The sequence below is a fragment of the Glutamicibacter sp. Je.9.36 genome (assembly GCF_051129975.1).
In the GTDB taxonomy this organism is placed as follows: Bacteria; Actinomycetota; Actinomycetes; order Actinomycetales; family Micrococcaceae; genus Glutamicibacter.
Genome location: NZ_JBCPSN010000004.1, coordinates 226569 through 283044, shown reverse-complemented (window position 1 = coordinate 283044; position 56476 = coordinate 226569). Strand labels below are relative to the sequence as shown.

Genomic DNA, 56476 nt, shown 5'->3' with positions numbered 1-56476 from the left:
CCTGCAGCTGTGGCATGAGGTGAACCAGCTTCCTGGCAAGCAGCGGCAGGTGGTGGCCTACCGCTACCTGGGCGGAATGAGCTACGCGCAAATTGCCGGAATCCTTTCCGGCACCGAAGCTGCCGCCCGGCGTTCGGGCGCCGATGGGATCAAGAATCTGCGGGCCCGGATGGATGACCAAGAACTATGGCGGGAGCAGCCATGAACGGAAAAAATTATCGGCAGCAGGCTACGGCCGCTGAAGCGCAAGTCCTCGACTCGCTGCAGGACCGGCTCGTTGAACGGGCCCGTGCACGGGAACTTGTTGATGTTGCCTATCGCGTGGTCGATAGCCCCGTGGGGGCCTTGCTGCTGGCCAGTACCGATGCCGGGCTGGTCCGGGTCGCTTTTGAATCCGAAGGCCATGACCGGATTCTGGAGGTGCTCTCGGAAAGGCTCAGCCCGCGGATCCTGCGCGACAAGTCGAGCTTGGATGGTGCCGTCCGGCAACTGGATGAGTATTTCGCGGGCCAGCGGCATGGCTTCGATCTTCCGGTGGACTTGCAGCTCTCCACCGAGTTCCGCCGCCAGGTGCAGCTGGAGCTGGGTCATATCGATTACGGGCGTACCCTGAGCTACGCCCAGCTGGCGCAGCAGATCGGCAAGCCGAAAGCGGTGCGGGCCGTCGGTTCAGCCTGCGCCACCAACCCGATTCCCATCGTGCTGCCCTGCCATCGGGTGCTGCGCACCGATGGTTCATTGGGCGGCTACCTGGGAGGCTTGGAAGCCAAGTCCGAGCTGCTGAAGCTGGAGAACCCGGACTTCGCCAGCGGCGCCGCGACGCTGTTCTGACGGGCAGTTCCCGCATGAAACAAGTGCTGGGCTGCTGCCTCCCTTGCGGGAAGCAGCAGCCCAGCACTAATTGCTACGGGCTTGCAGCCCAGCAGCTGCTACTTGCTGCGCAGTTCGAAGCGATCTGCGTCCATGAGCTTGGCCCAAGCGGAGGCGAAGTCATTGACGAACTTCTCCTTGGCATCATCCGAAGCGTAAACCTCGGCCAGTGCACGCAGCTCGGAGTTGGCACCGAAGACCAGATCCACGCGGCTGCCGGTCCAGCGGCCATCGGTGGTGGTGTAGGTCTGCTCGTCAGCGGACGGGGTCCATTCCAACCCCAGCTCCAGCAGGTTCGCGAAGAAGTCGTTGGTCAACGCGCCTGGGGTGTCGGTGAAGACGCCCAAGTTGGAGCCGTCCCAGTTATTGCCGATGACGCGCAGTCCACCGAGCAGTACGGTAGCTTCCGGTGCCGAGAGGCCCAGCAGATTCGCGCGGTCGATCAGCAAGTACTCGCTAGGCAGTTTGACGAAGCCCGAGTCGTAGTTGCGGAATCCGTCGGAAACTGGTTCCAGCCATGCGAACTGGTCAACGTCGGTTTGCTCCTGGGTTGCGTCTACACGGCCCGGGGTGAATGGAACCTCGACCTGCTGGCCAGCTGCCAGGGCTGCCTGCTCGACTCCGACGTTGCCGGCTAGGACAACGACGTCCGCGAAGGAAGCCTTGATCCCGGAAGTGGCGTTGAAGTTGTCAACAATCTCTTCCAGCTTGGCAATTACCGGCTTGAGCTGCTCAGGCTGGTTCACGCTCCAGGAGACCTGTGGTTCCAGGCGGATGCGGCCGCCGTTAACGCCGCCGCGCTTATCCGAGGTGCGGAAGGTCGAAGCGGCCTTCCAAGCCGTGGATACCAGCTGCTGGACGGTCAGTCCCGAATCGTTGATCAGGGCTTTAAGTGCGGCAACTTCAGTTGCACCCAAGGTGGTCTGCGGAGCTGCTGGCAGTGGATCCTGCCAGAGCAGGTCCTCAGCAGGAACCTCTGGGCCGAAGTAGCGGGACTTCGGGCCCATGTCGCGGTGGGTCAGCTTGAACCATGCGCGGGCGAAGGCGTCTGCGAACTGGTCTGGGTTCTCCTTGAAGTTCTTGGAGATCGGGCCGTAGACCGGGTCGAAGCGCAGGGCCAGGTCGCTGGTAAGCATGCGTGGCTCGCGGTGTTCCAAGGTCTCGAATGCAGGCTGGACCAAGCCGGCTCCGCCATTGTTGACCGGGCGCCACTGCTTGGCGCCTGCTGGGGATTCGAACAGTTCCCATTCGTAGGCGAAGAGGATGTGGAAGAACTCGTTGTCCCAGCGGGTTGGGTGGTAGGTCCAGGTGACTTCAAGACCCGAGGACACGGTGTCCGCGCCCTTGCCGGTGCCGTGGCCGTTCTTCCAGCCCAGTCCCTGCATTTCAAGCGGAGCTGCTTCTGGATCCGGGCCGATCTTGTCATCGGCATGCGCGCCGTGGGTCTTGCCGAAGGTGTGGCCACCGGCGATCAGCGCGACGGTCTCCTCGTCGTTCATGCCCATGCGGCGGAAGGTTTCGCGGATGTCTACGGCCGAGGCCAGCGGATCCGGATTTCCGTCAGGACCCTCAGGATTCACGTAGATCAGGCCCATCTGCACTGCTGCCAGAGGAGCATCCAGGTCTCGCTTGCCGGTGTAGCGTTCGCTGTCCAGCCAGACCTTTTCCGGGCCCCAGTAGACATCGTCATCTGCTTCCCAAACGTCCTTGCGGCCGCCGGCGAAACCGAAGGTCTCGAAGCCCATGTCTTCCAGAGCCACGTTTCCAGCCAGCAGGATAAGGTCGGCCCAGGAAATCGACTGGCCGTACTTCTTCTTCACTGGCCACAGCAGGCGGCGAGCCTTGTCCAGCGAAACGTTGTCCGGCCACGAGTTCAGCGGAGCGAAGCGCTGCTGGCCTGCGCCGCCGCCGCCGCGGCCGTCGTGCGAGCGGTAGGTGCCTGCGGAGTGCCAAGCCATGCGGATGAAGAACGGGCCGTAGTGGCCGAAGTCTGCTGGCCACCAGTCGTGCGACTGGGTCATGATTTCGGTCAGGTCGGCTTTTACTGCCGACAAGTCGAGGGCATTGAAGGCTTCAATGTAGTCGAAGTTCTCGTCCAGCGGGTTGGAAACCTGCTGGTTCTTGGCCAGAATCCTCAGATTCAGCTTATTCGGCCACCATTCGGTGTTGGCATTGCCCTGGGTAGGGTGAATTCGACCCGCGCCGCCAACTACTGGGCACTGACCTGCAGTCATCTCAGACATGTGCTCTTTCCTTCCGGATTGTTTAGGGTTTATCTGGTTTTATCCATCGCACAGCAGCTGCGCTGATGACGATGGCAAATCTAGGGGTTTACTTAGACAGCAACTATGCGTTCGCAGCCTGGCAATCCGGGCAGGTGCCCCAATAGATCACTTCGGCTTCATCAATGCTGAACCCGTGGTCATTGGAAGCATGCAGGCACGGGGCGCCGCCGACAGCGCAGTCGACGTCCGCCAGCGTTCCGCACTGGCGGCACACCACATGGTGGTGATTGTCGCCAACGCGGGCTTCATAGCGGGCGGTATGGCCCTGTGGCTGTATCTGCCGAATGACACCCAGTTTCGTGAAGAGCCTGAGTGAATCGTAGACAGCTTGGTGCGACACATTGGGGTGATCTTCACGGACAGCCGAAATGATGGTTTCGGTATCCGCGTGCGGGTGCGCCGCGACGGCGGAAAGTACCGCAACGCGCGGTTGCGTGACCCGCATCGATGCCGCCTTCAGCACCTGCTCGATCCCTGCCTGTGATGTCATGTACCCAGCATGCCTGCTTATTTTGAATCAGTCAAGATAAGTTCCAGTGTATTTCGCGTTAAAAGTGGGTGGACTCCAGCTGACTGGTTGAATCGGTGCTTCATTAGTAAGTATTCCGTATGATGCATGTTCAAGCGTGATGTGCTTCTGGGGGAGAAAAATTACGAAATCGCAGACATTTCACCCGAAATAAGAAAGCGAATAGTGCGTGGTTTTATCTTGGGAAATATTGCGTTCCAATTGATGGTTCCACGGGTTCGGGGAGCGAAAAACCCTGTGGGGCGAGGAAGCTCACATGGATGGCGCTGCCAGCGTAAACAATGTGATCCCGGGGTGCTGAAGATCCGGAAACGGCGAGAAATCAAGGATCTGATTTGACCCTTGATGAGATGTCGACCATGCTGGAAAAGGCCCATTTTGGGATTTATCGTGTCAAAATCGTGCTAAATCGAGTCAACTCGCAGGAATAATTCGCGGGATATTAGCGGAGAATAGTTGTTTCTTTCAGGCTGCTCCAACGCGAGATTTAGACACAGTGGACCGACACCCGAAAAGCAATTCGCAATCAATCACACTGCATGGCGATCGTTTACTCGAGAGGCGATGGCTCGGCAGATTCCGCCCGGATCTTATCCGCGGGATCTCACCAGTGAAGGAAGACCGCAATGAAGCAGACGGATCAATCAATCGGCGACCTCGTTGAGGAACTGCATTCAGTTCGTCACAGACGACCTAAGAAGTACTCACTTTCCGGTACGGATTACTGGGTATTCGGAATCGCCGGCGCTCTAGCGCTGGCCTTTATTATTTGGGGTTTCGCTAGCCCCGAAGGGCTGGGCAAGGCCTCCAGCGCGGCCCTTGACTGGGTTATCACCAACACTGGCTGGCTTTTTGTCATTGCTGCCGCGGTTTTCGCGGTCTTCGCCATCGTCGTAGCGGCCAAGAACTTTGGACGCATCCCGCTGGGCAAGGACGGCGAGACGCCAAAGTTCTCCACGGTCTCGTGGATCTCGATGATGTTCGCAACCGGCATGGGCATCGGCTTGGTCTTCTACGGCGTGGGCGAGCCGCTGTACTTCTACATGTCGCCTCCTCCGGGAACGGTGGAAGGTTCCACCAGTGATGCATTGAGCACCGCTATGGGCACCACGCTCTTCCACTGGACCTTATTCCCATGGGCCATGTACGCCATCGTTGGCTTGGGCATGGCGTACGGCAGCTTCCGGCTGGGACGCCCCCAGCTGTTCTCAGCCATGTTCAGCTCGATCTTCGGCGACCGGGCCATCCATGGTTGGGGCGGGCGCACCATCAATATCCTGGCCATCATCGCCACCCTCTTCGGTTCGGCTTGTTCGCTGGGTCTGGGCGCATTGCAGATTGGCGGCGGCATCCAGGCCACCGGGATGATGGAGAAGGTCGGTTCCGGCGTTCTGGTTATCATCATTGGCATTCTGACCGCATTGTTTGTCGCTTCTGCCGTTTCCGGCATCGAGCGCGGTATCCAGTGGTTGTCCAACACCAACATGGTATTGGCATTGATCATCGCATTGATCGTTTTCATTGGCGGCCCAACTCTGTTCATCCTGAACGTCATTCCCGATGCCATTGGCGCTTTCATCGGCGACTTGCCAGAGATGGCCTCGCGTACGGCCGCCGGCGACGGTGCAATGTCTGATTGGCTGTCCTCGTGGACTGTCTTCTACTGGGCATGGTGGATCTCCTGGAGCCCATTCGTCGGCTTGTTCATCGCCCGCATTTCCCGTGGCCGCACTATTCGCCAGTTCGTCACCGGCGTGCTGCTTGTTCCATCCAGTGTCACCCTGATTTGGTTCGCAATCTTCGGCGGCGGCGCCATCGGTATTCAGGAACGCGCCGAACGCGCCGGGGAAACCGGGGAAAAGCTGGCCAGCATTGTTGATGGCGCGCCAGATATCAACTTCGATTTGATCCTCTTCGACATGCTTGGCAGCCTCCCGCTGTCGGGCTGGATGGCTACCGTGCTGATGGTCGTCACCGTGCTGCTGATTGCGATCTTCTTCGTGACCGGCGCAGACTCGGCCTCGATCGTGATGGGTGCGCTCAGCGAACGCGGCGCTGAAGAGCCATCCAAGAAGGCCGTGATCTTCTGGGGCGTGGCCACCGGCGCTGTGGCCGCGGTGATGCTGCTGGCTGGCGGCGATCATCCGGCGGAGGCATTGACCGGGCTGAAGAACATCACTATTGTTTCGGCGCTGCCATTCGTGATTGTGATGCTCCTGCTCTGCGTGGCGTTGTGGAAGGACCTGAGCAAGGATCCGCTGGTGCTTCGCGGCAAGGTGGCTCGAAAGGTCCTGGAGCAGTCCGTGGGCCAGGCGGTTGACCGCCATGAGGGTGGCCAGTTCAGCTTGATGACCACCGAAATCCCTTTGGTCAGGGCCGAGGGAAGGGCCTCCGAAGTGAAGCTTTTCGCCACCGAAGCCACCGCTGACCCGGTGCAGGACGGCAAGGGCAGCGCGGCCGATGGCCAGAGCCAGAAGCCAACGGCCGGGGATTCCTAACCGGCAAATCAAATGAAGCTTCTTCCCCAGCCGGGGAAGAAGCTTCATTTGTTTAACCCCAAGGGGCTTGGGAGCAGCGATTAGCCGCGCGCGCGGCAGATCGCGTTGATCTCCGGAATGCACGGCTCATTCTGCAGGCTCGTTGTGTCGCCGAGCGTGGTGCCCTCGAACAGCTGGGTGAGCAGGCGGCGCATGATCTTGCCCGAACGGGTCTTGGGCACATCTGGAACCAAGACGATTTCCCGCGGCTTGGCAATCGGGCCGATCTGCACCGCGACGGTATCACGGAGTTCAGCAATGAACTCGGCCTGCCGTGCAACGAGCTGCTCGTCAGGCGACTCGGCAACCAGGGTCTTGTCCAGCGGTACCACGAAGGCGGTTGCAGCGTGTCCGGTCTTGGAATCCGGGGTGGGGCAGACGCCGGCTTCCACCACGCCGGGGTGGGTGACCAATGCCGATTCGATTTCAATGGTGGAAAGCCGATGGCCGGAAATATTGATCACGTCGTCGGTGCGGCCCAGGATGTAGATATCGCCGTCCTCATCGAAGCGGGCACCGTCGCCAGCCAAGAACCAGCCCTGCTCTACGTATTGTTCCCAGTAGCTGGTGTAGTAGCGCGTCGGGTTGCCCCATACGGTACGGGCCATCGACGGGCCAGTGCGCGTGATGACAATATTGCCCTGCTGGTTGGCCGGCACGCTCAGGCCGCCATCATCGACAATGTCCACCGAGATGCCCGGCAGCGCGCGTGCGGCGCAGCCTGGCTTGAAATGTCCATCGGTCGGCAGGGGGGAAAGCACGGTCGCGCCGGATTCGGACTGCCACCAGGTGTCAACCATCGGCAGTCCTGCTTCGCTGTCCCGGCCGATCTGCTGGCGGAACCATTTCCATGCCTCGGGATTGACGGCTTCACCCACAGTGCCGCCGATCTTCACCGAGGACAGATCGTATTGGGCCGGGATGCCATCCGGGAACCAGCCCATCAACGAGCGGACCAAGGTGGGAGCGGTGTAGTAGCTGGTGACCTTGTAGCGTTCAATGACCTCGAAGTGGCGGCCCGGGTGCGGGGCGTTGGGGACGCCCTCGTAGATTACCTGGGTGACGCCATTGGCCAACGGGCCGTAGATCTCGTAGGTATGCGCGGTGACCCAGGCGAGGTCGGCGGTGCACCAGTGCACGTCCTTGGCGCGCTGGGACTCGTCCGGGTTGGCGAACAGCAGGTTGTAGCTGGCGGCCGCCTGCGTCAGGTACCCGCCGGTGGTGTGCACCAAGCCCTTCGGCTGGCCGGTGGTTCCCGAGGTGTACATGATGAACAGCGGTGTTTCCGCATCGAATGCCTGCGCGTGGTGCTCGGTGGACTGGGTATCAACCACCTCATGCCACCAGATGTCGCGGCCCTCGGTCCACGGGATTTCGTCGCCGGTGCGGCGGATAACCAGGACCTTTTCGATTTCGTTCTCGCCGGCAACGGCCGCATCGGCGTTGCCTTTGACCGGAACCGAAGTGCCGCGGCGGAACTGGCCGTCGGTGGTGACCAGGACCTTTGCCTTGGTGTCCTCCACACGGAACCTCAGCGCTTCGGCGGAGAACCCGCCGAAGACCAGCGAGTGGATGGCGCCGATGCGGGCGCAAGCCAAGGTGATGACAATTGTTTCAATGAGCACCGGCAGGTAAATGACCACGCGGTCGCCCTTCACCACACCCAGGGATTCCAAGGCGTTGGCTGCCTGGGAGACCCGCTCCTGCAAATTCTTGTAGGTGACGGCTACCCGGTCTCCGGGCTCGCCTTCGAAATACAATGCGACCTTCTGGCCGCGTCCCGCAGCTACATGGCGGTCGGCGCAGTTCACTGCGGCGTTCAGCTTGCCGCCGAGGTACCAAGAAATTTCCGGTCCGCGCTTGGCATCCGGATCGGCCGGAACGATGCGGCTGGTGGTGTGCCACGGGGTGTCCCAATCCAAGAGGTTCGCCGCTTCGTCCCAGAATTCCTGGCGTGCTGCCTCTGATACTTGAGTTGAGGTTGTTGCCAATTCGGTGGTCATCGCAAACTTTCTTTGGTGAGGGGTAGCTTTGTCAACGGGTACTAGCTGGTCCGGTTTCAGGTCCAGCGCTTGATAGCCCAGCGTTCTGCTATCGACAGCAGGGCATCGGTGATCTTTCCAAAGACGGCCAGCAGCACGATGGTCATGATTAGGCGGTCCAATCGGCCGTTGTTCTGCGAGTCGGTGAGCAAGAAGCCTAGGCCCATTGACGCGCCGAGGAGTTCGGCTGCGACCAGGAAGAGCCAAGCTTGGGCTAGTGCCAAACGCAGGCCGGAGAAGATCGAAGGGACCACTGCGGGCAGCTGGACGGTGCGCAGCAGCGTCAATCCCTTCACCCCGAAGGCGCGGGCTGCTTCGACCAGGTGGGCATCGACATGGCGCAACGCCAAGGCGACGGTGGTAAAGACCGGGAAGAAGGCACCAATGATCACGAGTGTGACCTTGGAATCTTCACCCATTTTCATCCAGAGCACCAGCAACGGAACCCAAGCCAAGGAAGGGACTGCACGCAGGGCGCTGATGCTCAGTCCCAGAAATGCATCTGCCAATTTGGACAGTCCGACAAGTGCACCCAGCGCCAAGCCCAGCAATGATCCGAAGGCGAAACCGAGAAGAACACGCTGGGTGGAGATGCCGATGTGCTTTCCGAGTTCGCCATCCTGGAAGAGCTCAATGGCAGCAGAGACCACTGAACCCGGAGTTGGCAGTGTCCACGGAGCGACGATTCCGGTGACGGTGACAAATTGCCACACAGCCAGGGTGGTCAGCGGCAAGACCAGCGCAAGCAGCCATTTCGGGGCACGCAGGATCGTTGCGGCCATGCTGGCCTTCTGCTTGGCAGGTGTTTGGCTTCCGCGGGTTCCAGCCACGTTAGTGGGGCTCATGGCTGGTTACTCTCCGGAGATCTTTGTTGCGTCTGCCTTGACGGCAAACTGGTCATCGATGAGGGTTTCCAGAGCTTCATCAACGGATTCCTGCTCCGAGACATCGCGGCTGGCGACCAGCGTGGGAGCAATCTTGCTCAGGACTCCAGTGAATTTGGCGTCGGGAACTGCCGGAACGTCCAGATTGGAGCGTTCCTCAATCACGGTGGCAGCAACTCCTGGTTCGAGCCCTGCTACGTCGGCCAGGATTTCTGCGGTTTCCTCGGGATTGTCAGCTGCCCAGCCACGAGCCTTTTCGTAGGCATCGACAACGAGCTGGGCGAGTTCGGGGCTCTGCTCAATGAAGTCTTCGCGAGCGTTCAGCGCACCGTAGGTGTTGAAATCCAAGTTCCGGTAAACCAGTTGCGCGCCGTCTTTTTCGGCAGCGGCCATGATCGGATCCAAACCGCTCCAGGCATCAACCGAGCCGTTGGCCAGGGCGGTACGTCCATCGGCATGCTGGAGATTCTGCAGCGTGATGTCAGCTTCACTCAAGCCCGCGGATTCCAGCGCCTGCAGCAGGAAGAAGTATGGGTCGGTGCCCTTCGTAGCGGCCACGGTCTTGCCCGCCAGATCTTCAACGGACTCGATTTTCGAGTCCTTATCCACTACCAGGGCCGCCCATTCCGGCTGCGAATACAGTGCGATGGTCTTGATGGGTGCACCGTTCGAACGGTTCAGGAGCGCAGCGGAACCGGCTGTGGAACCAACATCGATTGCGTCGGCGCGAAGAGCTTCATTGGCCTTGTTGGAACCAGCGGACTGGATCCATTCGACATTTACGCCCTGCTCCTTGGCGGCTGCTTCCAACCATCCCTTTTCCTTGAGTACCAGGCTCAGCGGGTTGTAAGTGGCAAAGTCGATGGACAGGGTCTGACCATCCGAGGAGGCTGTAGCGTTTTCGCCAGCACAGCCGGTCAGGGCAACTGCGCCAACGATCAAGGCGGCGGCGGACAATGCAGTGCGGCGGGTGAGACGGTTCAAAAGCATGGAGAATCCTAGAATTGTGCGTGCAAGCGGTGTGGGTGAAAGGCAAAGAGGCCGCCGAATGGTTCGGGACCCACGGCGTGGCCGGGACTAATGGTTGGTTGGGTCGACGCCGAGCAGGCGCAATAGGTGCAGGCGATCTGCAACGAACTTTTCATCGGTATGCCGGCGTGGATGCCCAGCTGAGATGGACAGATCCTCGATGACGCCCGCTGCACTATGCTCAGCGCCTCGCCCCAGAACAATCACGCGGTCAGCCAGAGTCAACGCCTCGTCCACATCATGGGTCACCATGAGAACGGTGGTGGGGAACGATGCGTGAATCGAGAGCAGCAGATCCTGCATCTTCAAGCGTGTCAGCGCATCGAGGGCGCCGAAGGGTTCATCAAGAAGCAATACACCCGGGCGCCGAGCCAGCGCGCGAGCCAGCGAAACCCGCTGCGCCATGCCTCCGGAGATCTCGCGTGGGCGCAAGCTGGCTGCATGGCTCAGACCGGTCAGCTCGATCAACTCATCGATCAGCGACTTGCCGGCGCGCTTATCGGTTTCCGGTGCCAGGCCCAGTGCAATGTTCTGGCGAACCGAGCGCCATGGCAGCAGCCGGGGCTCTTGGAAAGCAACGGCGCATAACTCGTTGATGCCGGTGACCTCGCGGGTGCCGGTGCGGATGGTGCCGGTGGTGGGGTGGTCCAAGCCCGATGCTGAACGCAGCAGCGTGGATTTTCCGCAACCGCTGGCTCCAAGAATGGCCACGACTTGACCTGCTGGAATTTGCAGGTTGATATCGGCCAGGACGGTGCGGCTTTCCTTCTTGGTGGTGAAGGTTCGCGACACGTTGCTGAACTGCACGTCCAGGGCGCTTGAAGCTGAGGCAACGGGAGTTGCCTCGGGCGCTGCAAAGGAAAGAGTCATGTTCATCTCCATCGGTCCTGGCGGTAGCACCGGCCTGCAGAGCAAAACTCCAAAGGTGGTTGCTGCGGCGTCAACGAGCCAGATCTCTCGGCCGCTCGGGATGGTTACGTTTCCATTACAACGAGTCGAACGATTTGAACGCAAATCTCGCGTAATATGAAAAAATCTTCGACAACTACGTCACATTGCCCAGAAATTTCGTTATTTATTTTATTGCAGGCCGGTTTGCTCGACATTAAGCAAAACTTTGCAACTCATCTTCGGCAGGACACGGATTAGGCTGTGAAATTTGAAGATGGGCACTGCCGGCACTGGGACGAAATGTGACTTCGCGGGTTGGAAACGCCGGTTTATTACCGTTACAAATGAATTACGACCCATCCAGAGCGGCTGAGAGATCTGGCTCCACGACGCCGCAGCAACCACCCCAATAGCGGGACGGTGCTACCGCCAGGACCGATGGAAAGAATTGAGAACCCTGATGCCTATTGGTGAATCGTACAATGCCCTCGGACTGGACTTCAACCAGCTCAGTGACCCTTCGCAGGCCACCGCAATGGACCTGGACAAGTTTGAAGAACAGCTGCCGACCAGGCAATTGCTGAAAATCACCCCCGGACCAAGTGCGGATGAGCAATACGACCGGCTGGCCGAAATCTTCCGTCCCGTTTTTGCGCAGATCGCCGCAACCGCCAAGGACCGCGACTTGAACCGCGTGCTTCCTTTCGAGCAGGTAGGCCTGCTGAACCGCGAGCGCTTCGGTGCGCTGCGCCTTTCCGTTGCCGACGGGGGCTACGGCGCACGGCTGGTGGATGTCTTCCGCCTGCTCATCGAGCTGTCCGAGGCGGACTCCCACGTTGGCCAGCTGTGGCGTGCGCATATCGCATTCGTCGAGAACGTCTTGGCGCTGGACGACGAAGAGCTGCGCAAGAAGTGGGTCGCTCGCATCGCTGCCGGGCAGATTATCGGCAACGCCTACACCGAACGCGGTGGCAACGCCCTGGGCACCTTGAACACCAAGGCCAGCACCGTGGACGGGCGCTGGGTGATCGACGGTGAAAAGTACTACTGCACCGGCACCATTTTTGCCGACTGGACCACCGTTGCGGTGGCCCACCCGGAGCTCGCCGGCCGCCAGATCGCCGTGGTCTCCACCCAGCGCAGCGGCGTCAAGATCCTCGACGACTGGGATGGGTTCGGCCAGGGGCTCACCGGAACCGGCACCACCGAATTCCACCAGGTCCCGGTGGATTGCTTCATGCCGCAGCAGACCAATGACTCCGAAGCGGCGATCTTCCAGCTGGTGCTCATGGCCGTGCAGGCGGGCATCGCCCGCGCCGCATTGAACGACCTGCGTCACGCGGTGCAGGCGCGCACCCGCATCTTCACCACTGGAACCGGGGTGCCGGTATACCAGGAACCCCAGGTCCTCCAGCTGGTGGGCGAAGTTTCCGCGGAGTCCTTCGCTGCCGACTCCGTGGTGATCGGCGCAGTCCTTGAAGTTGAAGCCGCCTTGGGCGATCCGGGACTGAACGACGAGGAACGCTACGCCGTATGCGAGCTGGCCGCCAACCGCGCGCAAACCGTGGTGCAGCCACTGGCCATCGGCGTGACCAGCAAGCTCTTCGACGCACTGGGAGCCTCTTCCACCAGAAGCGGCTGCAACCTGGACCGGCATTGGCGCAATGCGCGCACCATCGCCACCCATAACCCGGCGATCTACAAGGCGCGCATCGTCGGGGACTACGAGATCAACGGGGTCCAGCCGCAGCGGCTGTCCGTGACCGGCGAAGATTCGACCCAGCGGGCCTGAGGGCCTGCGACGCACACCAGCAACTTTCCACGATTACCAACCTATGGGGGCAAAGCCATGAGCGAGAACAAGCGCGAGATCCTATTCAACGCATTCGACATGAACTGCGTGGTGCACCAGTCGCCGGGCCTGTGGCGCCATCCTCAGGACAAGGCCTCGACCTACAACACCCTGGGCTACTGGACCCACCTGGCCAAGGTGCTGGAAAAGGGGAAGTTCGACGGCCTGTTCCTTGCCGACGTGCTGGGCACCTACGACGTGTACAAGGGCACCAACGTGACCCCGCTGGGCTCCGGCGCGCAGGCACCGGTCAACGACCCGATGATGCTGGTTTCCGCCATGGCCGCTGTGACCGAAAACCTCGGCTTCGGCGTCACCGCAGGTACCGCCTATGAGCACCCGTACGCTTTCGCCCGCCGCTTGGCCACCTTGGACCACCTGACCAACGGCCGCGTGGGCTGGAATGTCGTCACCGGCTACCTTCCCTCGGCGGCCCGCAATATGGGCCAGGAAGACCAGATGGAGCACGACGAGCGCTACAACCACGCCGATGAGTACCTCGAGGTGGTCTACAAGCTGCTCGAAGGCTCCTGGGAAGACGACGCGGTGCAGAACAACAAGGCCACCGGTGTCTACACCGACCCGGCCAAGGTGCACCCGATCGAGCACGAAGGCAAGTACTTCAAGGTTCCGGGCATCGCCATCACCGAGCCGTCCACCCAGCGCACCCCGGTGATCTACCAGGCCGGCGCCTCCAAGCGCGGCACCGAGTTCGCCGCAACGAACGCCGAAGCGATCTTCGTCAATTGCCCCACCCGCGACCTGCTGAAGGAAGCGGTCAGCAAGATCCGTGACGCTGCCGAGGCCGCCGGGCGTGGCCGCTACGACATCAAAGTCTTCGCCATGCAGACCATCATTACCGCCGAAACCACCGAACTGGCCCAGGCGAAGTTCCAGGACTACAGCTCCTACGTGGATATCGAGGGGTCACTGGCACTGCTGTCGGGCTGGACCGGCATCGACATGTCCGTCTACGGCCCCGACGATGTCATCGGCGACGACGTGAAGTCCAACGCCATCCAGTCCTCGGTGGAAACCTTCAAGAAGGCCAGCGGCGATACCGGCAAGCCGTGGACCATCCGCCAGCTGGCCGAATGGATCGGCGTGGGCGGATTCGGCCCGGTCTCCGTCGGTTCCGGCGCCGAGGTAGCCGAGAAGCTCATCGACTGGGTGGACTACACCGACGTGGACGGCTTCAACCTCGCCTATGCTGTCACGCCGGGCACCTTCGAGGACATCGTCGAGTACGTGGTTCCCGAGCTGCAGGCGCGCGGGGTCTACAAGACCGAATACACCGAGGGCTCGCTGCGCCACAAGATGTTCGGTGCCGGCGACCGCGTGAAGGACACCCACCGCGCAGCCCGGTACAAGATCTCCAACCGGATGGCCGCGCAGGCCTAGGCGCATCGCCTGCTAGCGCAGCAGACGGCGGCCCCCGGCACCTTCGAATGAAGTTGCCGGGGGCCGCTGTCTGCCTGCGGGCCTATTCGGTTGGCTGCAGCACCATGGCTGAACCGCCGCCGCGCCTCGTGGGCTCGGCCGCGGCGGTGAGTGTGCCATCGGCAGCGATTTCCACCGCTTCAACCGCCCCGATTTCCGCCTGCGGAGTGAAGGAATCCCCAGCGGGCGCGAGCTTGTGCCCGAAGGCTTCGAGCGCCGAACCATGGGCTTGGATGAACTCCGGTTCCGCCGTGACCACTGCCGTATTGCGCTGGGAAGCACGTGGAGCGGCGATGGCTTCGCTGATGTCCATGCCCAGATCAATGCGGTTCACCAGGGTCTGCAGCACCGTGGTGATGATGGTTGAACCACCGGGGGAGCCAATGGCCAGCACCGGCTCGCCGTCCTGCAGGACAATGGTCGGAGCCATCGAGGAACGCGGGCGCTTGCCAGGTTCAATGCGGTTCGGATCCTGCGGGTCGTACACCGTGGAGAAATCGGTCAGTTCGTTGTTCAGCAGGAAACCGCGATCGGGGACCACCATGCCCGAGCCGCCGGTCTGCTCGATGGTCAACGTGTAGGAAACGGCATTGCCCCAACGGTCCACGACCGACAGATGGGTGGTGGAGATGTTCTCCGTATCCTGCTCCACTACCGGTTCGCTGGTGGCCGCAGGGCATTGGCCATCATAGTTTTCAAGGTCGCCCGGAGCGACCGGCTTCGTTGCGGCCTGATCCGGATCAATGGCGCAGGCACGATCCGCGCCGAATAACTTGTCCGTCAAGGTCCGGGTCGGGACGCTGGTGAACGCGGGGTCGCCGACGTACTTGCCGCGATCAGCGTAGGCGAGCGCAGTTGCCTCGAAATAATGATGCAAGGCATCGGGTTCTTCCATGGCTGGCAAATCGAATTCGCCCAGAATGTTCAGCGATTCGCCGATGGTCGTTCCGCCACTGGAAGAAGGAGCCATGCCGAAGACGTCGTAGCCCCGGTAGTCCACCTTTGTCGGAGCCTGCTCCACCACTTCGTAGCCGGCCAGGTCGGCGGTGCCCAGCTGCCCTGCGGGAACCGGGAGGGTGGTCTCTTCGCTCTTTGGCGGCGCCTGTACCGTTTGGGCGATGTCGGCAGCCAGTTCGCCCTCATAGAATCCATCAATGCCTTGCTTGGCCAGCATCCGGTAGGTGTGTGCGAGATCCGGATTCTTGAAAATGCTCCCGACTTCCGGAGCATCTCCGCCGGGCAGGAACAATTCGCTCGTGGAGGTGAACGCGGCAAACCGTTCCTTGTTGTCCAGGGTCTGCTCGCGGAACGTCTCGTCGATGACGAAGCCGCGTGAAGCGATCTGGGTCGCCGGCCGCAGAACCTGTTTCAGGTTCTGCGAACCCCAATTATCCAGTGCGCGCTGCCAGGTGGCCACTGTCCCGGGCACGCCTACGGCCACACCACTGGTGACCAGTTCCGGGGTGAAGTTATACGGCTCGCCGGTTCCAGGATCGATGAAGGCATCATGCCCAATGCCTGCCGGGGCGGTTTCGCGGCCGTCGATGGTGCTGACCTTGCCCGATTTCGCATCGTAGTGCATGAAGTATCCGCCGCCGCCAATGCCTGCGCTATAGGGTTCGGTGACGCCCAGTGCCGCTGCGGTTGCCACAGCCGCATCGACGGCGTTGCCTCCCTTGCGCAGGATTTCGATGCCGGCAGCGGTGGCCTCCGGATCGACCGACGAGACTGCGCCTCCAGTGCCGACGGCGGTCGGGTCCTTCTGGGTGTGCCGTGGTTCGGCGCTCGCCGGAAGCGCTGAGAAAGCTCCCAGGCCCAAGGCGATGGCTGCCGCGCAGGCAACTGATCTTGAACGTACTCGTGGCATGCTTTGATCTCCTCTGCAGGTGGGGATGAAGTATGCGCAAATTTACGGGAGCGGGAACTCGCCACGCGGTTGTGACACGCGGCACCATGGGTTTGCGCGGCAATTTCGGCATTGCCGCGCGAATATTCCGGGTTGTGACTCGTTAAAGCGGCGGGCAGGCACCGCGGCCTCGATCGCCGCCAGTGCCTGCCCGCTGGAACCCTAGTGCACCTGGGCTACTTGTCCAGGTTGTCCTTGATGACTTTGCCCAAGGAAGCCGGGGCGCGGCCGATCAGCTGTGCTAGCTCCCCGGAGTTCACTTCCAGTGCTCCTTCTCTAATGCGCATGTCGGTATCGACGAGGATGTGCGCGAACGGTCCGGGGACGCCGGCATCAGCGTAGATCTTTTCCAGTTGTCCGGGATCCATTTCCTGGTAGGCGATGTCCTGGCCGGCGGCAGCGCCAACCGCGCCAGCGAGCTGGGCGAGGGTGAATGGCTTGTCGCTGCCCAGCTCGTAGATCCTGCCGTTCTGGTCTTCCTTGGAAAGCAGCACGGCCGCAGCGGCATCCGCGTAGTCTGCACGGGCGGCAGCGCTGATCTTGCCGTCGCCGGCGGCACCGAGCACCGTGCCGCTGTTGAGGTAGCCCATCAGCTGGTCGGTGTAGTTCTCGATGTACCATCCATTGCGCAACAGCACGTAGTCGATGCCGGATCCGGCCAGCAGCCGTTCGGTGGCGATGTGCTCCTCGGCGAGCTTCATGCCGCCGGACAGGGCGTTGGCAATTGAGGTGTAGGCGATCAGCGAGACATCCACGTGCTTGGCCGCGTTGATGACGTTCTCATGCTGGGCAACGCGCTGGCCCACCTCGCTGGCCGAAATCAGCAGCAGCTTGTCTATGCCTTCGAGTGCGGACACGAGAGTTGGCTGGGCGTTGTAATCGGCAACGCGGGTTTCCAGGCCTTTGCCTGCCAGCGGTTCCAGCTTCTGCTCGGAGCGGCCAATTGCGACCAGATCAGCGGCATTCGCCCCGCGCGCCAGCAGCGCGTCGATGACTAGATTTCCAAGCTGTCCGGTGGCACCGGTAATTGCGATCTTCATGGGGTCCTCTCGTTGGTCTGCATTCCACTACAACCACCGTAGGCATCGCTGAATTCCCCACCCAAGATTGCTGGCACAAGCCAGCGAGAGATGGGCAGAAACTGCAAGGCTTTCGTCACAAAGAGGGGAAGTAGCGAAATGTGTCAGATTGCTACGTGGATTATTGCGTGATTTCAGCGTGGGTCCGTCCGGACTATGACTTGATGACGCCGATTGAAGTAACGTTTGCCGGCCTGCGGGCATGGACTCCAGACTTGAATTGTTCGGCTCGTACAACCGAACGCACACCATCCAGAGCGACTGAGAGATCTGGCTCAACGACGTCGCAGCAACCACCCGAGAGGGAGCGGTGCTACAGCCAGAACCGATGGAGTACTTTCACTTCGCGACGGAAAATCTGTGGAATGCAGATGATTTTCGCGAAGTGCGCTCCGCATAACCAAGCACCAAGGGAGCGATGATGATTCGTCTTGAAAACGTAACGACCGCCTTCGGCAAGGGCCAAGATCAATTCACGGCCGTCAAGGATGTCTCGCTGGAAATCCAGGCCGGAACCATCCATGGAATTATCGGATTTTCCGGTGCCGGAAAGTCAACGCTATTGCGCAATATCAATTTGCTGCAGCGTCCCACGTCGGGCCAGGTCATCGTGGATGGCGTCGAACTGACCGGGCTCAGTGAAGGAGACCTGCGAAAGCAGCGTCATGAGATCGGGATGATCTTCCAGCACTTCAACCTGCTGAACAATCGCACCGCGCAACAGAACGTCGAGCTGAATCTGAAGTTCGCTGGTGTTCCGAAAAAGCAACGCCGTGAACGTGCGCTGGAAGCGCTGTCCATTGTGGACCTCGCTGACAAGGCTGCCGCCTATCCAGGACAGCTTTCGGGCGGCCAGAAACAGCGCATCGCCATTGCCCGCGCGCTGGTCACCGAGCCCAAGGTCCTGCTGTGCGATGAGCCAACCAGTGCCGTGGATCCCAGAACGACAACGTCGGTGCTGCAATACCTCAGTGACATCAACGCCAGCCTTGGCATCACCACAGTCATCGTCACCCACGAGATGAACGTTATTAAGGCCATTGCCGACAAGGTTTCGGTCATGGAAGACGGAGCGGTAGTTGAAGAGTTCGCCCTGAGCTCGTTGCGAGAACCAGGCTTTGAACCAGTGACGCCAATCGGCCGCTACCTGATCAGTGACGAAATCACGCTTAACCGCCAGCCAAAGCAGGACCAAGCCGTCGCTGCCACCGTAGCCCGCGTATAGAGAACCTGGATTACCAATGAATTTCACGTCAGTAGTGCTAGCCACGAGCAACGGCAACGCAGCAGCTTTCAGTCTTGACCGCATCATCGAACTTGCCCCGGAAATCTGGGTCGCCATGGCGCAGACCTTTGCGATGCTGCTGGTTTCCATCCCGATCGCGATTCTCCTGGGAACCCCGCTGGGCATTTGGCTTTACTCGATGTCTCCCAACGGTTTGCGCCCACGTCCGCGACTGCACCGAATCGTTGACGGGCTGGTCAATACAATCCGTTCCTTCCCATTCCTCATCCTGCTGATCGCCATCATCCCGTTCACCCGATTCGTTGTGGGAACTACCATTGGCACCGCGGCGGTTATCGTTCCGCTGACCATCAACGCGATCCCCTATTTCGCCCGGTTCGTGGAGCAGAACATCAGCCAGCTTGGCAATGGCGTTGTCGAAGCAGCGCAGGCCATGGGCGCCACCCGGGGACAGATCATCCGTGAAGTGCTGCTGATCGAAGCCAAGCCTGCACTGCTGTCTTCCATCACCATCATGACCGTCAGCTTCATCTCGTATTCGGCCATGGCCGGACTGGTCGGCGGAGGCGGTATCGGCGACTTCGCAATCCGCTACGGCTACTACCGCTATGAAACCGGAGTCATGCTGCTAGCCATCGTGTTGATGATCCTGCTGGTGCATGCAGTTCAGTTCGTCGGAACTCGGCTATCGCGCGCCGCTGACAAGCGCTAAACACAAAACCCGCTCAACTCGCATTTCAGCAAAGGACAACACCATGGCATTCTCTCGCCGCACCTTCTTAACTTTCACCGCCGGCTCCGCCGCACTTCTCGCGCTGGCTTCTTGCGGCCTGGCAGGTGGACAGGCGGCCGGCACCGGTGACAAGACCATCAAGGTTATTGTCACCGAATCGGCCCCATCGCAGGAACCAACCAAAATCGCCCAGAAGCTGCTGGCCGAAAAGGGCTGGACTCTGGAAGCTACCTATGTCACCGACATCGTGCAGCCGAACCACGTGGTGTCCAATGGCGAATACGATGCCAACTTCTTCCAGCACGGCGCTTACCTGGAACAGTTCAAGAAGGATCAGAACGTCGACGTGGAGCCGGCCTTCTACATGTACAGCTCACCTGCCGGCGTGTACTCGAAGAAATACGACGACATCAAGGACTTGCCCAACGGTGCGACCATCGCACTGCCCGTGGATACCGCCAACAACGGACGCGCCCTGGCCCTGTTGGATAAGGCCGGTGTCCTGAAGGTAGCTGAGGGCAAGAGCGTGATCCACTTGTCGCAGAACGACATCCTGGAGAACCCCAAGGGCTTCAAGTTCGTTGAGGTAGATCAGCAGTCGCTCTCCAAGACCCTGCCTGACGTGGATGCCGGGTTCCTTTTCGCCCGGCTCGGCGCCGAGATCGGACTGAACCCGAAGGACGCACTGCTCTTTGAAGAGGAAGAAGAAGCGCTCCCGTACATCAACATCATCGGCGCAAAGCCAGGGTTTACGGACACCGAAAAGGGCAAGGCGCTGGAAGAGGCCTACCACTCCGAGGAGGTGCGCGAATGGTACGCGAGCTACCTCGACGGTGCGTTGGGCACTCCTTGGGACCGCGATCTCGAAGCGGACTTCGCCACCTGGAATAAGTAGGCCCTTGGCCCCACGACGCTGAACTTCGGCGTTGTGGGGCACCACATTTTCCGACTCCTTTACTCAAAGTATCGACGTCCTGCAGGGAGAACCAATGACGATGATCGCCGCACCCGCAATCGAAAGCCGCTACCAGGAACTACTGGAGCGATTCCAAGCGGTCTTTGCCAGAATTGCTGAAGGAAGCTGTGAACGCGAGCAGCAGCGCATCCTGCCTTTCGAGCAGGTGCAGTGGCTCAAGGATGCCGGTTTCACCACGCTGCGCGTGCCAGAAAGCCATGGCGGTTCGCCTATCAGCCACGAGCATCTGTTCCGCTTGCTGATCGAGCTGGCCGCGGCGGACTCGAATGTGGCGCACCTGCTGCGCAGCCACTTCTCCTTCGTAGAAACCATCTCCCTGCAGCCGGCAGAGTTCCAGGACCGCTGGTTCCCGCGGGTGCTTGCCGGGGAAATCTTCGGCAACGCCGCGACCGAGCGTGGCGGCAATGCCCTTGGCACCACCAATACCAAGCTGGTCCAGACCGGGCAAGGCTGGGTGCTGCGCGGCGAGAAGTACTACACCACTGGCTCGATCTTCGCCGATTGGGTAGTGGTCATGGCGACCACCGACGGGATCGAGGGGCGCCAATACGCCATCGTCGATCGCCATGCCGAGGGCGTGGAGATCCTTGACGACTGGGATGGCTTCGGCCAGCCGCTGACCGGTACCGGCACCGCGATATTCACTGACGTTGCGGTGGAAGAAGCCAATATCATTCAGCGCAAGATAGCTTCCACCCTTGAACCTGCCTTCTTCCAGCTGTGCCTGCTCGCCGTACTGGCCGGTATCGGCAAGGGGGCCCGCAATGCCGCCGCAGACATCGTTGCCAACCGCACGCGAACCTTCAATACCGGCTCCGGCGCGCTGTTCAAGGATGACGCGCAGATCCAGGAACTTGTCGGCCGTTTGGCGGCCAATGTCTTCGCTGCAGAGAGCATCGTGGTCACCGCAGCCCGGGAACTGGATTCGGCGCTCGACGAGGATCTGGGCTTGGACCCGCAAGCGGCCTACCTGCGCGCAGAGCTTGCCGTCCAGCAAGCCCACGTGGCCACGCCGAAGCTGGTCCTGGACGCCACCAGCGAGCTCTTCGACGTCACCGGGGCCTCGGCGATTTCGACCTCCAAGTCGCTGGACCGCTTCTGGCGCAATGCCCGCACGGTGGCCACCCACAATCCGGTGGCCTTCAAGGCACGCTCGGTGGGGGACTACTTCATCAACGGCACCATTCCTACTGGTTTGAACTCGATCGGCGAAGCAAAGGCAGGAAAATAATCATGGGTACTTTCAACGAACGCCCGCGCTTGCTGCTTTCGGCCTTCTTGATGAACACCTCCAGCCACATCCTTGGCGGAATGTGGCGCCACCCCGAAGCGCAGCAGCATCGGTTCCATGAACTGGGCCTATGGGTTGACTTGGCCAAGAAGTTGGAAGAGGCCAAGTTCGATTCGCTGTTCTTCGCTGACGTGGTTGGCCTTTACGGCGAGCATGAGGGTGGTTGGGCATCGCACGTACGAAAGGGACTGCAGGTCCCCAGCCATGATCCGCTGGTCCTGCTTTCGGCATTGGCCGCCAGCACCAAGGACATCGGCCTGGCGATGACCAGCTCGGTCATCCAATCCCATCCATTCCAGTTTGCCCGGCAGATCTCCACCCTGGATCATCTCTCGCAGGGGCGTGTAGCCTGGAATATCGTCACCAGCGTACTGGAAAATGCGCACCGCAATTTCGGCGGGAAAGAACTGGTCGGGCACGAGGACCGCTACGGTTGGGCCGAAGAATACGTCGACGCCGCCTATAAGCTGTGGGAGGGCTCCTGGGAAGAGGACGCCTTGCTGGCCGACAAGATTTCCGGAATCTACGCAGATCCGGCCAAGGTCAACAAAATCAACCACCGCGGCGACTACTACTCCATTGACGGTCCGCACCTGGCACTGCCAAGTGCCCAGCGCACCCCGTTCCTATTCCAGGCTGGTTCGTCGGCACGCGGTTCGCAGTTCGCGGCCACTCACGCCGAGGCGACCTTCCTCTTTGCCCCGCACGCACAGTACGTGGCGAAGAAGAATGCCCAGCTGATCGAGCACCTGGCTGCTGCCGGACGCGGCCGCGATGACATCAAGGTCTTTGCCGGCTTGTCCTTCCTCGTCGGTTCCACGGAAGCTGAAGCCAAGGCATTGGAAGCCGAATACGACGAGTACCTGGACTTGGACGCCATCATCGCGCACATCGGCGGCGGTATCGGAGTGGATCTGGGCGGACTGGATCTGGATACCCCGATCGGCCAGATCCAGACCGAGGGCGCGCAGGGAGTACTTGAAGCAGCCCGGGCTTCGGTGCCCGGCGGCAATCCGACCCTGCGCGACTTGGCCTACTACCGCGCCAAGGCACAGCAGATTTCGGGGACCCCGGAACAAATTGTCGATGAGCTCGAACGCTGGCAGGATGCTGGTATCGATGGCCTGAACGTGATGAATCATGTTCTTCCCGGCTCCTACGACAACTTCATTGAAGGAGTGCTGCCCGAACTGCGCCGCCGTGGCCTGGCCCAAAGTGGATATGCCGAGGGCAGCCTGCGCCAAAAGGTCTTTGGCCGTGGCGATTACCTGCCCGCGCATCATCCGGCGGCTAAGCACCGCGGGGCGTTCTCGCAGAACAGCGCGGCAGCCACTGGGAAAGCGGTTCAGCTGCAGCAGTGAATTCCGAACGCTTGGAAGGCCAGTGGCATGGGCGGGTCCTGCCAACTGGACGTACTTCAGTACCTGGACGCCAAAAGTGCCAGCGACGCGGTATGGTGTCGTGCATGGACACGCAGCACGTAAATAATTCGGCAACAATCCGCAGGCTGTTGACCACGCCTGGACGCTGGGCGGTTGTCGGGCTGACCAACAACCCTGCTCGCGTAGCTCCGTCCATCGCGCGTTTCCTGCGTGATGAACTGTCGATGCAGGTTATTCCGGTGTCGTTAGGCGCGGAAACTGTGATGGGCGAACCGGGCTTCGCGAAGCTTGCTGACATTCCAGGCCCCATTGACGTGGTGGATTGCTTCGTGAACTCTTCCAAGGTGGGAGACATCGTTGACCAAGCCATCGCCGTGGGAGCGAAGGCGGTGTGGTTGCAGCTGGGCGTCATTGACGAAGCCGCCGCCCGACGGGCCAAGGACGCGGGACTGGATGTAGTGATGGATACCTGCCCCAAGATCGAGCACCCATTTCGCTAGCGAGGCATTGATGGCAACAACAGCTGGGCAAGAAGAATTGGAAAATGCGTGGACGCAGCTGTGCCTGCGCATGCCGTGCGCTTACGCCGATTACCCCTTTGGCCCTGACAGCACCGTATTCAAGGTGGCGGGCAGGGATCCGGGCAAAGGCAAAATATTTGGGCTGCTCATGCACCTGCAAGGCGAATTGGTGCTGAACCTGAAATGCGAACCGGCTCTGGCAGACCAGCAGCGCAGCGAGCATCCGCAGATCACCGCGGGCTATCACATGAACAAGAAGCACTGGAATACGGTTCGTGCAGGACTCGACCCGCAACTGATGGGCGAGCTCATCGAGGATTCATACGATTTAGTGGTCGACGGCATGCCCCAAAGGGATAAAGAATACATTCGTTTGCAAGGCGCAATTAACAAGGGAACCCTAGACTAGAGACATGTACTTCATCGTTGTTAAATTCCAAGTAAAGCCAGAATCCACCCCGAACTTCATGGGCCATGTCGCTGAATTCACCACGACAACCCGCGCCGAAGAGGGCAACATCTTCTTCGATTGGTCCGTGAGCGTCGAAGACCCCAACGAATTCGTCCTGGTTGAGGCCTTCCGCGATGACGAAGCCGCGGCAAACCACGTGAACTCCGCCCACTTCGCTGCCGGTCTTGAGTCCATGCGACCACACCTGGTCTCCACCCCGAAGATCGTTTCCCGCAAGGTAGACGGCGAAGGCTGGGATTCCATGGGCGAACTGGTCATCGACTAAGTTATTGGGACAAAGGCAAAGGGAAGAACCTCTTGGTTCTTCCCTTGGCCTTTATCTATGCCCTTGGGCTCTAGCGTCCGGTCTTGTTGCCGAAGCGGCGTATCAGTACCAAGGCGATGCCTGCCAGGACAACGACACCGGCGACGATGCCGATCCAGCTGGTGCCGAATCCGGTATCGGCTAGATCTTCGGAGTCCCGGTTCTGGGAATCATCCTTCTGCTCGTCCTTAGGCTCGCCAGACGAGTCAGGGGACCGGGTCGCGTCCCCAGTTGGCTCTGGCGAACTGGTAGGTTCTTCGGTCGCGTCGTCGGTTGCATCCTCAGATGGTTCCGGCGAATCAGTTGGATCCCCGGTTGGCTCATCCGAAGGATCCGGCGACTGCGTTGGCGCAACAGGCTCTTGCAGGACCGCGCGGCCCAGCGGAGCCGGCTCAACAACGTCGTGTGCCTTGAAGTAGTTCACGGTGGCGTCCAAATCGATCTGGCCGGAGTCAGCATGATCGGTGCCGGCGGCAAACGCAGCGAAGTTATCGCCACCGGTAGCCAGGAATGCATTGGCTGCGACACGGAAGGTTGCTTCCTCGTCCAGCGGCTCGCCCTTGAAGGTGATGTCCTTGATGTGCTCGCCCTGGGCAGCATCCTCGACGTAGGTGTAGGCGAGGCCCTCGGAAATACCCAGATGCAGCTTGTTGCGTTCCGATCCTGCAGGCTGCCACTGCTGCTCCAGGGCCTCGCGGATCTGCGCCCCGGTGAGGTTGAAGGTGATCAGGGTGTTGGCGAATGGCTGGACCTCGGCTGCGGCCTTGTAGGACACTGTGCCATCTTGGCCGTAGAGCAGGTCGGCACGCAGGCCGCCTGGGTTCATGAATGCGATCTCGGCTGGTTCGCTGGCGAAATCCTCATTAGAGGTAGCCCACAGGTGGATGTCGGCTACGGTGTTGCCCAGGGTGGATTCAACGCCTCGGTCCTGGCCGGGTTCTTCTCCACCACGAAGGATGTCTTCAGAGATGGCGCCGATCTTCACGCTGCCGACCACTTCAGCTTCGGCTTCAGCGGCGCTAACGATTTCTGCGACCTGGGCATTGGCATCAAAGTTGCCCACCCATTCGCCGTCAGCACCCTCGGTTGCCAAGGCGATGCGCTCGGTAGCGGCCTCGGTGACTTCGCCAGTCTCAGGATCTACCTGCAAGGAAACCTTGCCCAAGGTGGTGCCGTACTGGTGGGACTGGATCACCGGGCGGCCCGCGATTTCGCAGTCGTAGGACTGGTGGGTGTGGCCCGAGAAGATCGCGTCGATCTCGTTGCTGGCCTCGCGAACGAGCTCGCCATAGGCGCTGTCTTCTTCGGCAATATCTGCGCACTGATCGCCAGCGGAACCGTTGTGGGTCAGCAGCACCACTACATCTGCCTCGCCGTTCGCGTCATCGCCATCGGAGAGCTGCTCAGCTACACGGTTCGCTGCTTCCAGTTCGCTGCCGAAATCCAGGTCGGCGATGCCAGCTGGGGAAACCAGTGAAGGCATGTCTTCGGTAACGGTGCCAATGAAGCCCACGGAAATACCGGAGATCTCGCGGATCGCGTATTCCTGGAGGGCAGGAGTCGTGGTGCCCTTTTCGTAGACATTGGCGCCCAATGCGAAGTCGGCGCCGTTGACACCGCTGGAATCGGCGTAGCTGTCGATGACGCGTCCGGTCAGGTCCGCGAAGCCCTTGTCGAACTCGTGGTTGCCTACTGCCGAGACATCCAGGCCGCCAGCACCCAGGGCAGCGATGGTTGGTTCGTCATCCTGCGACGCGGAAGCGAAGGTTGAGGCGCCGATGTTATCGCCGGCGGAGACGAATAGGGTGTTTTCGTTTTCTGCACGCATTCCATCTACAGCACCGGACAGCACAGCAGCTCCGGCAGAGCTTCTGTCAGCAGAAATGCGTCCATGGAAGTCATTGATGCCAACTAGATCAATGGTGACGGCTTCAGTACCCGCCGCTGGCGACAGGGAAGCACTCTGCGTGGATGTAGCCTGAGCTGTTGCGGCACCGGTGGCGGCCAGCGAAATCGTTGCCAGCGAAGCGAGACCGAGTTTTCTTATCTGCCTGAATGCAGGCATGGGTACTCCTAAAAGTGACGAGTGTGACAAGACATATGTCTATCGCATCTGAATGAACCTGTCGATGCTTTGGCGTTAAATTTAGGTGCAGAAGTACAAGTACTGTCGGTTATTCAACAGAAGCAACCTCCCAGCCATAGGCCAAGAGGTTGCTTCTGATGAGAGGAGTATGCAGTTATTGCTGACGCTTATGCCGCGGGTCACCTGCGGTGACGGTGGAAGTTCCAAGGATCGCACTCAGCAGCAGCATGGCTGCTCCAATGAACATGAGGGTGGAGACGACCCAGCAGGCCGTGGCTGCCTCGCGCTGCGTGGTGGTCAGTGCAAAACTGAAGATGCACACGCTGGAAACCAGTAGGAGGACTCCGGGGATTCGTGTCTTCATCATGCGCCCTTGCAGTAGAGGATTAGGCCAAGCCATCGCAGAACATAATCGCTAACGTGTTGAATAATATCCATTTTGCCACAAGTCCATCGATTTGACGATAAGCCTTAAGGTGGATGTTTCCGTGCGATGTCCTGCGTACGGTTATGAGGCCCGGCGAAGCTGCCTGACTGCTAGATGCAGGATTTGAGGATGTTCCCGATCGCGGTGTGCTCTGCCTTGGTCATCCAAACGTCGTATTTGGCTTTTACCTGGGTCTGCCGCGAGACGTAAGTGCAACGGAAGCTCTTGTTGGGCGGCAACCATGATGCCGCGTCCTTGTCGCCTTTGGAAGCATTAGTGGGGCCATCGGAAGCCAGCAGGTTCAGCGGGTCATTGGCAAATTCCAAGCGGGTCTCGGCATCCCAGCGCTGCGCGCCCTTTTGCCAGGAATCGGACAGGGCGACAACATGGTCGATTTGCACGGCGGTGCTGGTGCCTTGGCCGCGCTTGAATTCGATGGTCTTGCCCGTGTAGGGATCATCGAACGTTCCGCTCAATACAACGCAGGGTCGCGTGGCCGGTTTATATGTCACGTCCACCAAATCGCGCGAGAGGATGTCGTTGCGCGCATCGCATCCATTGCGGTCCGGATCTTTCCATCCCTTGCCGAATTCCGCTCTGTCGTAGCCGGTTTTCGGTGCGCGGCCTTTGACCGTAACTTCATTGAGCAGTTCAAGGGATTCTGCGTAGATATCGCGTTGTTCTGCGGTGCTTGGCGTCGGTGCGGCTTGGGCATCAGGAAGGGGCGGGAACTCAATGGTCTCCAATGAAGAGCACGAGCTCAGAGCCAGGGTGGACAGGAGGGCGAACAAAGATAAGGTGCGACGCAGCGAACGCATGCGGTAGTACTACTCCTAAGGTGGCCGGTGCTTGAGCTAGAAGATGCTCTGACTTGAACTATAGGCAGTGGAGCGGACCATTTAGCCGTCCATGATCCGTGTTGTGGCGTGAGGTCGGATGTACCGGCTTCAAAGAATGCTGCTACTCGAGCTCAGAAGAGCCCAGACCTGGAAAATCGTGTTCGAAATAGTCCAAGATCTTCTGGGTTGCGTAGTAGTCCAGAAGGTGGGCAGTGGTGAGCGGGAAGACGCTGCCGCTCTGCACCGATGGCAGCTGGGCTAGTGATTCATCCGAGGTAAATGCCGTGGTCGATTTTTTGCCCGCGGCCAAGAGGAAGGTGGCGTCTCCAGTGAGCGTTGCTGGCAGATCCCTGTAGCTGACGAAACTGAAATCTTCTCTTGGCTGTGTGGAAGTGTCGAACTTCTTTGGCGTGGATACCACCGTGAAGCCGAGTCCTCTGAACAGCTGCGCATGCGGCCCGGTGGTTTTAGCGATCGGGGATATGCCATGGGCTGCGTAGGAAATGATTGAAGCCGTGGTTCCGGAGGGGATTGCCAGCATGCTTCTCAGTGCTGAAACCCGTTCGTTAATGGCTGCAGTGTTCTGCTGTGCTCGTTCTTCGGTACCAGTGGCTTCCCCGAGCAACTTTGAAAGTTCGTTCCAGTCCTTATCTGCGTAGTCCACGACAATGGTTGGTGCAATCTTCCTCAGCGCACCTACGTTGTCGACTTCGGAGTCGGCTCCTGTTGCCGCCACGATGATGAGGTCGGGTTTCTGGTCCTCGATTTCATCCAGATCGAACTTCCCGATTTCGTAGAGCGGATCAACTTTGCGATCCGAGGCAACATCAGCCCAATGCTTGAAGAAACCGTCGCCATCGGTATCAGGCCCCGCCGGCGCCGTTGCGCTGGCAATGACCGGCGCGTCCAGGGCCAGCAGTGAACCCGTGAGTCCTACCGAGGTCGAGACGATACGTTCAGGTTTTGCCGGGATCCGTATGGGGTCATGCATTGAATCAGTCAAGGTGCGTGGCCAATGCCCGGATTCAAATGCCGCGGTGCCCGCATCTCGCCCTTGCTCGTCAGGTAACGCCACGCAAGAGCCAAGGGAAAAGGCCAAGATGCCAAGGCACAAGGCAACTGCGATTCGGGACAAGCTGGGACGCACTAGGATTCTCCTGGGCCGACGGCCAGAAAATGGCTAGGCGGCATTGAACGGCAATGAATTACTGGAAGTCTTTCCGAACCTATTTTATGTTCCCCGGACACGGGCCCGTGCGCTGGTGCAAGAACAAAAGGAATCAGAGCGGCATCGCAAACGGTTATTTCCTGCACAGGGTGGAGCCTTGCGGGAAAGCTGGCTTCCCCTCAAGCAGCGAGTGGGTGAAGGCGACAAGATCTTCATTGAGTGCCGAGTCTGCCCCGACGAGCGGCATGTGGTCCAGTCCGGAGTACTCGAGGTAACCGATCTGGGCCTCCGGGGTACAAGAAGTTCTGAAGAACTCGCGCTGCATCGAGGGCAAGACCAATGAATCAGCAGCGCCCTGGGCAATGAACGCCGGGTAGCCCGCCGGAACGATGGACGAATTGCGTTTCAGCACCGAGTGCAGCTGGCCGTCGAGAGCCTCGGAACTGAGAATCGGTTCGAAGAGCTGACTGGCCTTGGCCAACCCGGTCAGCGCGCCCGTACCGGAAAAGCAATTCTGGGATAGCTGGTTTACCGCCATGCGAGAACGGGTCGTCAACCGCTCGTCGAGGCCCAGATCCGGATACAGCTGGTTCCAGCTGGCGGCAATGTAGCTGGAAATGATTTTTCCCGCCGAGGTATCAGCAACCGACTCGGCCAATTCCGGAAGGTTGGTTGCCGGGGCCATGGCGGCGATGCCGAGAATCTCCAGGTTCGGAGCGTAGTCTCCGGCGGCTTCAGCCGTAGCCAGTGCCGCATGCCCGCCCTGGGAATGGCCCCACACTACGCTGGACTGTCCTAGCCGGACTCCTCGTGAATGCAGGTCTTGCAGCTGACCTGCAGCAAGGGTCGCGTCAAGCACCGCGTACGCCTCGGCGGCCGGAATCAAATAGGGATGAGGGCCGGCGGTGCCCAAGCCGACGTAATCGGTAGCGACTACTGCCCATCCGTCAGCCAACATGGTTTCACGGGCAGCAGCTGGACCATCATCATAAGGATTCGGTCCCATGGACAGCGCGCACTGGGACATGACGCCCTTGGTCCCATTGGCCCATGAGATGACAGGTAGGGTTCCCGTGGCGGACTCGGCCACGGTCACCACGCCTGAAGCTATTGCAGGAGTGCCATCGTGACCTTGCGTCGTATACAGAATTCGCCAGGCGAGAGTGTTCGGCGGAGTGCTCTTGGCCAGCGGTTCCGCGCGCAGCAACTGGCCATGGGCAGCAGGAACGCTAGCTGGCGGCAAGTAGAAATCATCCGCGGCGGCCGTATCGCTTTGGCTATGCAGAAAAGCGGTGAGCGTTCCGAGCCCGAGCACGGCGACGAGGCCAATGGCGCTCAATCCTGTCAGGCTCGCGCTACGCGCAGTGCGGAGCCAGCCAGGAATTGCCGGAAGGCGAGGCCGGAGAAAAGACCACAAGCAGTGGACTCCCAAAAGGAATAACCAGCCGCCGAAAGCGACGCCGAGCACCCACAAGGAAAGCCTGGGCCAAAACACCACCAGAGCCGCGCCAAAGACACCGGCAAGTGCTGTGAGAGCGCCGCGGAAGGAATGCTGCCGCTGCCCGCGGAGCACCGATGCCAGTCGGAGCACTCCGCCCAGGAGAAGAACCAGTGAAGTCGCCAAAGCCAGGACCGGCAAGCTGGCGCGATGCCAGAGCGGGAGGGCGACCCCGCTGAGCACCAGCAGGCCGCCCGAAAGCATCACTGGCCAGCGGCGAACGGAGTCCTGTTGAGCCTCGGCAAGGCGCACCAGGCCCGCAATCAACAAGCCAGCGCCCAGCAGCCAAATGATCAGCCGGACCGCGCTCGCCGAGTTGAGCATCAGGACGAGTCCGAGGGCAATCAGCAAAACACCGCCGAGAAAGCGCGCGAAGTTGCTGGTGCTATCGGGCTGAGCCATGGACACTCCTCGGATAACCAGTGCGAATGCGATGCTTCCAAGGTTATCGGAGTTAAAGAGCTTGTCCCTGTGCGTGCCGTTGTGATGCTGCGGATCACTCTGATCCAGCTTCTAGCGGCGTAATCTCCCTTCGCGCAGGGTCCAGTAAGAGGAAATGTGGGAGGAGCGCTTGTCGAGGTGCCAGTGCCGCGCAACTTGGCTGATCTCTTTGACCGTGGAACGCTCGGCATGAGCGATTAGCCCAAGCCGCAGATGGGGCAGCGGCAAGGAACGGAGCTCATCGGCCAGCAATGAGCTGCGGCCCGCCGGAACGCCGTCACGCGGCAGCCAGCGTAAATCAACGCCTGGAGGATGTTTCACGTCAAACATTGCGTTCTGATCGGCAACTTCGAGCAACGCTAGACCGCGCGCATCCGCGGGCAATGCTTCGAGGGCTTTGCAGATCGCCGGGATGCCTGCTTCATCCGCGGCCAGCACGTAGTAGTCGGCATTCAGCGACAATGATGATTTGCTCCGTGAGGGGGAAATGACCAGTGGGTCCCCGGGCTGCGCTGTCCCGGCCCAATGGCCAACAGTCCCTGGCTCCCCATGAACTACGAAGTCGATCGCAATTTCCGGCACAACCGCGTTGATCCAACGTATCGTGTACGACTTGGAACGCGGAACCTGGTCGCGGGGCAGGCGCTGCCGCAAGGCGCGCAGATCATAGGGAGGCTCTAATCCGAGGGCGGGGTCAGCGGCAAAGACTTTCACGTATTCATCAATCGCCCCGTTGGAACGGTAGCCATCCAGATCGGGGGCGCCGGCGATGATGCGCACCATCTGGGCGTTCAGCTGTTCTACCCGGGTGATGGTCAGAATGTGCTGATCCACCTTTTCCCTTGGCGGATCCAGATATCCCAAGGCGGGGGTGTGCTGGGCCAAGGGCTCCTCGTAGGTTTCCGAGTAGCTGCGCGTCTGCGCAGGAGCAAATGGCTGCGGGGCAAGCTGCTGCGCGGGCCCCTGCGCCGTTGAGTGGTGGTAGTGCTTGAACGAGGTGCGCAGTGTCTTATCCAGGACTTTGCGTGCCGCGGTGAGTGCCGCCGCGGCGCCGGCACGTTCGGCAGCGGCCAGCAATTCGTCGGTTTCCTGCTCGTTGAGCACAGAGCTGTTGCCGATGTTCCGGTACAGCTGCTCTTTGGCCACCGCGTATCCTGCCTTTGCCCCGGCCTTTTCGGCCTGAGCGAGGATTTCCAGGATGAGCCCTTCCCTTGGCGTCACCGTGTACTGCGGACCGTAGCTCTTGTACTTGTGGTGCTTAGACATGGTGTGCCCCTAACCCGGCCGGTGTGGGCACCAGCCTGTATGCCTGAGTATGGGGTATATCCGGCGTGGAAAACAAGTAATTTCAAGCTGGAGGGCAGGAAGTGTTCAAGGCCTGGGGTTCGTGCCATTTCCAGCGCGGAATTCCGGGGATTATTCGATATCCGATTCATTCGACATGGGGCATATCCGGTCACTAAAATCAGCTTCATGTCTGATACCTTGCCACCGTGCCCTGAATGCTCCAGCGAGTACACCTACGAAATGGATGCCCTGCTGGTCTGCCCAGAGTGCGCGCATGAATGGAACGCTGAGGCCGAAGCAGCCGAAGCTGTCGAAGCAGTGATCAAGGATGCTGTCGGCAATGCGCTGCAGGACGGAGATACCGTCAGCATCACCAAAACCATGAAGGTCAAGGGCGCGCAGAGTGCGCTGAAGGCCGGAACCAAGGTGCGCAATATCCGCTTGGTCCAAGGCTCTGGCGACCATGATATCGCCGCCAAGGTGGACGGCTTCGGCCAGATGGAACTGAAGTCTTCCATCGTCAAGAAGATCTAGGCGTTCCGCCCGCAGTTCCTCAGGCTCCCAGCATCTACGGATGGTGGGAGCCTTTAGTTTTCCATGCTGCTTGGCACGTGCCACGGCATGCAAGGTCCTCTACTGCGCCGCTGGCGGGAATCCTCAGGCCATGGGCTAGGCGGAAGAAGAATCCTGCCGGCTCTTCTTCTTGGCGTACGAACGGGCCGCCCGCACGCGATCACCGCAACGCGTGGAGCACCAATGCCGGCGGCCATGGGTCTTGAGCAGGTAGCGGGTGCATGGCTCGGCCTCGCATTGGGCCAGCAGGCCCGCTTCTTCGCTGCTCAGCAGTGCTGCGGCGTCCTCGGCAAGTCGCGACATGGCGTGCTCGGTCAATTGCGTGGCGGGGTGTTCCAATGCGCGGAAGAATCCTTTGCCCGGCTCATGGTGAAGCAATGGGGTGCTCGGTGCTGCCAGCAGTGCGGCGTTGATGCCCTGCAGCACTTCCCGGGCCACGGGCGTGCCCGTGGCGCTGGCATGGAATGCTTTCCTGATCTGGCTGCGAAGGGTGACCAGCCGATTCTGGCAATAGCTTTGCAGCGCCGCTTCCTGGGGCACGAGACCCCGCACGATGAGCCATTGCGTGGTGTCCTCCGGGCTAGCCAGCGCGTCGAAGCTCTTGCCGCCAGGCAGCTGGATTTCGCTGTTGGCCAGATCGATGCTGCAGTGCTGCGCGGTTCCGGGGCTCGGGGGAAGGGGCATCTGGGACATGTTCCTCATGGTATCAGTATTGCTTTACCGTGATCACCTGCTAGTGTGTGTATCACGGTAAAAAGTAGAAATAACATGAGAAAAGAGGTTGACCTTGCAGCCAGTGCCACGATTCGGCTCCGCTCCCTTCGCCCTGTCGGTTCACACCGGAGGCGGACCCGGTGTAGGGCAAACCGCCCAAGATGGCCTGCAGGACACCATTGATAGCGCCAAGGCTGCGGATCAATCCGGATATCACCGTTTCTGGATGTCCGAGCACCATGCCATGCCCGCGCTGTCCGTGGCATCGCCGCTGCTGATGATGGCCCGACTCACCGCCGACACCCAGCGGATCCGGTTGGGCGCGGGCGGAGTGATGCTGCCCAACCATGCGCCGCTGGTGGTCGCGGAGCAGATTGGCATGCTCGAAGCGCTGGCTCCCGGGCGCATCGACCTGGGAGTCGGGCGCGCGCCAGGTACCGATGGGGCCACCGCGGCCGCGTTGCGCCGCGGAACCGGAGCCAACGAAACCTTCGACGAGCAACTGGCCGAGCTCGTGGGATTCCTGAATGATGATTTCCCCGCAGGGCACCCCTACAGCGAAGTCCATGCAGTGCCCGGCCCGTGGCAGAACGAGCAGAACCGCCTGCCCGCACCGGAAACGCAGACCCCGTTGTGGATCCTGGGCTCCTCGCCGTATTCGGCGCAGCTGGCCGCGCGGCTGGGCCGGCCCTACGCCTTCGCCTTGCAGTTCGGCGATGCCGATATCGACACCGCGCTGCGCATCTACCGCGAGAACTTCGTGCCCTCGGCAGTGCTCGACCGTCCATACGTGCTCATCAGCCAAAGCGTCATCGCGGCCGAGGATCCAGAATACGCCCGTGCCGAGGCCTCGACCATGGCGATGGCCATGCTGCGGATGTTCAAGCGTGAACCCTTTGCACTGCTATCCGCCCAGGAGGTCGCAGAATATCCAGCCACGCTCAATGAGCGAGCGATCATTGACATGTACACCAACCGCACCCTGGCCGGCACGCCTTCCGAAGTGGCCCAGCGCCTGGAAGCGCTGCAGCAGCGGACCGGAGCGGACGAGTTGATGATGGTCCTTGGCAGCCACACCCCTGGCGCAGCGGTGCAAACCGTGCAGCTCATGGCCCAGCACTACCGGCCGGCTGAATAAAACCTGAAACACCCGGTGCCGTATGGCGCCATCTGAACACATCGGAAAGAGGAACTCACTATGTCCGCACCACGCAGAGCACTAATCGTCATCGACGCACAGCAGGAATACTTTGATGGCCTGCTGCAGATCCAGTACCCGGATCGCGAGCAGTCGGTAGCCACCATCGCCAATGCCATGGACGAAGCGGCAAAGGCCGGGATCCCGGTGGTTGTCGTGCAGCACCAAGCGCCCGAGGGATTTCCCGTCTTCGCCCCGGAATCCGCTACCTATGCCCTGCACCCGCAGATCCAGGATCGGATGGAAGCTGCAGAGCACCAATTCTCCAAGAACTATGCCAGCATCTTCGCGGGTACAGGCCTGGAAGAGTGGCTTCGCGAGCGTGAAATCACCACGTTGACGCTGGTGGGCTACATGACCAATAACTGCGTGATCGGTTCTGCCGCGGCCGCCGAACCGCTGGGATTCTCGGTGGAGGTGCTCTCCGATGCTACCGGCGCGATCGGCATCGTCAACGCTGCCGGTTCCATCCCTGCCCGGCAGGTGCATGAAACCCTGATGGCCGTGCTGAATTCCAGCTGGGCTGCGGTGGCCCCGACCGCTACCTGGATCGAGGCAGTGGCATCGGGTGCTGCACTGCCCGGCGATAACCTCATCGAATCAGCTGCTCGTGGCCGTGCCGGCCAATAGCCAGGTGAGCGTCCTGTAACTGGCGGATCGCATCTTGCAAAGGGTGTGGTCCGCCATTGTTCATCTCCGGGCTGTCCGGGCAAAGGGTGACGCAAGCGGCCTGCGCGAACAAGACTCGTGCTAGGACAAGGCGGCAACAGCTAGGGGTTCATCGTGGGTTCAGCAAGCGCGGACGGACAACTCGACGCAATCATCATCGGGTGGGGCAAAGGCGGCAAGACCCTGGCAGGCACCCTGGCCCGGGCAGGGCAGCGGGTGGCGTTAATCGAGCAGTCCACCCAGATGCATGGCGGCACCTGCATCAATATCGGTTGCGTGCCGACCAAGGCCTTGATCCACGATGCCGAATCCCGCGATGGCGCCGGATATGACCAGCAGGTCTTCCAAGCCGCCGTCCAGCGCCGGGACAAGCTCACTGCGATGATGCGCGCCAAGAATTTCTCCATGCTCGACGACCTGGAGTCGGTGCTGCTGGTCAACGGCAAGGCCGCATTCACCGGACCTCGAAGCGTCAGGGTCACTGCCGGTTCCGATGAGCTGGAGCTGAGCGCGGCGAAGATCATCATCAACACCGGCGCGCTTCCCGCGGTCCCGGACATTCAAGGGGCGCAGATCGGCGGGCGGGTGCATGATTCCACAACGATCCAGCATGCCCAGCTGCCCAAGACCCTGGCTGTGGTGGGCGGGGGATATGTCGGCATCGAGTTCGCCTCCATGTTTGCCCAGTTCGGATCGAAAGTCACGGTGCTGGATCGCGGAAGCCGTGCACTGTCCAAGGAAGACCCGGATGTGGCCCGGGAAGTCCAGTCCTGCCTGGAAGACGCCGGCGCCGTGATCACCAGTTCTGCTTCGGTGCGTTCGATCAGCCAGGACGAGCATGGCGCCACCGTCAGCTACGAGCGCCAGGGCCGGATGCACCAGCTGCAGGCGGATGCCGTGCTGATTGCCCTGGGGCGGGTGCCGAATACTGTCGGCCTGGGGCTGGAAGCCGCCGGGGTCCGGACGGGCACCCGCGGGGAAGTCGTGGTGGACGAGTTCCTGGCCACCAATGTCCAGGGCATCTATGCCCTGGGCGACGCCAACGGCGGTCCCTAGTTCACCTATGTCTCGCTCGATGATCACCGGGTCGTGGCCAGCGGGCTGCTGGGAGACGGAACACGCAGCACCAAGGACCGGGTTGCTGTTCCGTACACCATCTTCACCACCCCGCCGCTGGCTCGCGTCGGCTTGAGCGAGGAGCAGGCTGAACAACAGGGGCTGCAGGCCAGGATCGCGGTGAAGAAAGTTTCCGAGATCGCTGCCATGCCGCGCCCCAAGATCGTGGGCGACCCGCGGGGCATCATCAAGTTCGTTGTCGATGCGCGCAGCGAGAAGATCCTCGGAGCGGCGCTGATGCACGTGGACTCCCAGGAAGTGGTGAATCTGGTGGCGCTGGCCATGCGGCAGCGAATGACTGCCGCTGCACTGCGCGACCAGATCTTCACCCATCCCTCGTCCACCGAAGCGCTGAACGAGGTGCTAGCGCAGCTCGGCTGAGGCCTGGATCTGGGCGGCGTCGATGAGCGCTGCGAGCCCGGCCCGCGGCTTGTTCGCGCCGAAGGCAGGCTGGCCAGGCTGCAGGCGCAAGCCTTCAGCCAGGGAGCCTATCGGCAGCGGGTCAAAGCCGAAATCATCAACGATCCGGGCTGCCTGGTCAACGTCGGAGTCCAGATCGCCGGCCAGCGCGATGGCCTTGCGGTGCTCGGCGCCGGCCGGACGGGACTCGTCCTCGAGGTCGTGGTAGCCCATGTGGTTGAAGGCCTTGACGACCCGCGAACCTGGCAGGAACTCCTGGATCAAATTGCTGGTGGAGACCTGAGGGCCGTTCAGGTCCTCGCGGATGCCATCCGTTTCCCACCAGTAGTTCATGGCGTCGATGACCAGCTTGCCTTCGAGCTCGGCAACCGGAATATTCCGGTACTTGCCCAGCGGCAGGGCCAGTATGGCAATGTCGGCTTCCCGCGCGGCGGTTGCCGGATCCACGGCCAGCGCGCCCGGAGTCAGGATCTCGATGGTCAGGGCAATGGCGCCGGGGTCGCCGGAGCCGGCGATGAGCACCTTGTAGCCGGCCTGCAAGGCGCGGCGGGCAAGAACCGTGCCGATCTTTCCAGCGCCGAGGATGCCGATGGTCTGCTGTGTCATTTTCTCTCCTTCAGGCATGTCTTCGAATCCGGGTCTAGCTCTCGGAAAGCATTTCGCGTACCAGCGGGATGACCTTTTCGCCGTAGAGTTCCACGGCACGCAAGCGGGCGCCAACTTCTACCGCGCCGCCGGAGTAGATCAAATCGAAACGGCCGATATCCAAGGTCTTGAGGGTCTTGGCGATCTTGCGGGCCACGGTTTCCGGCGAGCCGACGTATAGCGAGCCTTCGCTGATCTCGTGCTCGAATTCACCGCGGCCCATTGGGCTCCAGCCACGGGACGCGCCGATGCGGTCACGCTGTTCCTTGTAGGCGTCGAACATGTGCTCGCGGGCCAGCTCGTCGGTTTCTGCCACGAAGCCGGGGGAGTGCAGGCCCACGGGCAGGGTTGGGTGGCCGAACTGGTCGTTGGCCCGGCGGTACAGGTCGATGTAGGGTGCGAAGCGCTCGGGGGACCCGCCGATGACAGCGAGCATCATGCGGAATCCGTAGTGCGCGGTGCGGATGACCGACTGCGGGGAACCGCCCACGCCCACCCAGGTGTTCAGGCGGCCGGACTCGGTCTTCGGGAATACTTCCATATCCTCCAGCGGTGCACGCTTGGTTCCCTGCCAGGTCACCGGCTTTTCGTCGAGCAGCTTGTGGAACAGGTCGATCTTCTCGTCGAAAAGCAGTTCGTAGTCAGCCATGTCATGGCCGAACAACGGGAAGGACTCGGTAAAGGAGCCGCGGCCCAGCATGACCTCGGCACGTCCGTTGGACAAGGCATCAACAGTGGCGAAGCGCTGGAAGGCGCGGACCGGATCGTCGGAGGACAGCACGGTCACGCCGGATCCGAGGCGGATCCGCTCGGTCGCCGTGGCAATGCCCGCCAGAACGGTCTCGGGGCTGGAGATGGCGTATTCCGGGCGGTGGTGTTCGCCGACAGCGATCACATCGACGCCGGCCTGATCGGCCGCGATGGCTTCCTGGACCGTGGCGCGGATGCCCTGGGCATGGGTTACCAGCTTGCCTGACTTGTCGCTGGGTACGTCGCCAAAGGTGTCGAGGCCGAATTCGATGTTCTCGAAGGCGTTCATTGCGTGTTCCCCGTTTCAAATACTTGGTTGATGCATCAATTATCACCTTAATTCATTGACGTGTCAACTACTTTAGTTTGGCCCTCTCCAGCTGATCTATTGAGAGCTGCAAAGGAGCCAAACTGCAACGGATTCGTGCTGGATTGGACTCGCCGCGCACGGCTACGGTGGGAACGCCATTCGTTCGAGTTTGGCGAGGAGGAATTACCATGCGAACTCAACGAACCTCCCCGGTGCCATTGGCGCTCGCTGTTGCGGTGCTCATGCTTGCGGCCGGCTGCAGCCAAGGCCCCGGCAGTGAAACGCCCGAAAGCCCGCCGCAGCCAACCAGCGCTGATACTGCTACCGCGGAGCCGCCAGCCAGCACCGGCGCCTCTACTGAGGCGCAGAGCGCGGGGGGATCCGGCGGCGAGTTCCGCGGAGCCAACCACAGCCGCCCTGACGCTGTTCTATGTTGCCGTGGGCGATGAGGGGAAGTCGGGGTCGGAGATCGGCTGCGGCGACTCGCTGGTCGCGACCGAAACGGGACCAGAGGAATTCACCAACCAAGTCGAGGCCTCGATCACCGCACTCCTGGCTGATGACGAGGAAATGCTCGGAGAATCAGTGCTGCGCAACGCCTTGGCCGGCTCCGACCTCGACTACGTTTCATCGGCGGTGGAAGGCGATGCGGTGACCGTCGAATTGAGCGGAACCGTGAAATCCGGCGGCGCCTGCGATGATCCGCGCATTGTCGAATAGCTCCAATACACCGCGATGACCGCGGCCGGTACCGGCGAGTCCCGGATCCTTGTCGACGGAACAGAGCTCGAAGAAGTGCTCAGCGCCAAATAACCGGAACCAGCAAAACGGCGGCCCTGCCCAATGAGCAGAACCGCCGCCAGCTGCACTCAGTGACCAGCTGCGGGATAGGCGCGTACCAGCGCAGAAAGCAGTTCCGGTGCCCACCAGGCCCAGTCGTGGCCGCCGGAGATCATCTGGTACTGGATGCGCTGTGCCACGTCGCCGCCTTGCAGAGCGCCGAGGGCCTGTGCGCAGGATTCGGCAATGCTCGTTTCATAGCACCCCGCCTGGATTTCCAGCTCAACGTGCGGAGCCAGTGATTGCAGCTGGGCGGAGATATCGGTATGCCACAGCGAGGGGGACTGCGCCACCGCCCTGCCGAACAGCTCCGGGTAATGCAGAACCCCCAGCATGGCGGCAAGACCGCCAAAGGACGAGCCGGTGAGCAGCGTGCCGGCAGGATCGGCCCGCACGTTGAAGCCGCTGCGCGCCCAGGGCAGGAACTGCCTCGCCAGCGAGCGGGTGGTGCCCGAGGTGTGCGGCAATTCGGCGGAGCGCAGGGGGATGGAGGTGGAATCCACGAACATCACGTGCACCGGCGCCAGTGCCCTGGCGTTGATGGCATTGTCCAGGCTCTGGGCGAAGGACAGGTGCTTCACCCAGGTGGCCCCGTCATGCACGACCACCAGCGGGGTCGGTTCCTGCTGGACGCCGGATTCGCTGCCCGGCGGCCGGTACATCCACACGCTGCGCTCGCGCCCGCAGTTCTCGTCCTGCAAGAGGTGGTGGCTCACCCGCGGAGGCAACCCCTGCGTGCCGGCCTCGGACGCACCCCAGCCGCCCAGTGACGGGCCACGGTGTCCCGCGGCGGGAACCGCCGGGGCCAGATGCGGGTTGGCCGTGGCCTGGGGGCCACGGAACACCGACACCGCGGCGCCGTTCATGGTTGCCGAACCCCGCGGGTTCAGCGGATCGGGGCCTCCGGCATCTGCCGCCAGCCGGATCGCGCGGCGGTCCGCTGCCTGATGCCAGGGGGCCGGGCCGGCACCGCGGTGCACGGTGATCCGGTAGGAGGCGACCCAGTCGGCAGGCACCAGCAGGGTAATGCTCCACAGGCGCTCGCCGGCCTGCTCGAATTCGCTGGCCGCCAGATCCTCATGGTCCACCAGCGCATTGGCCGAGAGGATCACCGCCTGTGCGGGATCCGCTGGCTGCTCGTCGATGAACAGGAATGTCGCATGCACCATCTCCTGGCCGCCAACGCCTGTCGCCGCGCAGCGGTCGACCAGCGGGTAGTCCAGGCTGCCTGCGGCCAGGGCCGCCGGGAGCGCGGCAATGCCCTCGGGGCTGACCCGGGAAGCGAGGAATCCGCGCACCCGCGGAGTTGCCGCCCCGTTGCCGCGGGCCCCGGCCTGCGGTGCTGCCATGGCGTGCTGGGCGCGCTCAGTGTGCATGGGCATGCTCATGTCCCGGGCGCTCGTAGTCCATCTCGTCCTTGACCCGGTCATGGTCCGAGTCCTTGCCGTAGGCCACCTCGTCCATCGACTGGTGCCAGTAGCCGATGATCAGCCGGTTGGCGCGCTCGATCCCGACGGGTGCCGCCCATTTGCGGGCGAAGCGCACCACCTGGGATTCAGCCCCGACCCACAGGTGCACCCCGGAGAAGTCCGCGTGCCCGGCCGGCGGCTGCAGCCGGTCCATCGCCTCGATGAGCAGACCGGCGCTTCCCGCCGGCGCCCCGCCGCGCGGCAGCCAGTGCACCTGCACGCCCTCGGGCTTGGCCAGTGGGTGGATTTCGTCCTCGTCCGCCACTTCGATGAACACCTGGCCAAGCTGGTCGGCGGGCATCTGCTCCAGGGTGTCGCTGATGGCAGGCAGCGCGGTCTCGTCGCCGAAGAGCAGGGCATGGCCGCCGGGCCTGAGCACCAGCCCGCCGCCGCCCAGGGCGCCGAGCACATCGCCCGGTGCGATGCGCTCCACCCAGGCGCTGGCCAGCCCCTCGTCGCCATGCCGGACGAAGTCGATGGCCAGCTGCGAGGCCTGCTGGTCCATGAAGCGCACCGTGTAGGTGCGCACCCGCGAGCGCTGGTCGCCGGTGAAGACCCAGCGTCCGCGCTCGTCCTCGCCGGGCTGGTCCAGCGCCTTGCCCGGGGCAGGGAAATAGATCTTGATGTTCGGCACGCACGGCGGGGAGGCCAGGTAGTCGGCCACCCCGGCTCCCCGGAACACCACCCGGCGCATGCGCGGGGTGTAGTCGATGATGTCCTCGACGATCATTTCATTGGCTGGCATATTTGTTCCTCGAATCAGGTTCGGGTATTCGGTCGGGTGAGCAGGTAGAGCAAGTAGAGGCCGCCGGCCAGCGAGGTGGCCAACCCGATGGGCACCTGCGCGCGCAGCGGCAGATGCTGGGTGGCCACGTCGCAGGCGAGCAGCAGCAGCGCCCCGGTGAGCGCTGCCTGCCAGATCGGCACCGTGCGGTTGCCGATCAGGTGGCGGATGATCTGCCCGGAGGCCAAAGCCACGAAAGCGATCGGGCCGGCGGCGGCGGTGGCCGCGGCGGTCAGGCAGACGGCGGCGAAAATCGTGATCCGGCGGACCAGTTCGGCGCTGACACCCAGCGCCTGGGCGGTGTCATCGCCCATTTCCAGCAGGGTCAGGTACCGGCCGTGCGCCATCAGCAGCGGCAGCAGCACCAGCAGGCACAAGCCCACCAGCGCCGCATCAGCCCAGCTGCGCCCGCCTAGCGAACCCGAAAGCCACAGGTTCGCCTGGGCGGCCAGGTCCGCGTCCCCCTTGGAGAGCAGGATGGTGTTCACCGCGCCGAGCATGGCGCCCACGCCGATGCCGATGATCACCAGGCGCTGCCCGCCGGTGGTGCGCTTGGAGAAGGACAGCGCGTACACCGCCGCGGCCGTGAGCAGCCCGCAGGCCATGGCGGCCAGGCCGGTGGCCCAGGCGCCGGCGTTGAACAGCACGATCTGCGCCACGGCGCCAGTGGCGGCGCCCGTGGTGAAGCCGATGATGTCGGGGCTGCCCAGAGGGTTTCGGGAGATCGACTGGAAGCAGGCGCCGGCCGCGCCCAGGGCCGCGCCCACGCCAATGGCGGTGAGCACGCGCGGGGCGCGGATCTTCTGCACCACCAGCACGTCCTTCGGCTCGCCGGAACCCAGCAGCGCGCCGAGCACCTGGCCCGGGCCCAGCATGATGGTTCCGGTGCCCATCGCCAGCAGCGCGCCGAGCGTCAGCAGCAGCGCCAGGATGCCGAGCACCAGTCGGGTGCGGGTGCGGGTGAATCGCTGTGTTGCAGGGGTTCGGGTGCTCATTTGCCCGCCTTCAGTCGTCGACGGGCCAGGTAGATGAACACCGGTGCGCCGATCAGGGCGCTCATCGCCCCGGCACCGATTTCCGCCGGGGCGGCCACCATGCGCCCGGCGATGTCGGCGATGAGCAGCACACCGGCGCCCAGCAGCATGGACAGCGGCAGGCTGCGCAGGTGCTGTGCGCCAACGAGCATCCGCGCCGCATGCGGGGCGGCCAGGCCGACAAAGCTGATCGGCCCGGCGGCCGCGGTGGCGGCCCCGGCCAGCAGCATCACCGCGAGCGAGGACAGCAGCCAGGCCCGGGTGGGATTCACGCCCAGCGCGCGGGCGCTGTCTTCGCCCAGGGCCAGTGCGTCCAGCGAACGGGACAGGCCCAGTGCGATCACCGCGCCGGCGAGCACCACCAGCGCGGCGATCGGCAGCACGTCGTAGCCGCGGCCCTGCAGCGAGCCGGTGGTCCAGGAAGCGAAGCGCTCATGGGTTTCGGTGCCGCCGCCGATGACCAGGATCTGCGTGGCGGCCATCAGCATCACCGACAGCCCGGCGCCGGCGAGCACCAGGCGCACCACGTCATTGCCCGACTGCCTGCGGCTGCCCATGAAGTAGACGATGAGGCTGGCCGCGGCCGCCCCGGCGAAGGCAAAGGACATGTAGCCGGCCGGCTGCACGACCCCGACGGTGATCGCGATGGCCACCGCGAAGGCGGCGCCGGCGTTCACGCCCAGCAGCCCGGGCTCGGCCAGCGGGTTGCGGGTCATGGACTGCATCAGCGCGCCGGCCAACCCCAGCCCGGCGCCGACCACCACGGCCAGCAGCGTGCGCGGCACGCGCAGCTCGCGCACCAGCAGGTGGTCGTTGTTCCCCGGATCGAAGCTGGCCAGGGCGGCCCAGGACTCGGCCAGCGAGATGTTCTTGGTGCCCAGTGCGCAGGAGAGCAGCCCCAGCAGCATCAGGACGGCCGAAGCCGCCAGCCAGGGCGAAACCCTGGGCCGGCGGCGGGCACTGCGTTCTTGAAGCACTGCCGGTGGCCTACTTGCCTGCGTTCAATCCCGGGAACTCGTTCTCGAAGTAGTCCAGGATGTCGTTGGAGGAGTAGTAGTCCAGGCGGAAGGAGTTGGCCAGCGGGAAGATGTTGCCGCTGGTCACCGAGGGCAGGTTGGACAGCGTCGGATCCGCGGCGAAGGACTTCGCGGTCTTGTCGTTGGCGGAGATCAGGAAGACAGAATCGCCGGTGGCGGATTCGGACAGGCCTTCGTAGCTGGTGAAGGCGAAGTCCTCGCGCTTCTGGGCGGAGGTGTCGAACTGCGCCGGAGGCTCGATGATCTCGAAGCCCATCGCGCTGATCAGGGCCGAGTGCGGTCCGCTCTGCTTGCCCACGGGGGAATCGGTGCCCTTGTTGTAGGAGACGATCGACGCGGTGCTGCCGGCCGGGATGGCCAGCTTGTCCTTGATCGCGGCGGCGCGCTGGTCGAATTCGCTGATGATCGCTTCGGCGTTGGCTTCGGTGCCGGTGGCTTCGGCCAGCTCCTCGGCCAGCGACTTCCAGTCCTTGTCGCCGTAGTTGACCACGTAGGTCGGGGCCAGCGACTGCAGCTGCTCGAGGTTGTCCATTTCGGAGTCGGCGCCGGAGGTGGAGACCACGATCAGATCCGGATCCTGGGCCACGACGGCCTCCAGATTGAAGTTGCCCAGCTGGTAGACCGGTGCCACCTCGCGCTCGACTGCCACGTCGGCCCACTGGGTGAACCATCCGTTCTCGTCGCTCTGCGGGCTGATGGCGGCGGTGGAGGAGCCGACGACCGGGGCATCCAGGGCCAGCAGGGTGCCGGTGGTGGACACCGTGGTGGAGATGATGCGCTCCGGCTTGGCCGGGATCTGCACCTCGTTTCCGGCGTCATCCGTTAGCGTGCGCGGCCAGCTGCCGGTGTCCGCGGAATCGGCGGCCGGGGACCCGTCTGCTGCGGCCGTTCCGTCCGCGGCGCAGGCGCCAAGCGAAAGGGTGAGGGCCGCCGCGGCGGCCAGGGATGCGAATTTGCGAGCGGATGAACGCACGGGGGTTGCTCCTCGGTGGGTATCCGCGCCGAAACACGGCGCGGTGGAGTTCAAGGGTGACGGTCTCCCACCTTAGCCGGAGTTAATTTAGGCTCACCTTGCCCCGATGGAGCCGACGGAGCGTTTTCCACCGGCAATTCCGGGATTACCAGCGGTTTCCGGTGATGGATCGAGAAGGCTAAGATGTCGTTAAGTGATCAAAAAATGTCCGTTGGGAGGGTGTAGTCTGCCGGCTTGGGACGGCGTCCGCGCGTCTTCGCATAGGCGCGGGAGAAGTTCCCGGCGTCGCTGAATCCGAGCTGGAGGGCGACCATCGGCACCGGGAATCCTGCATTCAGCAAGGCTTCGGCATGCTGGAAGCGGGAGGCCTGGCGCCAGGCGCGCAGGCTCATGCCGGTCTCGGCGCTCCAGCGCCGCTGCAGCTGGCGCAGGCTCAGGCCATGCTGCGCGGCGGCAGCGGACGCCGGCAGCTTGCCCCGGGTATCGGCGGCCAGGGTGCCGGCCAGCGAACGCATTTCGGCAGAGCGCGGCCAGGGCAATCCCGGATAATTCGGCACCAGCTGCAGCAGCTTCACGGTGTCGAGCGGGTCGAAGTGGACCGGACGCAGCAGCGTGATGTGCGAAACCGCGCGGTGCAGCATGGCCTGGAAGAACTCGACCGGCAGCTGGCAGGGCATCCGGTGCTGCTGCCCGGACGGCAGAGAACCGGCTGGCAGGGACAGCGGGATCAGCAGCGAGCCCTGCTCGATCTGCAGGCGCAGGGACTGCCCGGCAGGGACCAGCATGAATTGCCCGCCCTGCAGCTGCTGGGTGCGTTCGCGTCCGGTGCCTTCCCCATGGGCCAGCTGGCAAATGCTGGCTCGTCCGCGCACCGCCCAGAGCACCAGATCCTGGTTGGCAAGGTTCATCCAGCGGGTGGTCAAGGCCGGAGGCTGGCTGGCGCTGTGCGGAAGCACGCGGTCCAACGCGCCGAGCCGTGCCTGCTGGCGCCATTGCCGGAAATTCAGTCCGGTTTCGGCGAGGAATGCGCGGCGCAAGGTCCGTTCGGACACCGCGAACTTCCGCGCATAATCGGCCAAGTGCAGCGTGCCGTGCGGATGGGCCAGCAGGTGGGCGACTACCTTCCGGGCTGCGCTGTGCCGTGGCATGGCCAGCGGAACGGGCCGGGTGGAGGAGGGGGAGGCGACGGCGAAATGCGCCAGCGTATCGAGCACCCGCTGCGCACTGGCCTGGCCCTGGTGCACGGGCGAGAGGGTCAGTAGCATCAGGTGGAACATCCACTGCGATTGGGCCGGCGGCACGTTGATCAGCCGCCACCCGTCGCCCAGCCTGTGGTTGGACGTTGTCCTGACCATGATCGACAAGGCCAGGGAGTGGGCATCATGCTCCACCTTGTGCGCAATGAACCGCGGGATCCACAGCGCTTGGCCGGCCTGCAGCAGCTGCACCGTTTCCTCGAAATGCACGCGCGCCGTCCCGTTGCTGACCCAGACCACGATGCTGTAGGTCAGATTGCATTTCCAGTTCACCACCACTGGCTGCAGGGCCGCGGCGGGCAGCCCGTCGGGTTCAGCCATGGTCAGATCCTTTGGAAGCCGGGAACGGGAACTGTGGTGTTCCCAGATTATCGTTTCCGAGGTGCGGCGCGCGCGGGGACAGCCTGGGTGCAGATGGACAACGGCGGCCCTCCTCGATGAGGAGAACCGCCGTCCAGGGGTGGGCCAGAAACTAGCCGAAGTACTTCTTCATGGTGCCCTCGGAAGCCTCGCGCAGCTCGTCCACCGATACGGTGAACTCGCCCTGGACTTCCAGGGCGCCGGACTGCGCATCGACAATGCCCATGCGGGCCACGGTGACACCGCGGGCGCTGGTCATGTCGTTGAAGCGGACCTCTTCGCTGCGTGGAACGGCAACCAAGGCGCGGGCCTGGGTCTCCGAGAACAGCGCGGTGAAGGAATCGATGCCGTCACGCTGCTTGATCTCGTCCAGGGCCACGCGGGCACCGACGCCGTAGCGCAGGACCATCTCGGACAGCGCTGCAAGCAGGCCGCCCTCGGACAGGTCGTGCGCGGCGTCGATCATGCCATCGCGGCTGGCATTGATCAGGATTGCGCCCAGTGCCTTCTCGGCTGCCAGGTCGACCTTTGGCGGCAGGCCGCCGAGGTGGCCGCGCAGGTTGGCGAACTCCGAGCCGTCCAGCTCATCGGCGGTGGTGCCGATCAGGTAGATGGCCTGGCCGTCGGCCTCTTCGCGCCAGCCCGAAGGGGTGCGGCGGGCGACGTCGTCGAACTTGCCCAGGGTCGCCACCACAGGCGTCGGGTGGATGGCCTTGTCGCCGGTCTGGTTGTACAGCGAGACATTGCCGCCGGTGACCGGTACGCCGAGCTCCATGCACGCATCGGACAGGCCGCGGATGCCCTCGGCCAGCTGCCACATGACGTCGGGGTCCTCCGGGGAACCGTAGTTCAGGCAGTCCGAAACCGCCGCAGGGATCGCACCGGAGGTGGCGACGTTGCGGTAGGACTCGGCCAGCGCCAGCTGGGCGCCGGCATACGGGTCCAGGTAGGTGTAGCGGCCGTTGGCATCGGTGGCGATGGCCACGCCGAGTCCGGTGGACTCGTCGATGCGGATCACGCCGGCATCATCCGGGGCGGCCAGCGCGGTGTTGCCGCCGACGTAGCGGTCGTACTGGTTGGTGATCCAGGACTTGTCGCACATGTTCGGGCTGGCGATCAGCTCCAGGGCGGCGGCCTTCAGCTCTTCGCCGGTAGCTGGCAGGTTGGCGCCGGCTTCCGAGGACTTGAAGGTGTCAGCCTGCAGCGCATCCTGCCACTGCGGGCGGGCATACGGGCGGTCGTAGACCGGGCCGTCGTGGGCGACGGTCTTCGGGTCCACATCCACGATGACTTCGCCATTCCAGGTGATGATCAGCCGATCGGTGTCGGTGACCTCGCCCAGCCAGGAGTACTCCACGTTCCACTTGGCCATGACGGCCTCGAACGCTTCGATGTTCTGCGGGGTGACTACGGCCATCATGCGTTCCTGGGACTCCGACATCAGGATTTCGCCCGGGGTCAGGGTGGAATCGCGCAGCAGCACGTTGGTCAGCTCGACCTGCATGCCGCCTTCGCCGTTGGAAGCCAGTTCGCTGGTGGCGCAGGAGATGCCTGCGGCGCCCAGGTCCTGGATGCCCTCGACCAGCGAGGCCTTGAACAGTTCCAGGCAGCACTCGATGAGCACCTTCTCGGCGAACGGGTCGCCCACCTGCACCGCAGGGCGCTTGGAGGGCTTGGTGTCGTCGAAGGACTCCGAGGCCAGCACCGACGCGCCGCCAATGCCGTCGCCACCGGTGCGCGCACCGAAGAGCACGACCTTGTTGCCCACGCCCGAGGCGTTGGCCAGGCGCAGATCCTCGTGGCGCAGTGCGCCCACGGCCAGTGCGTTGACCAGCGGGTTGCCCTGGTAGATCGGGTCGAAGACGGTTTCGCCGCCGATGTTCGGCAGGCCCAGCGAGTTGCCGTAGCCGCCGATGCCCGAGACCACGCCGTGCACGACGCGCTGCGAGTCCTCGTGGTCGATCGCGCCGAAACGCAGCGGATCCATCACGGCGATCGGGCGGGCGCCCATGGAGATGATGTCGCGCACGATGCCGCCGATGCCGGTAGCGGCACCCTGGTACGGCTCGACGTAGGAAGGCGAGTTGTGGGACTCGATCTTGAAGGTCACGGCCCAGCCGTCGCCCAGGTCGGTGACACCGGCGTTTTCGCCCATGCCGACCATCAGGTCCTTCTTCATTTCCGGGGTGACCTTCTGGCCGAACTGGCGCAGGTGGTTCTTGGTGGACTTGTACGAGCAGTGCTCGGACCACATGACCGAGTACATGGCCAATTCAGCGGCGGTCGGACGACGGCCCAGGATCTTCACGATCTCGGCGAACTCGTTGTCCTTCAGGCCCAGCTCTGCCCATGGCAGTTCTACATCCGGGGTGCCCGCTGCGTTATCGACGGTGTCGATATTGAATTCCTTAGTGGCTTCCTGGCTCACTTTTTGCCTCCAACAAGGTGGGTCAGAACGCTGGTGAAGAATGCCAGCCCGTCGGTGCCGCGGTGGTCCGGGCCGAAGCCGGCCTCAATGGCGTGCTCCGGGTGCGGCATCAGGCCGACAACGTTGCCGGCCTTGTTGCTCACGCCGGCGATCGAGCGGCGCGAGCCGTTCGGGTTCCAGCCCACGTAGGAGAAGGCGATGCGGTTTTCCGCTTCGAGCTCGTCCAGGACCTTCTCGTCGGCCACGTACTGGCCATCCTGGTTCTTCAGCACGATGGTGATTTCCTGGCCTGCTTCGAAGCCGTTGGTCCACGCGGTCTGGTTGTTCTCCACGCGCAGCAGCTGATCGCGGCAGATGAACTTCAGGTGGTCGTTCTTGATCATCGATCCGGGCAGCAGGTGCGACTCGGTGAGGATCTGGAAACCGTTGCAGATGCCCAGCACGGGCAGCTTGGCATCGGAGTTCGCGGCATCTGCGATCTTCGCCATCATCGGTGCGAAGCGGGAGATCGCGCCGGCGCGCAGGTAGTCGCCGTAGGAGAAGCCGCCGGGGATCACCACGGCGTCGACATCCTGCAGGTCGGTGTCGGCGTGCCACAGGGACACCGCTTCGGCACCGGCTGCGCGCACGGCGCGAGCGGCGTCGCGGTCATCGAGGGTGCCCGGGAAGGTCACCACGCCGATGCGCGCTCCGGAAAGTTCAGTGCTTGGCGTTGAATAGTCGCCAATCAGGGGAAGTTCGGCGCTCATTAGTCTTCGAATACCTCGACGTTGACGACATCTTCGATCACCGGGTTGGAAAGCAGGGTTTCTGCAGCCTCGCGAGCCTGGGCGAGGATTTCTTCGGTCACCTCGCCGTCCACGGACAGTTCAAAGCGCTTGCCCTGGCGGACAGCTTCGAAGGAGGTGAAGCCTAGGCGGGGAAGAGCTCCCGCGATGGCCTTGCCCTGAGGGTCAAGGATTTCTGGCTTGAGCATGACATCTACAACGATGCGGGGCATCCGGCATATCTCCTGTTGGCGAGGTTAAGTTAAATGCCACACGGAGATGCCGTCTCACACCAGGGGGATTTGGCGCTCCGCGAGCTTGCCTTCATAGTCTACCCGTGAATGTGATGGGGAAAACGTCCCTGTGCGCGATAGCACCGATATCCTGCGGTTTAAGTCATGTGATCTTAGGCTCACGGGTTGTCGAAGCGCGCTCGACGCGTATGCTGAAACTGTGAAAAATGCTAGTCAAACCGTCTGCACCTGCCGAGTTCTGGACACTGCGAAGCCGTCCTACGAAAACTGCTGCAAGCCCTTGCATGACGGAAGGGAAGATGGCTCCTTGCTGCCGCAGACCGCGGAGCAGCTGATGCGCTCACGCTACAGCGCCTTCGTGCTGGGGCTGTCGCAGTATTTGCTGGCGACCTGGCATGAGAGCACGAGGCCCAAGGAACTGGACGTGGATTCGCGGATGCGCTGGACCGGCTTGGAGATCATTTCAACCCGTGCTGGCGGCGCGGCGGCCTCCCGCGGGGTGGTTGAATTCGCTGCGTACTATCGCGACGGCCGGCATGAAGCGCAGCAGCATGAGGTCAGCACCTTCGTGAAGCAGGACGGCGCCTGGTTCTACCTCGACGCCCTCTAGGATTCAGCGCTTGGCTGCAGCCTGCAGCATGGTCAGCATCTGGCTCTGCTGGCGTTCACGCGCTAGCTTGAATGCATCAGAACCGGAGTGGTCCTCCAAATGCGGGTCCGCCCCGTTGATAATCAGCAAACGCGCGATGGTGATGGCATTGGCGGTGCCCTGGCCCAGGACAATGGTTTCGTGCAGGGCCGTCCAGCCCAGGTCATTAACCTGGTCTACCGGGATATCGGTGCGGAGCAACTGGCGCACGGCCTGAACCCGGCCATTCTCGCTGGCGACGGTCAAAGCGGTCCCGCCCATGCGATTCACCGCCGTGAGGTCGGCCCCGCCGTCAATGAGAAGCTTCAGCGTTTCAACCTGGCCATTGGCGCTCGCGCGCAGGAACGGCGACTCGTAGAAGTCGTCCTTCTTGTCGGGATCCGAGCCTGCTTCGAAGAGGGTCTTGGCGATGGCAGGGTTCTTGTTGATGACTGCACGCATCAGCGCGGTGCGACCGGCCTCGTCCTGCGCGTCGAGGTCAGCTCCATCCTTGAGCGCCGCCTTGACGTCCTTCAGCTTGCCTCGATTCACTGCAGCGAACAGCTGCGTGGTGGCCTTGGACATTTCGGCCGCTGAACTGGGAAGCGCCTTGATGGAGGCACCAGTGTTGGCACCCGAGGCCAGGGGCGACAGCGATGTCTTGGAGCTTTCGGGCTTGGCCGGAGTGCCGGCGGGCTGCTTGGCTGAATTGCTCGGAGTCGTGGTGGGAGCAGTGGCATTGTTCCCGGTTGGAGCCGGAAGCGGGACGCTGGAGCTTGCTGCGGCCTTGCTCGGAGCGGGCAGGGATTTTTCGGTGGCACTGCTGGAAGACGGGGCGGGAACCGGGGTGGAAGAAACTTCATGAGCCTGGGGTGAAGAAGCGGCGCAACTCGTGCAGGCGCCGATCACGGCAGCAAGGGGGAGTGCAAGCAATGCAATGCCACGGCGATGCGTGGATAGCCCGGTATGAAGTGCCATCTGTCCTTTCGCGGTTAAACAACCCTTCCCCGTATGGCTTTCGCATCATGCAGGGATTCTGCTCAGTAACTTTTGATCAATTGCGAGCTTAGCGGCCAAAGCTGAAAATTTGCGGTCAATCAGCGCCAAGATTTCTCTGTGCTCGGTGCCGGCCGATCTTCGCTAAAATCATAAGCACCATGGAATGCCTTTACTTTTCTGCCTCCCGTTGCCGCTCATGCACCTTGATGACGGTGCCTTACGCCCAGCAACTGCAATCTAAGGTAGCGGATTGCCAGCAGCTGCTGGCCGGCTTCCCAGGCCTGGAATTCCTTCCGCCCCAAGCCAGTAGCGAACAGGGCTTCCGCAACAAAGCCAAAATGGTCATTTCCGGAACCACCGGCCAGCCGACCATCGGCATCCTGGATGCCGACGGCCACGGTGTCGATCTGCGCAACTGCGGAGTCATCGCAGCACCGCTACGTGCCGTATTCCCGGTCATCGAGCAGTTCATTCATGATCTGAAGCTCATTCCCTACGACGTTCCCAAGCGCAAGGGCGAACTCAAGCATGTGATTCTCACCCTGTCGGATACCGGTTCGGTGATGGTCCGTTGGGTATTGCGCACCAAGAAGCATTTTGTGGCACTGCGTGATTCGCTGCCGCAATTCCTTGAGCAGCTTCCACGCCACAGCGTGGTGTCGGTGAACTTCTTGCCTGAGCACAAGGCAGTGCTGGAAGGCGAAGAAGAAATCATTCTTACCCGCCGAACCACCTTGGAATTCGGGCTGAACGGCGTACCGATGCACCTGCGCCCCCAGGGCTTCTTCCAGACCAACAGCGAGATCGCTGCCGCCTTGTACCGGCAGGCCCGCCAATGGATCAACGATGCCAACCCCGAAAGCGTTTGGGATCTGTACAGCGGGGTGGGTGGTTTCGCACTGCATTGCGCTACCGAGGACCGTACCGTGTACGGCATCGAGACCAGCGGGGAAGCCGTTGAATCGGCAAAGACCAGCGCCAAGACCATGGAGCTGGATGACATCCATTTCAGGGTCCAAGACGCAACCGAATTCGCGCTGGGTGCCGGCTGGGCGCCAGAGGCGGTAATCGTGAATCCTCCGCGCCGCGGTATCTCCGCAGAGCTATCGAAGTGGCTGAACGAGTCCGATGTCCAGCACATCATTTACTCCAGCTGCAACGCGAAGTCACTGGCCAGGGACCTGGAGCGTTTGGAGAACTACGCTCCGCAGCAGGCTCGCGTCATGGACATGTTCCCGCAGACCAGCCACTACGAAGTCATCGTGAAGCTGGAGCGCAAGGCCGCCTAGCGATCCAGGGTTGCGGTGCGTCGGTCAAGGCGGCCGACAATCTCGTCAACGATGTGCGGGTCGATATTCGGTTCGCGGCGGGCCTTGAGCAGCTCGTCGCGGGCGGCTTCCAGGGCGATGGCCTGGATCGAATCGGCCTTGGCGATCACCGCGCGAATCTGCGTGTACTTTTCGTCCGAGATCGCATCGTGCGGATCCGGGTCCTTGGCCAGGATGGTATGCAGCGAGTTCATGCGCCGGCGCACTGCCTGCTGGTAATTCTCCGGCAGCTCTTCGAGCTGCACGTTCTTGCGCAGCGCCGCCAGTGCGACAGCCTCGGCGCGACGGGCCAGGGCCCGGCGGGCACGCTTGGCATCTTGCTCGTTGTTGCGCAGCTTCAGCACGCGCATCAGCGCTGGCAAGGTCAGGCCCGGGAGCACCAAAGTGCACAGCAAGACGGAGCAAGCGGCGACCACCACGAAGTTGCGTCCCTCGATGGCCGATCCATCCGCTGCGACCTTGGGCAGTGCCAGGGCCAAGGCCAAAGTCGCCAGCCCGCGCATGCCGCACCAAGTGAGCACCAGCGCATCCTTGCGCGCAGGAATCTTGGGCTTGCTGCGGTTGGGCAGGTAGTAGGTTCCCAGCATCCACAGCGCACGCACTGCGATGACCACGAAGCAGATCGCGGCGATGCCCGGGATGAAGCCGATCAGGTTGCTGCCTTCCTCCTGGATCACCTGGTTCATCTCGATGCCCATCAAGCCGAAAGCCAGGCCGGTGGCCAGCAGCTCGAGCACTTCCCAGAAGGATTGCCGGGTTAGGCGTTCGGCAGAGTCCTGGGGGCGGTCCCGCCGCACCATTTCAAGGGCCGTCACCACCACTGCGATGACCCCTGAAATATGCAGCTCCTCCGCAATCATGTAGACCGCATAAGGTGCCACCAAGGTGGCCGCGCAACGCGCTGCCAGGTTGGGAACGAAGCGGTTCAAGGCGCCGATGGCCCAGCCCATGGCCAGACCCAGGACTACCGCCCCTGCGGCACCGAGCAGGAACTGCGGAATGATTTCGAGTCCGACTTCCGAGCCATTCAGGGTTGCCTGGACGGCCAGCTGGAAGATCACGATGGCCATTGCGTCGTTGAACAGGCCCTCGGTTTCCAGCAGGGACGTCAGGCGCCGCGGCATTTTCACCTTGGTGGCAATTGCATCCACCGCGACCGGGTCAGGCGGGGCCACTACTGCGCCCAACGCCAATGCCAGCGGAATGGAAGCGATGGGGGAGAAGGCCAGCGCGGTAGCGGCCACGGTGCCTGCTGTCACCACGATGAGCACCACGGCCAGCCGGATCAGGGCCTTCCAGCGGAAGCGGAACACCGACCAACTGCTGCGCTGGGCCGTAGCGAAAAGCAAAGGCGGCAAGAAGATCGGCAGGATCAGCTCGGGCTCAATATGCATTTCGGGCATGAACGGCAAGAAACCTGCCAGCGTCGCGAAAATCAGCATCAAGATCGGGTAGGGCAATTTAATGCGTTCCCCGATGCCGACAATCAGGATCGTGGCGAATAGCAGCGCGATAACCAGCAGGAAAAACTCCATAGTCTTACTATTCTAGTTTCTCCGCGCAGTTATTCAGGGGTTATCGACTCATGTTTTCACGGAACCGAGTAGAAACGAGGCGGCATCCCAACGATCGATGGCGCAGCCGTTATGCCGGGAAAAGCTCGTATTCACCGTCTCGCCGTGCAGGGTTCCGCTTATTTCGGCCCGTTGCGGTCCACCGTATATTTCGGTGCAGATTTCCTGGGGATCAACTTCTCCGGCAATGGCACCGGGTTCAAGCTCGAGCTGCAAGCAAGCTTTGGATGCGTTCGGCAATGTGCTGGATTCAGCGGCTTGTTCGCCGGTGCATTCCAGGGAGTACTGCTGTGAAATTTCGCTGCCGTCATCGCGAATGGTGATTTCCAATTGGGTCTGCGGCCCCTGTCCGATGCTGGTGGCGCAGGAAGCCAGCGAGAGGCTCACGCAGCCGAGCGCGATACCGGCCGGAATCAGGCGAAGGCCCCGTGCAGTAACCATGGATCAATCTTGCCTGCGGCCGCGAATAAGTTCTAGTCTTCCGGGAAGATTGGCAGGTTGTTGGCGACTTCCAGCAATTGATTGCGCAGCGAGTCGGCACGCTGGGCAAATTCCTTTTGCAATCTCACGTACGCGGCCTTGCCCTCGGGAGTTTCAATGCGGATGGGTTCATGGCCCCAATCGCCCAGATCATAGGGGGACGCCTGCATATCCATGGTGCGAATGTCCCAGGCGAGCTCGAAGCAGTCCATGACCAAGTCGCTTGGCACCGCAGGGGAGAGCTTATAGGCCCACTTGTACAGATCCATGTTGGCGTGCAGGCAACCGGGCTGTTCCAGGTCGCGCTGGGTTTCCCTGGTCGGCTGCAGCTCGTTGAGCTCGATCGCCTGGGGAGTGTAGAAGCGGAATGCATCGAAGTGGGTGCAACGGATCTTGTGTGTTTCCACCACTTCGTCGGTTCCCTGCGCACCCAAGCGCAGCGGGAGGTATTCATGGCGGATGCCGTTGGCCTCGGATTTGTAGGCCATCGCCCATTCATGCAGGCCGAAGCAGGAGAAGTTTCCTGGCCGCTGCGCGGTGCCGGCCAGAATGATGCGGGCAAACTCGATGGCCCGGGCACGCGCCTTGCCGAATGCCTCCGCATCGAAGTGGTATCCCGTACCGTGGCCGGTTTGGACTCTGCGGTAGAACTTCCACTCGCCGCGTTCTTGGGCCGCGTCTCCGGCTAGAACCACGTTCATCCCTGGATGCCAGCGGTAGAGCTGGCCCGGCTTTTGCGTGTAATAGGTGAACAGGAAGTCCTCGATGGGATGCTTCTTGCCCTTCATCCGCCGTTCCACGAAAGGTTCGCCAAAGGCCCGAGCCCGTGCTTCATGCTCAGCGGCATGCGGCATCCACTGCGAGGGTTCCAAAATGGCGGCGGTCAGAGGCATACTTCTAATTATTCAATTCATGGGCCGATGAAACCAGTTTGGTACGCCAACTCACACTTCTCGCAAAGGGGTACGCCATGGAAATCCTGCCTCCCTGGGAACCGCCAATGAGCGGCTCCGACCAGCAGCATCTGTTCGGGATGCTTGACAGGCTGCGCGCCACTTTCAGATACAAGGCCGACGGGCTGGACATCGAACAGCTGGCAACCAAGTTGCCCAGCAGCCAGCTCAGCCTGGGCGGATTGCTCCAGCATCTTGCCCTTGTCGAAGATGAGAAATTCACCTACTTCATTGCCGGGCAACGACCTGAAGTCCTCCTTGGGTTCACTGCCAACGGGCGCGAGCACTTCGTGGTTGATCTGGAAGAGGATCCGGAGAATCTTTATCAACGCTACGACCGGGCCGTGGCCAAAAGCCGAGGAATCCAGCAGTCCGTTATCGAGGAAAGGAAGCTGGACACGGGCTCGGGGTTGGCCTTCGCAGGCAAGCATGCGTCGATACGCAGAATCATCTGCGACCTGATTGAAGAGTATGGGCGGCATGCAGGGCATGCGGATCTCTTGCGTGAAGCCATCGATGGGCGGGTGGGCGAGGATCCTCCCTTCGACTATCTTCCTGCATGGTATGCCTAGCTTTCTGGTTGCATTGGCAGCCGCTTCGGGCAACAGCCGGTCCGTTAGTTGTCCGCAATCAAGCTCTGTCCAGAAGTTCTTGTTCCTGCTCCAAGTCTGCCGGGATAGCGTGCTGCAGGAAACCGAGGGATTCATTGCGGCGCCGGACCAGACATTGCGACGGAATCCAGCAATTTCCCATCCTCGGGAACCGGCCTGCCTGAAGCCTCTAGGATGGGGCCATGAACACTGAGCGCTCCAGCCAACTTCCGGCATCTGCATCCGTTGTCTTTGACTGGTTCTCGCGACCCGGGGCCATGCAGCGGCTCTTGCCACCGTGGCTTCCGCTGA

The 56476-nt window shown here is 62.0% G+C and carries 53 protein-coding genes and 3 riboswitches (2 of these 56 only partly in view); of the genes, 23 read left to right on the top strand and 30 right to left on the bottom strand.

Going from position 1 to position 56476, the window contains the following annotated elements:
- On the top strand, positions 1-205 hold the 3' portion of the coding sequence (locus AAZQ98_RS12240) for an RNA polymerase sigma factor (RefSeq protein ID WP_332595234.1). It extends 293 nt beyond the left edge of the window; 205 of the gene's 498 nt are visible here — the last part of the coding sequence; its start codon lies off the left edge, out of view; it ends in the stop codon at positions 203-205.
- Complete coding sequence (locus tag AAZQ98_RS12235; RefSeq protein ID WP_332488328.1) at positions 202-831, top strand: methylated-DNA--[protein]-cysteine S-methyltransferase; 630 nt, start codon at positions 202-204, stop codon at positions 829-831. Before AAZQ98_RS12240 ends, AAZQ98_RS12235 begins: the two co-directional genes overlap by 4 nt.
- A 98-nt stretch (positions 832-929) precedes the next feature.
- Here AAZQ98_RS12235 and katG read toward each other — a convergent pair whose 3' ends face one another.
- Entirely contained in the window at positions 930-3113 is a 2184-nt protein-coding gene (katG, locus tag AAZQ98_RS12230) for a catalase/peroxidase HPI (RefSeq protein WP_105657950.1), read from the bottom strand.
- A 103-nt stretch (positions 3114-3216) separates the two neighbouring features.
- Positions 3217-3645 (bottom strand): Fur family transcriptional regulator, encoded by a 429-nt coding sequence (locus AAZQ98_RS12225; RefSeq protein WP_388024594.1) that lies wholly within the window; start codon positions 3643-3645, stop codon positions 3217-3219.
- 665 nt (positions 3646-4310) lie between these two features.
- On the opposite strand from AAZQ98_RS12225, the gene AAZQ98_RS12220 reads away from it, so the two are divergent.
- Positions 4311-6182 (top strand): BCCT family transporter, encoded by a 1872-nt coding sequence (locus tag AAZQ98_RS12220; RefSeq protein WP_133834313.1) that lies wholly within the window; start codon positions 4311-4313, stop codon positions 6180-6182.
- 80 nt (positions 6183-6262) lie between these two features.
- On the opposite strand, the gene acs is transcribed toward AAZQ98_RS12220, so the two are convergent.
- The 4 genes from acs to AAZQ98_RS12200 form a co-directional block, all read right to left on the bottom strand.
- Positions 6263-8224 (bottom strand): acetate--CoA ligase, encoded by a 1962-nt coding sequence (gene acs / locus AAZQ98_RS12215; RefSeq protein WP_434692643.1) that lies wholly within the window; start codon positions 8222-8224, stop codon positions 6263-6265.
- Between the two features lie 56 nt (positions 8225-8280).
- Complete coding sequence (locus AAZQ98_RS12210) at positions 8281-9045, bottom strand: ABC transporter permease (RefSeq protein WP_434692735.1); 765 nt, start codon at positions 9043-9045, stop codon at positions 8281-8283.
- A 69-nt stretch (positions 9046-9114) separates the two neighbouring features.
- Entirely contained in the window at positions 9115-10137 is a 1023-nt protein-coding gene (locus AAZQ98_RS12205) for an aliphatic sulfonate ABC transporter substrate-binding protein (RefSeq protein WP_434692641.1), read from the bottom strand.
- Between the two features lie 87 nt (positions 10138-10224).
- Positions 10225-11046: an ABC transporter ATP-binding protein gene (locus tag AAZQ98_RS12200; RefSeq protein WP_434692638.1), complete on the bottom strand. Its 822-nt coding sequence runs from the start codon at positions 11044-11046 to the stop codon at positions 10225-10227.
- Positions 11047-11051: 5 nt separating this feature from the next.
- Positions 11052-11153: riboswitch (SAM riboswitch) on the bottom strand.
- 267 nt (positions 11154-11420) lie between these two features.
- Positions 11421-11512, top strand: a riboswitch (SAM riboswitch).
- 15 nt (positions 11513-11527) lie between these two features.
- Here AAZQ98_RS12200 and AAZQ98_RS12195 point away from each other — a divergent pair.
- Both AAZQ98_RS12195 and AAZQ98_RS12190 read left to right on the top strand, forming a co-directional pair.
- The gene (locus tag AAZQ98_RS12195; protein ID WP_434692636.1) at positions 11528-12859 is read left to right on the top strand and encodes an acyl-CoA dehydrogenase family protein; all 1332 of its coding nucleotides are present in this window, start codon (positions 11528-11530) and stop codon (positions 12857-12859) included.
- Positions 12860-12916: 57 nt separating this feature from the next.
- Positions 12917-14320, top strand: coding sequence for an LLM class flavin-dependent oxidoreductase (locus AAZQ98_RS12190; protein ID WP_434692633.1), 1404 nt, complete (start codon positions 12917-12919; stop codon positions 14318-14320).
- An 82-nt stretch (positions 14321-14402) separates the two neighbouring features.
- Here AAZQ98_RS12190 and ggt read toward each other — a convergent pair whose 3' ends face one another.
- Both ggt and AAZQ98_RS12180 read right to left on the bottom strand, forming a co-directional pair.
- Positions 14403-16226, bottom strand: a complete 1824-nt coding sequence (gene ggt, locus AAZQ98_RS12185) for a gamma-glutamyltransferase (protein ID WP_434692631.1) — start codon at positions 16224-16226, stop codon at positions 14403-14405.
- A gap of 215 nt (positions 16227-16441) precedes the next feature.
- A complete protein-coding gene (locus tag AAZQ98_RS12180; RefSeq protein ID WP_434692630.1) occupies positions 16442-17305 on the bottom strand; it encodes an NAD(P)H-binding protein in 864 nt (287 codons plus the stop codon).
- 284 nt (positions 17306-17589) lie between these two features.
- A riboswitch (SAM riboswitch) is annotated at positions 17590-17679 on the top strand.
- Positions 17680-17765: 86 nt separating this feature from the next.
- Between AAZQ98_RS12180 and AAZQ98_RS12175 the strand changes: the two genes are divergently transcribed.
- From AAZQ98_RS12175 to AAZQ98_RS12140, 8 genes are all read left to right on the top strand, one after another.
- On the top strand, positions 17766-18569 hold the full coding sequence (locus tag AAZQ98_RS12175; protein WP_434692628.1) for a methionine ABC transporter ATP-binding protein: 804 nt from the start codon (positions 17766-17768) through the stop codon (positions 18567-18569).
- Between the two features lie 16 nt (positions 18570-18585).
- Positions 18586-19302, top strand: a complete 717-nt coding sequence (locus AAZQ98_RS12170; protein ID WP_434692626.1) for a methionine ABC transporter permease — start codon at positions 18586-18588, stop codon at positions 19300-19302.
- Between the two features lie 43 nt (positions 19303-19345).
- On the top strand, positions 19346-20218 hold the full coding sequence (locus AAZQ98_RS12165) for a MetQ/NlpA family ABC transporter substrate-binding protein (protein WP_434692624.1): 873 nt from the start codon (positions 19346-19348) through the stop codon (positions 20216-20218).
- 94 nt (positions 20219-20312) lie between these two features.
- Positions 20313-21530, top strand: a complete 1218-nt coding sequence (locus tag AAZQ98_RS12160; RefSeq protein WP_434692623.1) for an acyl-CoA dehydrogenase family protein — start codon at positions 20313-20315, stop codon at positions 21528-21530.
- A gap of 2 nt (positions 21531-21532) precedes the next feature.
- Positions 21533-22951 (top strand): NtaA/DmoA family FMN-dependent monooxygenase, encoded by a 1419-nt coding sequence (locus AAZQ98_RS12155; protein WP_434692620.1) that lies wholly within the window; start codon positions 21533-21535, stop codon positions 22949-22951.
- Between the two features lie 104 nt (positions 22952-23055).
- The gene (locus AAZQ98_RS12150; RefSeq protein ID WP_434692617.1) at positions 23056-23472 is read left to right on the top strand and encodes a CoA-binding protein; all 417 of its coding nucleotides are present in this window, start codon (positions 23056-23058) and stop codon (positions 23470-23472) included.
- A gap of 10 nt (positions 23473-23482) precedes the next feature.
- Positions 23483-23902 (top strand): MmcQ/YjbR family DNA-binding protein, encoded by a 420-nt coding sequence (locus tag AAZQ98_RS12145; protein ID WP_434692614.1) that lies wholly within the window; start codon positions 23483-23485, stop codon positions 23900-23902.
- 4 nt (positions 23903-23906) lie between these two features.
- On the top strand, positions 23907-24230 hold the full coding sequence (locus AAZQ98_RS12140) for a putative quinol monooxygenase (protein WP_434692611.1): 324 nt from the start codon (positions 23907-23909) through the stop codon (positions 24228-24230).
- A 70-nt stretch (positions 24231-24300) separates the two neighbouring features.
- Here the strand turns inward: AAZQ98_RS12140 and AAZQ98_RS12135 are convergent, their stop codons facing one another.
- The 6 genes from AAZQ98_RS12135 to AAZQ98_RS12110 all read right to left on the bottom strand — a co-directional run bounded on the left by AAZQ98_RS12135 (position 24301) and on the right by AAZQ98_RS12110 (position 31994).
- Positions 24301-26334: a 5'-nucleotidase C-terminal domain-containing protein gene (locus AAZQ98_RS12135; protein WP_434692608.1), complete on the bottom strand. Its 2034-nt coding sequence runs from the start codon at positions 26332-26334 to the stop codon at positions 24301-24303.
- A 175-nt stretch (positions 26335-26509) separates the two neighbouring features.
- Complete coding sequence (locus AAZQ98_RS12130; protein ID WP_105657967.1) at positions 26510-26722, bottom strand: hypothetical protein; 213 nt, start codon at positions 26720-26722, stop codon at positions 26510-26512.
- Positions 26723-26892: 170 nt separating this feature from the next.
- Positions 26893-27600 carry an HNH endonuclease family protein gene (locus AAZQ98_RS12125; RefSeq protein WP_434692606.1) on the bottom strand — a complete coding sequence of 236 codons (708 nt, stop codon included), beginning with the start codon at positions 27598-27600 and terminating at the stop codon, positions 26893-26895.
- Positions 27601-27742: 142 nt separating this feature from the next.
- Positions 27743-28696, bottom strand: coding sequence for a Fe2+-enterobactin ABC transporter substrate-binding protein (gene fepB / locus AAZQ98_RS12120; protein ID WP_434692603.1), 954 nt, complete (start codon positions 28694-28696; stop codon positions 27743-27745).
- 226 nt (positions 28697-28922) lie between these two features.
- A complete protein-coding gene (locus AAZQ98_RS12115; RefSeq protein WP_434692601.1) occupies positions 28923-30689 on the bottom strand; it encodes a lipase family protein in 1767 nt (588 codons plus the stop codon).
- Between the two features lie 111 nt (positions 30690-30800).
- Positions 30801-31994, bottom strand: coding sequence for a siderophore-interacting protein (locus tag AAZQ98_RS12110; protein WP_434692599.1), 1194 nt, complete (start codon positions 31992-31994; stop codon positions 30801-30803).
- A 207-nt stretch (positions 31995-32201) separates the two neighbouring features.
- On the opposite strand from AAZQ98_RS12110, the gene AAZQ98_RS12105 reads away from it, so the two are divergent.
- Entirely contained in the window at positions 32202-32549 is a 348-nt protein-coding gene (locus AAZQ98_RS12105; RefSeq protein WP_434692596.1) for a zinc ribbon domain-containing protein YjdM, read from the top strand.
- A 135-nt stretch (positions 32550-32684) separates the two neighbouring features.
- Here the strand turns inward: AAZQ98_RS12105 and AAZQ98_RS12100 are convergent, their stop codons facing one another.
- Positions 32685-33281, bottom strand: coding sequence for a CGNR zinc finger domain-containing protein (locus tag AAZQ98_RS12100; protein WP_434692594.1), 597 nt, complete (start codon positions 33279-33281; stop codon positions 32685-32687).
- An 88-nt stretch (positions 33282-33369) separates the two neighbouring features.
- On the opposite strand from AAZQ98_RS12100, the gene AAZQ98_RS12095 reads away from it, so the two are divergent.
- From AAZQ98_RS12095 to AAZQ98_RS12080, 4 genes are all read left to right on the top strand, one after another.
- Entirely contained in the window at positions 33370-34440 is a 1071-nt protein-coding gene (locus AAZQ98_RS12095; RefSeq protein ID WP_434692592.1) for an LLM class flavin-dependent oxidoreductase, read from the top strand.
- Positions 34441-34500: 60 nt separating this feature from the next.
- A complete protein-coding gene (locus AAZQ98_RS12090; protein ID WP_434692589.1) occupies positions 34501-35130 on the top strand; it encodes an isochorismatase family protein in 630 nt (209 codons plus the stop codon).
- 153 nt (positions 35131-35283) lie between these two features.
- Positions 35284-36225, top strand: coding sequence for an FAD-dependent oxidoreductase (locus AAZQ98_RS12085; protein WP_434692586.1), 942 nt, complete (start codon positions 35284-35286; stop codon positions 36223-36225).
- 33 nt (positions 36226-36258) lie between these two features.
- A complete protein-coding gene (locus AAZQ98_RS12080) occupies positions 36259-36666 on the top strand; it encodes a hypothetical protein (RefSeq protein WP_434692583.1) in 408 nt (135 codons plus the stop codon).
- On the opposite strand, the gene AAZQ98_RS12075 is transcribed toward AAZQ98_RS12080, so the two are convergent.
- Together AAZQ98_RS12075 and AAZQ98_RS12070 are read right to left on the bottom strand one after the other, a co-directional pair.
- Entirely contained in the window at positions 36649-37329 is a 681-nt protein-coding gene (locus AAZQ98_RS12075; protein ID WP_434692580.1) for an NADPH-dependent F420 reductase, read from the bottom strand. The two genes, AAZQ98_RS12080 and AAZQ98_RS12075, sit on opposite strands and share 18 nt — an antisense overlap.
- A gap of 16 nt (positions 37330-37345) precedes the next feature.
- Entirely contained in the window at positions 37346-38389 is a 1044-nt protein-coding gene (locus AAZQ98_RS12070; RefSeq protein WP_434692577.1) for an LLM class flavin-dependent oxidoreductase, read from the bottom strand.
- Between the two features lie 459 nt (positions 38390-38848).
- Here AAZQ98_RS12070 and AAZQ98_RS12065 point away from each other — a divergent pair, with 459 nt between their 5' ends.
- Positions 38849-39130 carry a hypothetical protein gene (locus AAZQ98_RS12065; RefSeq protein ID WP_400291146.1) on the top strand — a complete coding sequence of 94 codons (282 nt, stop codon included), beginning with the start codon at positions 38849-38851 and terminating at the stop codon, positions 39128-39130.
- Positions 39131-39279: 149 nt separating this feature from the next.
- On the opposite strand, the gene AAZQ98_RS12060 is transcribed toward AAZQ98_RS12065, so the two are convergent.
- From AAZQ98_RS12060 to purS, 9 genes are all read right to left on the bottom strand, one after another.
- Positions 39280-40626 (bottom strand): enterochelin esterase domain-containing protein, encoded by a 1347-nt coding sequence (locus AAZQ98_RS12060; protein ID WP_434692574.1) that lies wholly within the window; start codon positions 40624-40626, stop codon positions 39280-39282.
- The gene (locus AAZQ98_RS12055; protein ID WP_434692571.1) at positions 40616-41464 is read right to left on the bottom strand and encodes a siderophore-interacting protein; all 849 of its coding nucleotides are present in this window, start codon (positions 41462-41464) and stop codon (positions 40616-40618) included. The genes AAZQ98_RS12060 and AAZQ98_RS12055 overlap by 11 nt, the downstream gene beginning before the upstream one ends.
- A gap of 14 nt (positions 41465-41478) precedes the next feature.
- A complete protein-coding gene (locus AAZQ98_RS12050) occupies positions 41479-42498 on the bottom strand; it encodes a FecCD family ABC transporter permease (protein ID WP_434692568.1) in 1020 nt (339 codons plus the stop codon).
- On the bottom strand, positions 42495-43514 hold the full coding sequence (locus tag AAZQ98_RS12045) for a FecCD family ABC transporter permease (RefSeq protein ID WP_400291153.1): 1020 nt from the start codon (positions 43512-43514) through the stop codon (positions 42495-42497). The genes AAZQ98_RS12050 and AAZQ98_RS12045 overlap by 4 nt, the downstream gene beginning before the upstream one ends.
- Positions 43515-43524: 10 nt before the next feature.
- Positions 43525-44547: a Fe2+-enterobactin ABC transporter substrate-binding protein gene (gene fepB / locus AAZQ98_RS12040; RefSeq protein ID WP_402473697.1), complete on the bottom strand. Its 1023-nt coding sequence runs from the start codon at positions 44545-44547 to the stop codon at positions 43525-43527.
- Positions 44548-44744: 197 nt separating this feature from the next.
- Positions 44745-46124: a helix-turn-helix domain-containing protein gene (locus AAZQ98_RS12035; RefSeq protein ID WP_434692564.1), complete on the bottom strand. Its 1380-nt coding sequence runs from the start codon at positions 46122-46124 to the stop codon at positions 44745-44747.
- A 151-nt stretch (positions 46125-46275) separates the two neighbouring features.
- Positions 46276-48591, bottom strand: a complete 2316-nt coding sequence (purL, locus tag AAZQ98_RS12030; RefSeq protein WP_434692561.1) for a phosphoribosylformylglycinamidine synthase subunit PurL — start codon at positions 48589-48591, stop codon at positions 46276-46278.
- A complete protein-coding gene (gene purQ / locus AAZQ98_RS12025) occupies positions 48588-49340 on the bottom strand; it encodes a phosphoribosylformylglycinamidine synthase subunit PurQ (RefSeq protein WP_102598680.1) in 753 nt (250 codons plus the stop codon). The genes purL and purQ overlap by 4 nt, the downstream gene beginning before the upstream one ends.
- Positions 49340-49591, bottom strand: a complete 252-nt coding sequence (gene purS / locus AAZQ98_RS12020) for a phosphoribosylformylglycinamidine synthase subunit PurS (protein WP_102598679.1) — start codon at positions 49589-49591, stop codon at positions 49340-49342. Before purS ends, purQ begins: the two co-directional genes overlap by 1 nt.
- 301 nt (positions 49592-49892) lie before the next feature.
- Between purS and AAZQ98_RS12015 the strand changes: the two genes are divergently transcribed.
- A complete protein-coding gene (locus AAZQ98_RS12015) occupies positions 49893-50222 on the top strand; it encodes a YchJ family protein (protein ID WP_434692557.1) in 330 nt (109 codons plus the stop codon).
- Between the two features lie 3 nt (positions 50223-50225).
- On the opposite strand, the gene AAZQ98_RS12010 is transcribed toward AAZQ98_RS12015, so the two are convergent.
- Complete coding sequence (locus AAZQ98_RS12010) at positions 50226-51218, bottom strand: ankyrin repeat domain-containing protein (RefSeq protein WP_388024565.1); 993 nt, start codon at positions 51216-51218, stop codon at positions 50226-50228.
- Between the two features lie 179 nt (positions 51219-51397).
- Between AAZQ98_RS12010 and AAZQ98_RS12005 the strand changes: the two genes are divergently transcribed.
- Positions 51398-52528 (top strand): methyltransferase domain-containing protein, encoded by a 1131-nt coding sequence (locus tag AAZQ98_RS12005; protein WP_105657980.1) that lies wholly within the window; start codon positions 51398-51400, stop codon positions 52526-52528.
- Here AAZQ98_RS12005 and AAZQ98_RS12000 read toward each other — a convergent pair.
- The 3 genes from AAZQ98_RS12000 to AAZQ98_RS11990 are packed head-to-tail and all read right to left on the bottom strand — an operon-like array spanning position 52525 to position 55514.
- Complete coding sequence (locus tag AAZQ98_RS12000) at positions 52525-54102, bottom strand: cation:proton antiporter (RefSeq protein ID WP_434692556.1); 1578 nt, start codon at positions 54100-54102, stop codon at positions 52525-52527. The two genes, AAZQ98_RS12005 and AAZQ98_RS12000, sit on opposite strands and share 4 nt — an antisense overlap.
- A gap of 48 nt (positions 54103-54150) precedes the next feature.
- Complete coding sequence (locus tag AAZQ98_RS11995) at positions 54151-54582, bottom strand: hypothetical protein (RefSeq protein WP_105657982.1); 432 nt, start codon at positions 54580-54582, stop codon at positions 54151-54153.
- A 32-nt stretch (positions 54583-54614) separates the two neighbouring features.
- Entirely contained in the window at positions 54615-55514 is a 900-nt protein-coding gene (locus tag AAZQ98_RS11990) for a 3-methyladenine DNA glycosylase (protein WP_105657983.1), read from the bottom strand.
- Positions 55515-55591: 77 nt separating this feature from the next.
- On the opposite strand from AAZQ98_RS11990, the gene AAZQ98_RS11985 reads away from it, so the two are divergent.
- Both AAZQ98_RS11985 and AAZQ98_RS11980 read left to right on the top strand, forming a co-directional pair.
- Complete coding sequence (locus AAZQ98_RS11985) at positions 55592-56146, top strand: DinB family protein (RefSeq protein ID WP_434692553.1); 555 nt, start codon at positions 55592-55594, stop codon at positions 56144-56146.
- Positions 56147-56367: 221 nt separating this feature from the next.
- Positions 56368-56476, top strand: the 5' portion of a protein-coding gene (locus AAZQ98_RS11980) for a TIGR01777 family oxidoreductase (RefSeq protein WP_434692551.1). 1241 nt of this gene lie beyond the right edge of the window; only the first 109 of its 1350 coding nucleotides appear in the window; it begins with the start codon at positions 56368-56370; the stop codon falls past the right edge of the window.

Coding starts and splice junctions, on each gene's coding strand:
- AAZQ98_RS11990 (WP_105657983.1), bottom strand. CDS start 55,514: ATGCCTCTGACCGCCGCCATTTTGGAACCCTCGCAGTGGATGCCGCAT.
- AAZQ98_RS11985 (WP_434692553.1), top strand. CDS start 55,592: ATGGAAATCCTGCCTCCCTGGGAACCGCCAATGAGCGGCTCCGACCAG.
- AAZQ98_RS12140 (WP_434692611.1), top strand. CDS start 23,907: ATGTACTTCATCGTTGTTAAATTCCAAGTAAAGCCAGAATCCACCCCG.
- AAZQ98_RS12125 (WP_434692606.1), bottom strand. CDS start 27,600: ATGCGTTCGCTGCGTCGCACCTTATCTTTGTTCGCCCTCCTGTCCACC.
- AAZQ98_RS12050 (WP_434692568.1), bottom strand. CDS start 42,498: ATGAGCACCCGAACCCCTGCAACACAGCGATTCACCCGCACCCGCACC.
- AAZQ98_RS12210 (WP_434692735.1), bottom strand. CDS start 9,045: ATGGCCGCAACGATCCTGCGTGCCCCGAAATGGCTGCTTGCGCTGGTC.
- AAZQ98_RS12175 (WP_434692628.1), top strand. CDS start 17,766: ATGATTCGTCTTGAAAACGTAACGACCGCCTTCGGCAAGGGCCAAGAT.
- AAZQ98_RS12035 (WP_434692564.1), bottom strand. CDS start 46,124: ATGGCTGAACCCGACGGGCTGCCCGCCGCGGCCCTGCAGCCAGTGGTG.
- AAZQ98_RS12070 (WP_434692577.1), bottom strand. CDS start 38,389: ATGAACGCCTTCGAGAACATCGAATTCGGCCTCGACACCTTTGGCGAC.
- AAZQ98_RS12205 (WP_434692641.1), bottom strand. CDS start 10,137: ATGCTTTTGAACCGTCTCACCCGCCGCACTGCATTGTCCGCCGCCGCC.
- purQ (WP_102598680.1), bottom strand. CDS start 49,340: ATGAGCGCCGAACTTCCCCTGATTGGCGACTATTCAACGCCAAGCACT.
- AAZQ98_RS12060 (WP_434692574.1), bottom strand. CDS start 40,626: ATGCACACTGAGCGCGCCCAGCACGCCATGGCAGCACCGCAGGCCGGG.
- AAZQ98_RS12155 (WP_434692620.1), top strand. CDS start 21,533: ATGGGTACTTTCAACGAACGCCCGCGCTTGCTGCTTTCGGCCTTCTTG.
- AAZQ98_RS12005 (WP_105657980.1), top strand. CDS start 51,398: ATGGAATGCCTTTACTTTTCTGCCTCCCGTTGCCGCTCATGCACCTTG.
- AAZQ98_RS12055 (WP_434692571.1), bottom strand. CDS start 41,464: ATGCCAGCCAATGAAATGATCGTCGAGGACATCATCGACTACACCCCG.
- ggt (WP_434692631.1), bottom strand. CDS start 16,226: ATGCCACGAGTACGTTCAAGATCAGTTGCCTGCGCGGCAGCCATCGCC.
- AAZQ98_RS12190 (WP_434692633.1), top strand. CDS start 12,917: ATGAGCGAGAACAAGCGCGAGATCCTATTCAACGCATTCGACATGAAC.
- AAZQ98_RS12180 (WP_434692630.1), bottom strand. CDS start 17,305: ATGAAGATCGCAATTACCGGTGCCACCGGACAGCTTGGAAATCTAGTC.
- AAZQ98_RS12150 (WP_434692617.1), top strand. CDS start 23,056: ATGGACACGCAGCACGTAAATAATTCGGCAACAATCCGCAGGCTGTTG.
- AAZQ98_RS12105 (WP_434692596.1), top strand. CDS start 32,202: ATGTCTGATACCTTGCCACCGTGCCCTGAATGCTCCAGCGAGTACACC.
- AAZQ98_RS12170 (WP_434692626.1), top strand. CDS start 18,586: ATGAATTTCACGTCAGTAGTGCTAGCCACGAGCAACGGCAACGCAGCA.
- AAZQ98_RS12090 (WP_434692589.1), top strand. CDS start 34,501: ATGTCCGCACCACGCAGAGCACTAATCGTCATCGACGCACAGCAGGAA.
- acs (WP_434692643.1), bottom strand. CDS start 8,224: ATGACCACCGAATTGGCAACAACCTCAACTCAAGTATCAGAGGCAGCA.
- AAZQ98_RS12195 (WP_434692636.1), top strand. CDS start 11,528: ATGCCTATTGGTGAATCGTACAATGCCCTCGGACTGGACTTCAACCAG.
- AAZQ98_RS12110 (WP_434692599.1), bottom strand. CDS start 31,994: ATGTCTAAGCACCACAAGTACAAGAGCTACGGTCCGCAGTACACGGTG.
- AAZQ98_RS12100 (WP_434692594.1), bottom strand. CDS start 33,281: ATGTCCCAGATGCCCCTTCCCCCGAGCCCCGGAACCGCGCAGCACTGC.
- AAZQ98_RS12200 (WP_434692638.1), bottom strand. CDS start 11,046: ATGACTCTTTCCTTTGCAGCGCCCGAGGCAACTCCCGTTGCCTCAGCT.
- katG (WP_105657950.1), bottom strand. CDS start 3,113: ATGTCTGAGATGACTGCAGGTCAGTGCCCAGTAGTTGGCGGCGCGGGT.
- AAZQ98_RS11995 (WP_105657982.1), bottom strand. CDS start 54,582: ATGGTTACTGCACGGGGCCTTCGCCTGATTCCGGCCGGTATCGCGCTC.
- AAZQ98_RS12165 (WP_434692624.1), top strand. CDS start 19,346: ATGGCATTCTCTCGCCGCACCTTCTTAACTTTCACCGCCGGCTCCGCC.
- AAZQ98_RS12145 (WP_434692614.1), top strand. CDS start 23,483: ATGGCAACAACAGCTGGGCAAGAAGAATTGGAAAATGCGTGGACGCAG.
- AAZQ98_RS12075 (WP_434692580.1), bottom strand. CDS start 37,329: ATGCCTGAAGGAGAGAAAATGACACAGCAGACCATCGGCATCCTCGGC.
- AAZQ98_RS12135 (WP_434692608.1), bottom strand. CDS start 26,334: ATGCCTGCATTCAGGCAGATAAGAAAACTCGGTCTCGCTTCGCTGGCA.
- AAZQ98_RS12000 (WP_434692556.1), bottom strand. CDS start 54,102: ATGGAGTTTTTCCTGCTGGTTATCGCGCTGCTATTCGCCACGATCCTG.
- purS (WP_102598679.1), bottom strand. CDS start 49,591: ATGCCCCGCATCGTTGTAGATGTCATGCTCAAGCCAGAAATCCTTGAC.
- AAZQ98_RS12220 (WP_133834313.1), top strand. CDS start 4,311: ATGAAGCAGACGGATCAATCAATCGGCGACCTCGTTGAGGAACTGCAT.
- AAZQ98_RS12010 (WP_388024565.1), bottom strand. CDS start 51,218: ATGGCACTTCATACCGGGCTATCCACGCATCGCCGTGGCATTGCATTG.
- AAZQ98_RS12235 (WP_332488328.1), top strand. CDS start 202: ATGAACGGAAAAAATTATCGGCAGCAGGCTACGGCCGCTGAAGCGCAA.
- AAZQ98_RS12225 (WP_388024594.1), bottom strand. CDS start 3,645: ATGACATCACAGGCAGGGATCGAGCAGGTGCTGAAGGCGGCATCGATG.
- AAZQ98_RS12160 (WP_434692623.1), top strand. CDS start 20,313: ATGACGATGATCGCCGCACCCGCAATCGAAAGCCGCTACCAGGAACTA.
- AAZQ98_RS12115 (WP_434692601.1), bottom strand. CDS start 30,689: ATGGCTCAGCCCGATAGCACCAGCAACTTCGCGCGCTTTCTCGGCGGT.
- AAZQ98_RS12130 (WP_105657967.1), bottom strand. CDS start 26,722: ATGATGAAGACACGAATCCCCGGAGTCCTCCTACTGGTTTCCAGCGTG.